This is a genomic window from Mastigocladopsis repens PCC 10914 (genome assembly GCF_000315565.1).
Lineage (GTDB): Bacteria > Cyanobacteriota > Cyanobacteriia > Cyanobacteriales > Nostocaceae > Mastigocladopsis > Mastigocladopsis repens.
The window spans coordinates 4,442,636-4,500,306 of sequence record NZ_JH992901.1 but is presented as its reverse complement, the minus strand read 5'-3'; the positions used below and the strand labels follow the sequence as shown (position 1 = coordinate 4,500,306).

The 57,671-nt window shown below is 43.9% G+C and carries 56 protein-coding genes, 2 tRNA genes, 1 rRNA gene and 1 other annotated feature (2 of these 60 running past the window's edge); of the genes, 36 read left to right on the top strand and 23 right to left on the bottom strand.

What is annotated here, in order from left to right:
- Positions 1 to 341, bottom strand: a sequence feature (23S ribosomal RNA rRNA prediction is too short); it reaches 1,584 nt to the left of the window's first position.
- A 202-nt stretch (positions 342 to 543) separates the two neighbouring features.
- From MAS10914_RS0122010 to MAS10914_RS0122000, 3 genes are all read right to left on the bottom strand, one after another.
- Positions 544 to 616, bottom strand: a tRNA-Ala gene (locus MAS10914_RS0122010).
- A 73-nt stretch (positions 617 to 689) separates the two neighbouring features.
- A tRNA-Ile gene (locus MAS10914_RS0122005) sits at positions 690 to 763 on the bottom strand.
- A gap of 123 nt (positions 764 to 886) precedes the next feature.
- Positions 887 to 2,374 (bottom strand): 16S ribosomal RNA (locus MAS10914_RS0122000).
- A 331-nt stretch (positions 2,375 to 2,705) separates the two neighbouring features.
- Here MAS10914_RS0122000 and glyQ point away from each other — a divergent pair.
- The 3 genes from glyQ to MAS10914_RS0121985 all read left to right on the top strand — a co-directional run bounded on the left by glyQ (position 2,706) and on the right by MAS10914_RS0121985 (position 6,739).
- Positions 2,706 to 3,578 (top strand): glycine--tRNA ligase subunit alpha, encoded by an 873-nt coding sequence (gene glyQ, locus MAS10914_RS0121995; RefSeq protein WP_017318108.1) that lies wholly within the window; start codon positions 2,706 to 2,708, stop codon positions 3,576 to 3,578.
- 172 nt (positions 3,579 to 3,750) lie between these two features.
- On the top strand, positions 3,751 to 4,230 hold the full coding sequence (locus tag MAS10914_RS0121990; RefSeq protein ID WP_017318107.1) for a DUF4079 domain-containing protein: 480 nt from the start codon (positions 3,751 to 3,753) through the stop codon (positions 4,228 to 4,230).
- Between the two features lie 151 nt (positions 4,231 to 4,381).
- Positions 4,382 to 6,739 (top strand): ComEC/Rec2 family competence protein, encoded by a 2,358-nt coding sequence (locus tag MAS10914_RS0121985; protein ID WP_017318106.1) that lies wholly within the window; start codon positions 4,382 to 4,384, stop codon positions 6,737 to 6,739.
- A 143-nt stretch (positions 6,740 to 6,882) separates the two neighbouring features.
- Here MAS10914_RS0121985 and MAS10914_RS0121980 read toward each other — a convergent pair whose 3' ends face one another.
- Positions 6,883 to 7,782, bottom strand: a complete 900-nt coding sequence (locus MAS10914_RS0121980) for a class I SAM-dependent methyltransferase (protein WP_017318105.1) — start codon at positions 7,780 to 7,782, stop codon at positions 6,883 to 6,885.
- A 260-nt stretch (positions 7,783 to 8,042) separates the two neighbouring features.
- Between MAS10914_RS0121980 and MAS10914_RS0121975 the strand changes: the two genes are divergently transcribed.
- On the top strand, positions 8,043 to 9,554 hold the full coding sequence (locus tag MAS10914_RS0121975; protein WP_017318104.1) for a hydroxysqualene dehydroxylase: 1,512 nt from the start codon (positions 8,043 to 8,045) through the stop codon (positions 9,552 to 9,554).
- Between the two features lie 361 nt (positions 9,555 to 9,915).
- On the opposite strand, the gene MAS10914_RS0121970 is transcribed toward MAS10914_RS0121975, so the two are convergent.
- The 3 genes from MAS10914_RS0121970 to MAS10914_RS0121955 form a co-directional block, all read right to left on the bottom strand.
- Positions 9,916 to 10,350 carry a DUF4112 domain-containing protein gene (locus MAS10914_RS0121970; RefSeq protein ID WP_017318103.1) on the bottom strand — a complete coding sequence of 145 codons (435 nt, stop codon included), beginning with the start codon at positions 10,348 to 10,350 and terminating at the stop codon, positions 9,916 to 9,918.
- 140 nt (positions 10,351 to 10,490) lie between these two features.
- On the bottom strand, positions 10,491 to 10,925 hold the full coding sequence (locus tag MAS10914_RS0121965; RefSeq protein WP_017318102.1) for a hypothetical protein: 435 nt from the start codon (positions 10,923 to 10,925) through the stop codon (positions 10,491 to 10,493).
- Between the two features lie 512 nt (positions 10,926 to 11,437).
- On the bottom strand, positions 11,438 to 13,075 hold the full coding sequence (locus MAS10914_RS0121955) for a purple acid phosphatase family protein (RefSeq protein WP_017318100.1): 1,638 nt from the start codon (positions 13,073 to 13,075) through the stop codon (positions 11,438 to 11,440).
- Between the two features lie 708 nt (positions 13,076 to 13,783).
- Between MAS10914_RS0121955 and MAS10914_RS0121950 the strand changes: the two genes are divergently transcribed.
- Positions 13,784 to 14,191, top strand: a complete 408-nt coding sequence (locus MAS10914_RS0121950; protein ID WP_017318099.1) for a phosphomannose isomerase type II C-terminal cupin domain — start codon at positions 13,784 to 13,786, stop codon at positions 14,189 to 14,191.
- Between the two features lie 79 nt (positions 14,192 to 14,270).
- Here the strand turns inward: MAS10914_RS0121950 and MAS10914_RS0121945 are convergent, their stop codons facing one another.
- Entirely contained in the window at positions 14,271 to 15,596 is a 1,326-nt protein-coding gene (locus MAS10914_RS0121945; protein ID WP_017318098.1) for a tRNA nucleotidyltransferase/poly(A) polymerase family protein, read from the bottom strand.
- An 86-nt stretch (positions 15,597 to 15,682) separates the two neighbouring features.
- Between MAS10914_RS0121945 and MAS10914_RS0121940 the strand changes: the two genes are divergently transcribed.
- Both MAS10914_RS0121940 and tsaB read left to right on the top strand, forming a co-directional pair.
- Positions 15,683 to 15,931 (top strand): Ycf34 family protein, encoded by a 249-nt coding sequence (locus tag MAS10914_RS0121940; protein WP_017318097.1) that lies wholly within the window; start codon positions 15,683 to 15,685, stop codon positions 15,929 to 15,931.
- Positions 15,932 to 16,081: 150 nt separating this feature from the next.
- Complete coding sequence (gene tsaB / locus MAS10914_RS0121935; protein WP_017318096.1) at positions 16,082 to 16,762, top strand: tRNA (adenosine(37)-N6)-threonylcarbamoyltransferase complex dimerization subunit type 1 TsaB; 681 nt, start codon at positions 16,082 to 16,084, stop codon at positions 16,760 to 16,762.
- Positions 16,763 to 17,168: 406 nt separating this feature from the next.
- Here the strand turns inward: tsaB and MAS10914_RS0121930 are convergent, their stop codons facing one another.
- A complete protein-coding gene (locus MAS10914_RS0121930; protein ID WP_017318095.1) occupies positions 17,169 to 17,423 on the bottom strand; it encodes an RNA recognition motif domain-containing protein in 255 nt (84 codons plus the stop codon).
- Between the two features lie 185 nt (positions 17,424 to 17,608).
- Here MAS10914_RS0121930 and MAS10914_RS34535 point away from each other — a divergent pair, with 185 nt between their 5' ends.
- Positions 17,609 to 17,803, top strand: coding sequence for a hypothetical protein (locus MAS10914_RS34535; protein ID WP_156818215.1), 195 nt, complete (start codon positions 17,609 to 17,611; stop codon positions 17,801 to 17,803).
- Positions 17,804 to 18,094: 291 nt separating this feature from the next.
- Here the strand turns inward: MAS10914_RS34535 and MAS10914_RS0121925 are convergent, their stop codons facing one another.
- Positions 18,095 to 19,279, bottom strand: coding sequence for an aspartate aminotransferase family protein (locus MAS10914_RS0121925; RefSeq protein ID WP_017318094.1), 1,185 nt, complete (start codon positions 19,277 to 19,279; stop codon positions 18,095 to 18,097).
- Positions 19,280 to 19,551: 272 nt separating this feature from the next.
- Here MAS10914_RS0121925 and MAS10914_RS0121920 point away from each other — a divergent pair, with 272 nt between their 5' ends.
- The 14 genes from MAS10914_RS0121920 (at position 19,552) to MAS10914_RS0121855 (ending at position 37,257) form a co-directional block, all read left to right on the top strand.
- On the top strand, positions 19,552 to 20,616 hold the full coding sequence (locus MAS10914_RS0121920) for a potassium channel family protein (RefSeq protein WP_017318093.1): 1,065 nt from the start codon (positions 19,552 to 19,554) through the stop codon (positions 20,614 to 20,616).
- Positions 20,617 to 20,939: 323 nt separating this feature from the next.
- Entirely contained in the window at positions 20,940 to 21,101 is a 162-nt protein-coding gene (locus MAS10914_RS35800; protein ID WP_156818214.1) for a hypothetical protein, read from the top strand.
- 167 nt (positions 21,102 to 21,268) lie between these two features.
- Complete coding sequence (locus tag MAS10914_RS0121915; RefSeq protein ID WP_017318092.1) at positions 21,269 to 21,637, top strand: response regulator transcription factor; 369 nt, start codon at positions 21,269 to 21,271, stop codon at positions 21,635 to 21,637.
- Between the two features lie 431 nt (positions 21,638 to 22,068).
- Positions 22,069 to 23,568 carry a UDP-glucose dehydrogenase family protein gene (locus MAS10914_RS0121910; RefSeq protein ID WP_017318091.1) on the top strand — a complete coding sequence of 500 codons (1,500 nt, stop codon included), beginning with the start codon at positions 22,069 to 22,071 and terminating at the stop codon, positions 23,566 to 23,568.
- A gap of 38 nt (positions 23,569 to 23,606) precedes the next feature.
- A complete protein-coding gene (locus MAS10914_RS0121905; protein WP_017318090.1) occupies positions 23,607 to 24,857 on the top strand; it encodes a glycosyltransferase family protein in 1,251 nt (416 codons plus the stop codon).
- A gap of 93 nt (positions 24,858 to 24,950) precedes the next feature.
- A complete protein-coding gene (locus MAS10914_RS0121900; protein WP_033365397.1) occupies positions 24,951 to 26,141 on the top strand; it encodes a glycosyltransferase family protein in 1,191 nt (396 codons plus the stop codon).
- Between the two features lie 328 nt (positions 26,142 to 26,469).
- A complete protein-coding gene (locus tag MAS10914_RS0121895) occupies positions 26,470 to 28,329 on the top strand; it encodes an ABC transporter ATP-binding protein (protein ID WP_017318088.1) in 1,860 nt (619 codons plus the stop codon).
- Entirely contained in the window at positions 28,313 to 29,335 is a 1,023-nt protein-coding gene (locus tag MAS10914_RS30775; protein WP_017318087.1) for a histidine phosphatase family protein, read from the top strand. The genes MAS10914_RS0121895 and MAS10914_RS30775 overlap by 17 nt, the downstream gene beginning before the upstream one ends.
- Before the next feature lie 2 nt (positions 29,336 to 29,337).
- Positions 29,338 to 30,639 carry a colanic acid biosynthesis glycosyltransferase WcaL gene (locus MAS10914_RS0121885; RefSeq protein ID WP_017318086.1) on the top strand — a complete coding sequence of 434 codons (1,302 nt, stop codon included), beginning with the start codon at positions 29,338 to 29,340 and terminating at the stop codon, positions 30,637 to 30,639.
- Positions 30,640 to 30,752: 113 nt separating this feature from the next.
- Positions 30,753 to 31,796 carry a glycosyltransferase family 2 protein gene (locus MAS10914_RS0121880; protein WP_017318085.1) on the top strand — a complete coding sequence of 348 codons (1,044 nt, stop codon included), beginning with the start codon at positions 30,753 to 30,755 and terminating at the stop codon, positions 31,794 to 31,796.
- A gap of 208 nt (positions 31,797 to 32,004) precedes the next feature.
- Entirely contained in the window at positions 32,005 to 33,624 is a 1,620-nt protein-coding gene (locus MAS10914_RS0121875; protein WP_017318084.1) for an iron uptake porin, read from the top strand.
- Between the two features lie 31 nt (positions 33,625 to 33,655).
- The gene (locus MAS10914_RS0121870) at positions 33,656 to 35,356 is read left to right on the top strand and encodes a HAMP domain-containing histidine kinase (RefSeq protein ID WP_017318083.1); all 1,701 of its coding nucleotides are present in this window, start codon (positions 33,656 to 33,658) and stop codon (positions 35,354 to 35,356) included.
- Between the two features lie 94 nt (positions 35,357 to 35,450).
- Entirely contained in the window at positions 35,451 to 36,122 is a 672-nt protein-coding gene (locus MAS10914_RS0121865) for a response regulator transcription factor (RefSeq protein WP_017318082.1), read from the top strand.
- A 154-nt stretch (positions 36,123 to 36,276) separates the two neighbouring features.
- Positions 36,277 to 37,257: an NAD-dependent epimerase gene (locus tag MAS10914_RS0121855; protein WP_017318080.1), complete on the top strand. Its 981-nt coding sequence runs from the start codon at positions 36,277 to 36,279 to the stop codon at positions 37,255 to 37,257.
- Here the strand turns inward: MAS10914_RS0121855 and MAS10914_RS0121850 are convergent.
- The 10 genes from MAS10914_RS0121850 to MAS10914_RS0121800 all read right to left on the bottom strand — a co-directional run bounded on the left by MAS10914_RS0121850 (position 37,252) and on the right by MAS10914_RS0121800 (position 45,481).
- Positions 37,252 to 37,809, bottom strand: a complete 558-nt coding sequence (locus tag MAS10914_RS0121850) for a methylmalonic aciduria and homocystinuria type D protein (protein ID WP_017318079.1) — start codon at positions 37,807 to 37,809, stop codon at positions 37,252 to 37,254. The genes MAS10914_RS0121855 and MAS10914_RS0121850 overlap by 6 nt on opposite strands.
- Before the next feature lie 600 nt (positions 37,810 to 38,409).
- On the bottom strand, positions 38,410 to 38,616 hold the full coding sequence (locus MAS10914_RS0121845) for a hypothetical protein (protein WP_017318078.1): 207 nt from the start codon (positions 38,614 to 38,616) through the stop codon (positions 38,410 to 38,412).
- A 324-nt stretch (positions 38,617 to 38,940) separates the two neighbouring features.
- Entirely contained in the window at positions 38,941 to 39,345 is a 405-nt protein-coding gene (locus MAS10914_RS0121840) for an ExbD/TolR family protein (RefSeq protein WP_017318077.1), read from the bottom strand.
- Positions 39,329 to 39,982 (bottom strand): MotA/TolQ/ExbB proton channel family protein, encoded by a 654-nt coding sequence (locus MAS10914_RS0121835; RefSeq protein ID WP_017318076.1) that lies wholly within the window; start codon positions 39,980 to 39,982, stop codon positions 39,329 to 39,331. The genes MAS10914_RS0121840 and MAS10914_RS0121835 overlap by 17 nt, the downstream gene beginning before the upstream one ends.
- Before the next feature lie 52 nt (positions 39,983 to 40,034).
- The gene (locus MAS10914_RS0121830; protein ID WP_017318075.1) at positions 40,035 to 40,784 is read right to left on the bottom strand and encodes a DevA family ABC transporter ATP-binding protein; all 750 of its coding nucleotides are present in this window, start codon (positions 40,782 to 40,784) and stop codon (positions 40,035 to 40,037) included.
- A 36-nt stretch (positions 40,785 to 40,820) separates the two neighbouring features.
- Positions 40,821 to 41,651, bottom strand: coding sequence for a class I SAM-dependent methyltransferase (locus MAS10914_RS30770; protein WP_017318074.1), 831 nt, complete (start codon positions 41,649 to 41,651; stop codon positions 40,821 to 40,823).
- Between the two features lie 135 nt (positions 41,652 to 41,786).
- Positions 41,787 to 42,953, bottom strand: coding sequence for an ABC transporter permease DevC (gene devC, locus MAS10914_RS0121820; protein WP_017318073.1), 1,167 nt, complete (start codon positions 42,951 to 42,953; stop codon positions 41,787 to 41,789).
- Between the two features lie 21 nt (positions 42,954 to 42,974).
- The gene (locus tag MAS10914_RS0121815; protein ID WP_017318072.1) at positions 42,975 to 43,304 is read right to left on the bottom strand and encodes a DUF2834 domain-containing protein; all 330 of its coding nucleotides are present in this window, start codon (positions 43,302 to 43,304) and stop codon (positions 42,975 to 42,977) included.
- 284 nt (positions 43,305 to 43,588) lie between these two features.
- Positions 43,589 to 44,872: an ABC exporter membrane fusion protein gene (locus MAS10914_RS0121805; RefSeq protein WP_017318070.1), complete on the bottom strand. Its 1,284-nt coding sequence runs from the start codon at positions 44,870 to 44,872 to the stop codon at positions 43,589 to 43,591.
- 15 nt (positions 44,873 to 44,887) lie between these two features.
- Complete coding sequence (locus MAS10914_RS0121800) at positions 44,888 to 45,481, bottom strand: TetR/AcrR family transcriptional regulator (protein WP_026082729.1); 594 nt, start codon at positions 45,479 to 45,481, stop codon at positions 44,888 to 44,890.
- A gap of 158 nt (positions 45,482 to 45,639) precedes the next feature.
- Between MAS10914_RS0121800 and MAS10914_RS0121795 the strand changes: the two genes are divergently transcribed.
- The gene (locus MAS10914_RS0121795) at positions 45,640 to 46,431 is read left to right on the top strand and encodes a tryptophan-rich sensory protein (protein ID WP_017318068.1); all 792 of its coding nucleotides are present in this window, start codon (positions 45,640 to 45,642) and stop codon (positions 46,429 to 46,431) included.
- A 693-nt stretch (positions 46,432 to 47,124) separates the two neighbouring features.
- Complete coding sequence (dnaB, locus tag MAS10914_RS0121790) at positions 47,125 to 49,734, top strand: replicative DNA helicase (protein WP_017318067.1); 2,610 nt, start codon at positions 47,125 to 47,127, stop codon at positions 49,732 to 49,734.
- A gap of 90 nt (positions 49,735 to 49,824) precedes the next feature.
- Here dnaB and MAS10914_RS0121785 read toward each other — a convergent pair whose 3' ends face one another.
- Positions 49,825 to 50,352 carry an FKBP-type peptidyl-prolyl cis-trans isomerase gene (locus tag MAS10914_RS0121785; protein ID WP_026082728.1) on the bottom strand — a complete coding sequence of 176 codons (528 nt, stop codon included), beginning with the start codon at positions 50,350 to 50,352 and terminating at the stop codon, positions 49,825 to 49,827.
- An 80-nt stretch (positions 50,353 to 50,432) separates the two neighbouring features.
- Positions 50,433 to 50,756, bottom strand: a complete 324-nt coding sequence (locus MAS10914_RS0121780; RefSeq protein WP_017318065.1) for a phasin family protein — start codon at positions 50,754 to 50,756, stop codon at positions 50,433 to 50,435.
- A gap of 131 nt (positions 50,757 to 50,887) precedes the next feature.
- Between MAS10914_RS0121780 and MAS10914_RS0121775 the strand changes: the two genes are divergently transcribed.
- Positions 50,888 to 51,205, top strand: coding sequence for a TIGR03792 family protein (locus MAS10914_RS0121775; RefSeq protein ID WP_017318064.1), 318 nt, complete (start codon positions 50,888 to 50,890; stop codon positions 51,203 to 51,205).
- Positions 51,206 to 51,275: 70 nt separating this feature from the next.
- Entirely contained in the window at positions 51,276 to 51,851 is a 576-nt protein-coding gene (locus tag MAS10914_RS0121770; RefSeq protein ID WP_017318063.1) for a Uma2 family endonuclease, read from the top strand.
- 405 nt (positions 51,852 to 52,256) lie between these two features.
- On the opposite strand, the gene MAS10914_RS0121765 is transcribed toward MAS10914_RS0121770, so the two are convergent.
- Entirely contained in the window at positions 52,257 to 52,802 is a 546-nt protein-coding gene (locus MAS10914_RS0121765; RefSeq protein ID WP_232224212.1) for a hypothetical protein, read from the bottom strand.
- 527 nt (positions 52,803 to 53,329) lie between these two features.
- Between MAS10914_RS0121765 and MAS10914_RS34525 the strand changes: the two genes are divergently transcribed.
- The 10 genes from MAS10914_RS34525 to MAS10914_RS0121720 all read left to right on the top strand — a co-directional run.
- Positions 53,330 to 53,542 (top strand): hypothetical protein, encoded by a 213-nt coding sequence (locus tag MAS10914_RS34525; RefSeq protein ID WP_017318061.1) that lies wholly within the window; start codon positions 53,330 to 53,332, stop codon positions 53,540 to 53,542.
- 87 nt (positions 53,543 to 53,629) lie between these two features.
- Complete coding sequence (locus MAS10914_RS0121755; protein ID WP_017318060.1) at positions 53,630 to 54,343, top strand: HEAT repeat domain-containing protein; 714 nt, start codon at positions 53,630 to 53,632, stop codon at positions 54,341 to 54,343.
- 58 nt (positions 54,344 to 54,401) lie between these two features.
- Entirely contained in the window at positions 54,402 to 54,632 is a 231-nt protein-coding gene (locus tag MAS10914_RS0121750) for a type II toxin-antitoxin system HicA family toxin (protein WP_017318059.1), read from the top strand.
- Entirely contained in the window at positions 54,629 to 54,853 is a 225-nt protein-coding gene (locus tag MAS10914_RS0121745; protein WP_017318058.1) for a type II toxin-antitoxin system HicB family antitoxin, read from the top strand. The genes MAS10914_RS0121750 and MAS10914_RS0121745 overlap by 4 nt, the downstream gene beginning before the upstream one ends.
- 32 nt (positions 54,854 to 54,885) lie before the next feature.
- The gene (locus MAS10914_RS0121740) at positions 54,886 to 55,140 is read left to right on the top strand and encodes a hypothetical protein (protein WP_017318057.1); all 255 of its coding nucleotides are present in this window, start codon (positions 54,886 to 54,888) and stop codon (positions 55,138 to 55,140) included.
- 9 nt (positions 55,141 to 55,149) lie between these two features.
- Positions 55,150 to 55,593: an HNH endonuclease gene (locus MAS10914_RS0121735; protein WP_017318056.1), complete on the top strand. Its 444-nt coding sequence runs from the start codon at positions 55,150 to 55,152 to the stop codon at positions 55,591 to 55,593.
- A 100-nt stretch (positions 55,594 to 55,693) separates the two neighbouring features.
- Entirely contained in the window at positions 55,694 to 56,170 is a 477-nt protein-coding gene (locus MAS10914_RS0121730; protein ID WP_017318055.1) for a hypothetical protein, read from the top strand.
- A gap of 56 nt (positions 56,171 to 56,226) precedes the next feature.
- Complete coding sequence (locus MAS10914_RS34520) at positions 56,227 to 56,442, top strand: hypothetical protein (protein WP_156818212.1); 216 nt, start codon at positions 56,227 to 56,229, stop codon at positions 56,440 to 56,442.
- 41 nt (positions 56,443 to 56,483) lie between these two features.
- Positions 56,484 to 56,852: a zinc ribbon domain-containing protein gene (locus tag MAS10914_RS0121725; protein WP_026082727.1), complete on the top strand. Its 369-nt coding sequence runs from the start codon at positions 56,484 to 56,486 to the stop codon at positions 56,850 to 56,852.
- 257 nt (positions 56,853 to 57,109) lie between these two features.
- Positions 57,110 to 57,671 carry the beginning of a pyridoxal phosphate-dependent aminotransferase gene (locus MAS10914_RS0121720; RefSeq protein WP_017318053.1) on the top strand. Its footprint extends 611 nt past the window's final position, so 562 of the gene's 1,173 nt are visible here — the first part of the coding sequence; it begins with the start codon at positions 57,110 to 57,112; the stop codon falls past the right edge of the window.

Below are 57,671 nucleotides of genomic sequence, written 5' to 3'. Positions count from 1 at the left end.
GGACTCTCACCTTCTTTGGTGCAGTTTTTCGCTGCTTCGTCTAACCGCTAGATTCGATATCGCTGTCCCACAACCCCAACAAGTTTACTCATTGGTTTAGGCTCTTCCCCTTTCGCTCACCACTACTTGGGGAATCTCTATTGATTTCTTTTCCTCCAGCTACTAAGATGTTTCAATTCGCTGGGTTGGCTCATACCTGTCTATATATTCAACAGGCTGTACTTGGGGTTCCCCCATTCGGACATCTCCGGATCTTACGCTTGCTTCCAGCTCCCCGGAGCTTTTCGTCGGTCACCACGTCCTTCTTCGCCTCTGTGTGCCTAGGTATCCACCATTAGCCCTTATTAGCTTGACCTTTTTTTTCGGCTTGGTTATTAGTTTTGTTTTTTCTCCTCTTCTGTGTCATTCACATAATGAGCAGAACTTTCTTCTAACTACCTGCTTCTATCGCTTCTCTATGCAGTTTTCAAGGTTCTTCGCTGGAGCTTTTTCCAGCAGCCGAATTTTTTGACTTCGGTGCTGAATTTTAACCCAATCTCTAGGTGGAGGTAAGGAGACTCGAACTCCTGACATCCTGCTTGCAAAGCAGGCGCTCTACCAACTGAGCTATACCCCCCTAAATCAGTTTTCAGTTACCAGTTACCAGTTATCAGCTTTTTGTTTTCTGACTCCTGTTCACTGTTTTTAGGTGGGCCATCCTGGACTCGAACCAGGGACCTCACCCTTATCAGGGGTGCGCTCTAACCACCTGAGCTAATAGCCCATTATCGAACCTTTTTATAGTTTGAAAGCTTCCTTAACTCTGGCGACCGACCTCGGGATTTCTGCAATGATGAACTCTGAATTCTCTATTCTCTTAATTCATCATTCAGTTGGGTCTCCCTAAAAAGGAGGTGATCCAGCCACACCTTCCGGTACGGCTACCTTGTTACGACTTCACCCCAGTCACCAGTCCTACCTTCGGCGTCCCCCTCTCCGAAAAGTTAGGGTAACGACTTCGGGCGTGACCAGCTTCCATGGTGTGACGGGCGGTGTGTACAAGGCCCGGGAACGAATTCACTGCAGTATGCTGACCTGCAATTACTAGCGATTCCACCTTCACGCAGGCGAGTTGCAGCCTGCGATCTGAACTGAGCCGTGGTTTCTGGGATTTGCTTGCGGTTGCCCGCTTGCTGCCCTTTGTCCACAGCATTGTAGTACGTGTGTAGCCCAGGACGTAAGGGGCATGCTGACTTGACGTCATCCCCACCTTCCTCCGGTTTGTCACCGGCAGTCTCTTTAGAGTGCCCAACTTAATGCTGGCAACTAAAAACGAGGGTTGCGCTCGTTGCGGGACTTAACCCAACATCTCACGACACGAGCTGACGACAGCCATGCACCACCTGTGTTCCGGCTCCCGAAGGCACTCCCCCCTTTCAAGGGGATTCCGGACATGTCAAGCCCTGGTAAGGTTCTTCGCGTTGCATCGAATTAAACCACATACTCCACCGCTTGTGCGGGCCCCCGTCAATTCCTTTGAGTTTCACAGTTGCCTGCGTACTCCCCAGGCGGGGTACTTAACGCGTTAGCTACGACACTGCCCGGGTCGATACGGGCAACGCCTAGTACCCATCGTTTACGGCTAGGACTACTGGGGTATCTAATCCCATTCGCTCCCCTAGCTTTCGTCCCTCAGTGTCAGTTGTGGTCCAGCAGAGCGCTTTCGCCACCGGTGTTCTTCCTGATCTCTACGCATTTCACCGCTACACCAGGAATTCCCTCTGCCCCTACCTCACTCTAGCTATGTAGTTTCCACTGCCTTTATTTGGTTAAGCCAAACTCTTTGACAGCAGACTTTCATTGCCACCTGCGGACGCTTTACGCCCAATCATTCCGGATAACGCTTGCATCCTCCGTATTACCGCGGCTGCTGGCACGGAGTTAGCCGATGCTTATTCCTCAGGTACCGTCAAGATTTCTTCCCTGAGAAAAGAGGTTTACAATCCAAGAACCTTCCTCCCTCACGCGGTATTGCTCCGTCAGGCTTTCGCCCATTGCGGAAAATTCCCCACTGCTGCCTCCCGTAGGAGTCTGGGCCGTGTCTCAGTCCCAGTGTGGCTGATCATCCTCTCAGACCAGCTACTGATCGTCGCCTAGGTGCGCTCTTACCACACCTACTAGCTAATCAGACGCGAGCTCATCTTCAGGCAATTAATCTTTTACCCATCGGCACATCCGGTATTAGCAGTCGTTTCCAACTGTTGTCCCGAACCTGAAGCCAGATTCTCACGCGTTACTCACCCGTCCGCCACTAACTCCGAAGAGTCCGTTCGACTTGCATGTGTTAAGCATACCGCCAGCGTTCATCCTGAGCCAGGATCAAACTCTCCGTTTTGATTCCTTCTGTACTTCCGTGTTTTACCACTTCTGTACGCTCATCGGCTGATTTTTTCCCCTCAGCCAGGGTTTTTACTATTTACTACCGCCAGCTTTAAGGTGTATACTAGCTTTCAAACTATAAGATTTTCAAGGTTCGCTGCCCTTGGCGTTCCCTTTGTTTGGTGTCCGCTCTTCAGGCACTTATCTAATATATCTATCCTCCTTTTGATTGTCAACTCTTTTTTTGCCGTTTTTGGAATTTTTTTTGAGAGTGCCCGAAACTGCTCGCTGTGACGGGTTTAGGCAAGAATGAGATATGCACTCTCGGTAATTAAGGAAGGGTAGTTGTGAATTTTCAGTCAGTAATAGCTATATTGCATAAGTTCTGGAGCGATCGCGGTTGCCTTATTGCCCAACCATACGACATTGAGAAGGGAGCAGGCACTAAAAATCCCCATACTTTTTTAAGAGCGCTGGGACCAGAACCGTGGGCTGTTGCTTACGTTGAACCTTGCCGTCGCCCTACTGACGGACGCTACGGGGAAAACCCCAATCGCTTCCAACACTATTACCAGTATCAAGTGCTGATTAAGCCTTCGCCAGATAACATTCAAGAGATTTATCTCGATTCCTTAAGGGCTTTAGGTATTCGTCCTGAAGACCATGATATCCGGTTTGTAGAGGACAACTGGGAAGATGCAACGGTGGGAGCTTGGGGTACTGGTTGGGAGGTATGGTTAGATGGGATGGAAATTACTCAGTTTACCTACTTTCAACAATGCGGTGGACTCGATTGTCGTCCGGTGTCGATTGAGATGACCTATGGCTTGGAGAGACTGACGATGTATCTCCAGGGAGTAGAAGCCATGACTAAGATTCACTGGACGGACAATATTACATATGGAGATGTTCACCTTCAGGGAGAGATTGAGCAGTGTGTTTACAACTTTGAAGCCTCAAATCCTGAGTTGCTGCTCGCATTATTTAATATGTACGAGCAGGAAGCACAGCAATTAACAGAACGTGGACTAGTGCTACCCAGCCTGGACTACGTGTTGAAGTGTTCCCACACGTTCAATTTGCTGGATGCGAGAGGAGTCATTGCTGTTACAGAAAGAACCCGCTACATTGCAAGAATTCGACATTTAGCGCGGAAGGTAGCGCAATTATATGTAGAACAACGAGAGAAGCTGGGTTTTCCGCTGTTGAACAAGCAATAAAGTGAGTAACAGTCAGTTTTATACAATGTAAAGGCGCACAGGTGCTAAGAAACCTTTGCGTCTTAGTATTTTTGCACTAGTAAAAACACTTATCTTGACAACTCTGCTTGGGACTCGTGGTGTGCTTGGATTATCCTAATAATCTTGCAGAACAAAAAAAGGTGTCTGAAGAATGACTAATCTGAGTGAAGTTCTAGAACCTATTGCCGCTTGGTTTCGGTCTCTGGGTGTTCCATACCCAATAGTACATTGGGGACATCCTGTAATGATGGCTATTGTAGTTTTTGTGATGGGTAGCTTTGTCGGATTGGTGGGTTGGAGAGGGCGACTTGTTGAGGATAAAGAAGTTGCAATAAAAAGTCGAAGTGAGCATCGCAAACTAGCGCCGTGGATGTTTTTATTTATGGCACTTGGTTATACAGGAGGGGTTTTGTCATTAGTCATGCAGCATCAGCCAATTCTGGAAAGCCCTCATTTTTGGACTGGCTCAATAGTGCTGTTAGTGTTACTTATTAACAGTGCAATTGCTTTCAGTGGATTTGCAGGTAATAAAGCGGCATTACGCACAGTTCATGCTTATTTGGGTAGCACAGCACTTTGTCTGTTGTTTCTACATGCTGCATTGGGTTTTAAATTGGGTATAAGTTTTTGATAAATCTATTGCCAAAATCTTTACGCACTAGCAGACTGGAAGTCTGGGGTTATACAAACAAAGCTCGTCTAAGCAGGTTAAACAAATGAAGTCTGCCTGCACTGAGTGAACCTGTATAACTACAGATCCAGGTATTTCTGTAAAAACTCTGATGATTCAGGCAAGTGGTGTCATAATCTGTCTTGGCTACATTCTAGGGTTACTGTTTACAGCAGTTCCGCAGGGTGGCTTTTGGGTATTAGGTTTGGGCGTAGTAGGAGCTATCTTTTTTGGAAGACGACGCCCTAATATACAAAAATCCCTTCAAAAAAAGGAAAATTCTCCAGCAAAAACGAAGACAGCACCCTCGTTACCGCAAACCACTCCTCACGCTAGAGTATGGCTCATTGCAGGTGTGCTGGGATTGTTAGCTAGCTTGTACTTTCAATTGCGAGTTCCCGAACCAGAAGCAAACGATATCAGTAAATTTGTCCCATCAGAAAATGCCAACAATCAAGAACAACTTTTTATTGTTCGCGGTGAGGTACTCAGTACACCCCGTATAACTCGTTCTGGGCGTGGACAATTGTGGTTACAAGCAACTCAGCTAGATGAAGTAAAAAATGACAATGGTTCAGCAGGTAGAACTAAAGGAGTCACAGGAAAGTTATATATAACTGTACCTTTACTTCAAGCTACTGGGTTACACCCCAGTCAACAAATTGCTGTCACTGGCGTGTTGTACAAACCACAACCACCATCAAATCCTGGTGCTTTCGATTTTCAAAAGTTTCTTCAACAAGAAGGTGCTTTTGCTGGTGTGAGTGGACGCCAGGTCAATATTCTGGATGAAGGAGATAAATGGGGATGGTGGAAAGTTCGCCAACGAATTGTGCGATCGCAAGTTCGCTGGTTAGGTATCCCTGAAGGTCCGCTGGTTAGTGCAATGGTTTTGGGTAGCAAAGTTGTTGATTTACCCTACGATACCCGAGACCGATTCGTGCAGGTGGGACTAGCTCATGCAATAGCCGCCTCAGGGTTTCAAACATCCTTAATTTTGGGTGTTGTACTAGGGTTGACATCGAAAGCGAAAAAAGGAACCCAAATTACACTTGGCAGCATAGCTCTCATTCTGTTTCTAACTCTAACAGGTTTGCAACCATCCGTACTGAGAGCCGTCATTATGGGATTTGCTGCTCTCATTGGAATAGGATTGAAACGCAAAGTCAATCAGTTGGGATCACTGCTGGTTGCGGCAGTCCTATTATTGTTATTTAATCCTTTATGGATTTGGGATTTAGGATTTCAACTCAGTTTTTTGGCAACAATAGGGTTAATCGTGACAGTATCTCCAATAACAAAACGTTTGGAATGGTTGCCACCAGTCATTGCATCTTCAATTGCAGTTCCCCTAGGCGCTGCAATTTGGACATTACCCCTACTATTATATGTTTTTAGTGTAGTAGCAATTTACACTTTACCAGTCAATATCATTTCCACCCCATTAATTTCTGTCATCAGTATCGGTGGAATGGTGAGCGCCTTAGTAAGCTTAATTGTTCCTGAAGTAGGAAGTACTTTGGCTAATTTGTTATATCATCCAACTCATTGGCTGCTACAGTTGGTGGAATTTTTTGCCACCTTACCAGGAAGTACAGTTGCTGTTGGTAGCATATCCATTGGTCAAATGGTAGCAATATATGCATTAATCATTTTGACTTGGTTAGCACGTTGGTGGCAAAAGCGGTGGTGGTTTGCTGGTATGGTCGCCTTGGGTTTGGTCTTCATTCCAGTTTGGCATTCTGCAAACACCCTGTTTCGGGTAACAGTGCTAGCAGCTGGTGAGGAACCAGTTTTAGTGATTCAAGACCAAGGAAAGGTAACACTTATTAATAGTGGGGATGAAGGTACAGGACGCTTCACTATACTGCCGTTTTTACAACAGCAAGGTGTCAATAAAATAAATTGGGCAATTGCTTCTGATTTCCAACATACTGGTAATAGTGCATGGTTGGAGGTATTACAACGGTTGCCAATTGGAGTTTTCTCTGACTATTCTCCCACGTCTGAAAATCACATGACCAGTCAAGTCATTCAAAAAGAAGTACAAAAGGTTAAGGGAATTTACCAACCTTTGTCAGTTGGTCAAACTGTCAGTACTGGTTCGGCGATCGCGCAATTAATCAATGACCAATTGCCTATCTTACAGTTGCAAATTTTAGGGCAAAATTGGTTGTTAGTGGGTGAACTCAAAACAACTGAACTGTATCAGCTATTGAAAACTGGAAGCTTACCTCGTCCACAAGTGCTGTGGTGTTCTGGTCAGTCTTTAAAAGAATTAATTCCTGCCTTACAACCACAAGTGGCGATCGCAACAAGCACCAACCTTGACCAAAAAACGCTATCTGAATTAAGCCAAAGTCAAACAAAACTGTTCTTTACAGGCAGAGACGGTGCTATCGAGTGGACACCCAACGGACAGTTTAAAACATTTATCCAGGCAGCAGAAAATAAAACATCTGTTTTGTAAAAAAATATTTTAATTAAATAAAATAAGACCTCTTTCACTGAGTTTGTCGCAGACCAGCATGAAGTAGGGTGAGTATGACCCACCCTAATAATTAAGAAACGTTATATTTTGCTAATGAGAGTTGCATGAAGTAGGCTTCTTACTTAATTTAGTTGGCTACTGTAAGCACTATAGCCATAAGCCAAAGTTTCTTTCATAGCAGCGGATGGCTTAAGACTTCTGTTAATCAAGTTAGCAAACGGTATCCGGATTCCTTTGATTGTTTCTGGTAGGATGGCATATTCTTGTGTTGGTTCTACCGTATATTGTGGACATTTCTCTTTCATTCCAGAAGTCGTTAACATTGCTTCTATTTCAGATGCAGAGTACTGCTTGAGATAAACTGAATTTTGCTTTGGACTGAGCTTTCTGATAAAATTGTGAATTTTATGGGAAGGACAAGACTTATTATGGAAAGAATGATTGAAAACGAACATTCCACCAGGTCTGAGTACGCGAGATATTTCTCCCATGAGGTTTCTTATTTGTGCCTCTGGTATATGCATAAAAACGCAGTTGGAAATCACCAAGTCTACAGAATTATCTTCTAAAGGCAATAGTTCAGCCGAAGCACAAATAATGGAAAACTCTGCACCTGGGAAAAAATCATATTCTTGCTTACACTTAAGTAACCGCCGCAACAAAGGTTCAGAAATATCAATACCGTAATATTTCTGACATCTCAAATTCTTGTCCTTTGAAAGAAACAAAGGAATTCGACCATAACCACTGCCAATCTCAAGAATAGAATCTACCGACTTGTTGATAGGAAATTTATTCCAAGTACCGCCAGGTCTTCCGGTTAGAAGAGAGTAATCTTGTTTAAGTGGTGATGTTTCTTCTGCGTACTCAATTTTTTGAGAACCATAATATGTCTTGCCAATTTTGTCCCATCTTTGTTTTTGTTCAGTAGTGTTCAACTGTTCATAGTCTTTAGGGAAATAAATGCCATCCCGAAGTTGAAAGTCATTCAAACTGATTTTGCTGTTGACTGATTGGCTCATTAGATTATTCCTCATTAAGCAATAAATATGTTTTCGGTTATACTGTGAAGACCATGTTAACCGCAAGTACTTATCCTTGTTAAGCTCATCTACTTTTGTAGATCAAGACTGGATATAGGAATGTAGAGGGCTGATTTTCCCTTACAGTGACTAACTCCCCTACCCCTTCTCGCACCAGAACACAACTGTGTTCATCTCTCAGTAGTATGTTTGCACCAAATGTTTTAAATTTGATGGTGGAATAAATATTGGAGGCTAGTATGTCAGAAGTGTCACAAGGCAAGCGAGTGGTCGTTGTTGGTGCTGGTTGGGCTGGTTTAGGTGCAACCTACCAATTAGCAAAACAAGGGTACGATGTGACACTTCTGGAAGCAGGTTCCTCTCCCGGTGGACTGGTAGCAGGTTGGAAAACAGCCGCAGGACGTTCAGTAGAAGCGGGTATTCATGGCTTCTGGTATCCTTACAGAAATATCTTTTCGCTGATAAATGAACTGGGAATTAGTCCCTTTACAACTTGGACTCGTTCATCGCAATATTCTCCTGCAGGCTTAGAAGTAGAATCACCGATTTTTCAGGACTTACCACAACTCCCAACACCTTTAGGCACTTTTATCTATACACAGTTTAAACGTTTGCCACTGATTGACCGCCTCAGCGCCCTGCCTTTACTTTACGCCGTGATTGATTTTGATAATTCCCATGAAGCTTGGCGGCGATATGACTTTGTCACCGCCCGTGAATTGTTTAAAGATTTTCGCGTGTCTGCACGACTGTATCGCGAATCTTTTGAACCAATGTTGTTGGTAGGCTTGTTTGCCCCTGGGGAACAGTGTTCGGCAGCAGCAGCTTTAGGGATGCTTTACTATTTTATCCTGGCGCATCAACCTGATTTTGATGTGGTTTGGTGTCGAGGAACTGTAGGAGAAAAAATCTTTCGCCCTTGGGTAGAAAGTATTGAAAAAGCTGGGGCAAAGGTGCTAGCAAATCGCCGAGTGACTGACTTAATTGTTGATAGCGATAATCGGGCAACAGGAGTTGTCTGCGGTGATGAAGTGTTTGATGCCGATGCAGTGATTTTTGCTGTTGGTATCACTGGCATGAAAAAGATTTTATCAAGTAGCCCTACCTTGCAAAGCCGTCAGGAATTTCGCAATGTGAGCAATTTGGGAGCAATTGATGTTTTAGCAACTCGGCTATGGTTTGACCGGAAGATTCATATTCCCCTTCCTTCTAATGCTTGCTTTGGATTTGATTCAACCACGGGCTGGACATTTTTTGATCTGAATGCACTGCATGATGAGTATCGTAACGAATTAGGAACAGTTGTTGAAGCTGACTTTTATCACGCAAATCAGTTTCTTTCCTTAGAAAATGAGGAAATTGTTTCAAGAGTTCAACGTTATTTAGCAACTTGCGTGCCAGAATTTCGAGAAGCCAAAGTTATTGATAGTAGTGTGATTCGTTTACCGCAGGCAGTATCTCACTTTGCTCCTGGTAGCTATAGTCATATGTTGCCAGCATTGACAAGTTTTAAGAATGTATTTATGAGCGGTGATTGGATTATAAACCGTCATGGTTCATGGTCACAGGAAAAGGCTTACGTCACTGGTTTAGAAGCAGCGAATTTAGTTATTTCCTATTTGGGAGAGGGTACACCAGTCAAAATTATACCTGTGGAAGTGGATGAGGCACATATTCAATTAGCAAGAACTGTGAATAGGACTGCGCGACAAATTAGCAAATCTATTTTGCCTGAGTTTTGGCTACCATAGGTATTCCTTCAGATCTACCCAAAAATAGTTGAATTAGCATCCAGGCGTAACAAACGAAGTGAGAAACTCTGTTCTGGGTTTTGAATTCCTCAGAATTTCTTCATTTTTTTCAACTACTTTGATTGAGGTGATCCCATTATTGACGGCTAGAGTGGCTGCTGACGCTTATCAAAGCGTCAGCAAGCTTTACTTAGTACGCTATGAAATTAAACCAGTTTATAGGAATGGGTAATGGCGATCGCCCTTGGGCGGACACTCTGTGCCATCGCCCTTTGGGACAAGCTATACGTTGACATGTCAGTGCGCGGGTCGCACTTCCAAGGGAATTTTCCCTCTTAAAGCATAGCTTGCCAGTAAATTTTCAAGTCACATTTCTCCAATTGGCTGCATTTTTAACTTGGCTTACCTCACTGTTGTAAAGGTCAGAACTGACTTTTTCGAGTTCTGGTTCAACTACCATGAGATGTTTCTCTAAAAGTTCCAAATTGCGGATATTGGACTTATAGTAAGCATCAAACAAATCACCCACTAGAGGCACTGTACCAACAACTGATTCTAAAGCAACGTTGAAAATCATTTTGGTTAAGTCCTGACGTGGTATGCCAAAGCGAGTTGCTAAAAATATGATATAAGCCGAAAACGCTGTACTGATTAAATCACCAGCGCCTGGAATTAGACCAATAATTGGGTCTAACCCAATCCGAAAGCCTGTCCCTGGAACACGTAGGGATGTATCCATCAGACGGCTGAGTTGACGAATGCGGTTGAGAGTAGCTAGGCGTTTAATAGTGTCCATAATTTACGATATTTGCACTCCTGTTTGACATTCGTCTTGTACCGTTAGAAGGAATAAAACTGGGAAAAATCGCATGATGTCCGTTCATTCTTTCTGGGAACAAGTCATGAGGATTGGGGGGAATTAAGCAGGGGTTCAATTTATCTGTGTCGTGTATGTAACCCATCCACACCTTGTTTAATCCAACTCAAGCACTCATACTCTGAATGGAATAACTTTGGGGCGGCAATATTATTTAATGAATCCGGTGGATAATGGTCGTAAAAATATTTACCAGCCTCTTGGAAGAGGATAATGAGATGATCGCGATAAGTGTAGCGAGACTTGAAATTATCTCTATGACTGACAAACTCTAAATACGTGTCTAGATGTTGTTCAGCAATATCAATAATATTATCTATACTACTGCCATAGATTCCTGCTGGATTTTCTGCTTTGTGGAATTGGCTTTTATGACAGATTTGTGATAGTAATTTGTACGAATAAATCTCGTAATTATCAGCCTTGCCGAAAACAAACGGAATAATGAGATATCCTTTGTATGAAACGGAGTGTTCATAAAGAAGACGGCTCATCTAAACCCCTCAGTTGCTTGTGGCTGTTCTTTCAATCAACTTAGCACAGTACGCTTACCACAAACTGAGCTGATTGGGGGGATTGTCGTCAAGGATATTCCATAGTGCCACGTTTATACCCAAAGAGAGAACAAAAAATTCTTACAAATTGTCAGGATTGTGTAAGCAAAGCAAAACAATGCTCAAGAACCACTTCCCTTGTATGCCGTGTCTAACAGTAGTAAAAACGATAGAAAATTTATCAGCACAGACATTTGGAGGAGTATAGACCTCCAAATGCTCAAGCAGAGGATTGATAAAATTACTGTTAAGCTTGAGACAGTTCTGGGCAAATATGACTCGCAAGTTAGGAGCAGGGACTCACTTCGCCAAAACCAAGACTGGGAAGACTAGCATCTCTAATGCTTGGTTTAATTGCTTTGGTGTAAAGCTAACTAATGGTTAATGGAAGACAAAGCAGGTGCGTTAGGGAAAAATCCTAACGCACCCTATCTTAATGTGCAATGCCTGCCCTATTTCAACTCAAATTCATCAAACTTCATGGCATCTGAATCCGGCTTGCGTGTATCAAAACGATAGCTGCTGACCCTACCTGTACCCGTGTCAAAGATGCTGAAAACAGTGATCTCATTACTTGCAATGTAGGGCATTGGTTTACCACCTTCACCCAACAATGGGACAATTGTCGGCACCACAGGTTCTAAACCATTTGGATCGCCAAGTTCAGCATAATGTTCTTTATAGCCAATAGGTACTTCTCGCTTGTTACCACCCCAAGCAGCACCGTAAGAGTTACCAACATTAGATGTTTCTAGAAAGTGCATTCCACTGGGACTGACAAAGCGGTTCCACAAATGGGAATGCCCGTAAAAGACTAACTGCACACCAGCAGCTTCAAGTAAGGGGATAACATCACGGATGAGGTAATCTGCATCCTTGGGGTACTCGTAACGGATTGCCTTAATGCTGCCATCAACATCACGTTCAATGATCTGCACTGGCTCGGTATATGCAGGAACTATGTTACCACCCAAGGTATGAGGTGGATGATGCAACATCACCACTTTGTACTTTGCTTGCTGAAATTCGGGCTTGTTAAGTTCTTGCACTAACCAATTGTACTGTGTGCTGCCTTTGGCAATTGGCTCATAAATATGTTGCCCATAACCCCAATTCTCTGGGGTGTTCAAATCTTTTTCCCGTTCTCGGTATCTGCCTCTAGCCTCTGCATCCAAGTTGGGAGTCCGCCACATATTTGTCGCGTACAGTACGACCAGACGCACATCACCAAAGCTGACCGCGTAGTAAGTTTTTCCACCTTCTTGACTTTGTGGTAGGGTAAAAATCTCTTCGTAGGTATCGGTATTATAGGAATTATCTTTCAGTGATTCCTGCCCATACAAGTTTAGAGCAACTGCACGGGGAATCGTAGCATCAAATTCATCGTTTAAACCCCCACGAGCATAGCGTCCCATAATCTCATGGTTGCCAATGCAAGTAAACATTGGGGCATGTTGAATGATTTCGCCGCCTGTGTAGATTGTCTTGACCCCGTTATTGTTCATTTCATAGTTGGCACGACCTTGCAAACAGGGAAAGAAAGCACCACCACGATTATCATCAAACCATTCCGAGGCGCGATCGCCAATATTGACCAAATCACCGGCGAACCAAACCGCATCGACTCGTCCAACTGTCTCCACGACCTTTTGCAGATTTGCTGCAACCATTGGCTTAATTTGATGGTCAGATGTCAGGAGAATTTTCAGTGGTTTACCAGGACTTGGCTTGGGTGTAAGGGTAAACACATTGCTGCTGATGCGATCATCTTCCCGTACACTTGTTACACGGTAAGAAACCGGGGTATTAGGGGTTAAGCCAGTAATCTCAGCCTCATGACGCCAAATGTCACGCGGGACAGAATTTTGATAAACTTGTCCATCTTGGGTTTGGTTTCCTACTCGTGATTGTTGGTCTTCCCGCGTGCGCCTGAGTTGGGTAGTCGTGGCAATAGCAGTTTGACTCAAATTCTTACCGTAGGCGACTATATGTCCAGAACCAGCAAATTCGGTAAACCACACAACTCGCACTGAAGTTTCCGTTGGTAGTTGCAGAAAGGGATCGGTCAGCAACTGGGGTGGTGATGTCATAAGTTTTTGCCCAGATAAACTCACGTTTATCAGGTTAAAGCATCTGAGTAAAAGTTAGGGTTTCAAATTCAATCTTAAGCGAGAGTAATAAAAGAGTGTTAGAAACCAGCATTCCCTAACATTTACGAGTTGTTCTTCCCTTTTAATATATTAGTTCTATCTTTAATGCGATTTTTTTTGTTTAGCACTAAGAACATCTCTGACTCTTTAGTTCATCAGTACTAATTGCTTGTCTTCTTACACCCTGTGACACTTTATGGAGCGGAATGTGGGCTAAAAGTCAAGGCTAAATATACAAAGATAAAGTGTGTTATGAGGCACGACACACTCTTGTATTATTGTTTACTTTTTCCTTGATTTTTTGATTTCTTTGTATACATTTTACCCACCCATACTGCTGATTTTCTCGTATACAGTCACTATAGAAGTAGCAGATTTTACTAGATTAAATACTATTGTAAGATTGCTGAAAATCACTTCTTCTGAACGTATTTCGGAGCTAAAAGATGATTAGACTTTAACCAAATAAGTCGGTTGCGTGAATGTAAAAATAGTAGCACGCATGAGACCTTGTGCTCAATTCCTCTCTCATCACCCCATCGCTCTATTTCCACCGTAAACTTAACAATAAGTTATTCAACTGAACGCGATATTCCTCGTAGTTGCTTTTAACATTGAAGTGAAAGTTACCTAGTTAAAAAACTAGTTATGACTCAAAATCAAAATATTGCTCAGTCCAACGTAAATCTATCTTCCTTACAATTAGGTATGCGATACTGGGGTAAAGTTGAGGTCATAGAGGAAGGAAATACACATAGAATTAACCGTATTGAAGTCAAACCTAAGCACAGTATTAAACCACAAATTCACTATCATCGTAGTGAACATTGGATCATAGTCTCTGGTACAGCAAAGGTGACTTGTGGTAACGAAGAAAGATTACTCAATCGCAACGAGTCAACTTATGTTCCTCCTGCAACTCTTCATAGAGTAGAAAATCCTGGATTTATTCCATTAGTGATTCTGGAAATTCAAAATGGTGAGTACTTAGGGGAAGATGATACTGAACGTCCTTATGATATGAATTTAGTTAAGTCTGTAGCCGGAAGTGAGTAGGGACTGAGGCGACGGGAGCAAAAATTAAGGCATCTGAATCATGAAAACTGGCTTGACTGCTGTCAGGTAACAAATAATTCTAACAGTTGAGTAACCCAGCAGCAAACTCTATCGCTTGTTCTGCTGTGGAAACCTTTCCCTCAATCTGCGCCACGGCTATTTCTGTAAGCAGTTTACCTACCAGTGGCGAGGCTGGAATGTTCAATGCTAACATTATATCCTTCCCACTTACTAATGCTGTGGGATGAGCGACCAGATCATCAGGGTTAAGGTAGCGGGTGATTAAGGGTGCGTAGACGTGTAGCGGTGAGGTCCCTCTGCGGGAGGGTTTCCCGCAGGGGGGGGCTGCAAACCCGAAGGGCTTGTCTGTAGATATCGCCTCTACTGCTATATCATGTGCTACTGCTAAAACAGCGATCGCTGGAAAGACAGTTCCCGCTTCTTGGAAGAAAAAATATTGTTCTCGCAAGGACATTTGGGGGACTTTAAGTTGCGGTAACAGCCTTAGGGCAATTGTTACCGCTTTAATTTCAGCACGACTATAGGTGAGTTCCATCAACTCTATTTCGGCTGTTTCTGGTTCTGGGTTAACAAGACAAGCGAGTTTGGCAATACTCAACCAACTTGTTTTGACGGTATCGCGTACATATTGGGCAAATTCTACCCCGAGTTGCTGCCAAATTTCTGCCAGTTGAGAAGCTACTTGATCAATCCTTGCCAATAAAGTCACACTTTCTTGTGTAGCGTATTTAAAGAAAGGGGCAAGTAAATCATCTTGCCAAGCGCTGACAATCCAAGGACTCCCTTGAGGATTTGCCAGCATATAGCCTAATTCTACCCGCACTCTTTCTGCTGCTACTTTTGTGATGTGTGATGCTAAAGAGCGAATTGTTGCTTGGGTCGCTGGTTCAATTGTAAAAGCGAGTTGGGAAGCTTGGCGATATGCCCGCATTAATCGCAAGGGGTCATCTTCCAAGTTGGTAGGTGATATCATTCTCAAAAGACGCTGTTCCAGGTCAACACAGCCTTTCAAAGGATCGATGATTTCTTGAGTGTGGGGGTTGTAAGCTATGGCATTTACTGTGAAATCCCGCCTGTGCAAGTCTGTTTCTAAGCAAGCGCCTTCAGCTTGTGCAAAGTCCACTGTAGCGTGGGGAAACACGACACGAGCAATTTGTCGTTGTGGATCTAATAAAACAAAACCAGCTTTGTAATGTGTCGCTATTTTGCGGGCTACTTTCACCGCATCAGATGGTAGAACAAAATCCAGATCCAAATATTCGCCAGTCCTTCCCAAAATGGCATCTCGCACAGCACCACCTACCATGTAAGCGGGTTGTGGCAACAATTCCAAACTAAAAGGCCAATTTTCTGGTAATAAAATAGAAGGAGCTGAACCGTCCATCGTAATAAAAATAAACCTAGCGACTAGTGAATAACAATGGCGCTTAAGCTAGATTATCAATAAAGGTCCCTGGAGTTGGTTCAATTATGTGTGTTTGTGTAAATTGCCACTATGTAGACCGCTGTATCACCTACCATGCGGTAGAAGGGCAGCACCAACAACCCCACTTGACCGAAACGCCAGATTTTGAGCCGAATGAACCTTCCATTAATGTTAACATCCGCCCACGCGAAGATGTCATTGAAATGGAATGGGATGTTGTGGGATGTCTCAGCTTTAAGCGCGAAATGGGTAAGTGGTCTAAGTTACGTCCTGGTGAGTTAGTGCCAACTTGATTATTGGTTTTGTTGTGTGTGTTAAACGCGGCTACTACTGTTTGCTGTGGTAGTCGTGCATATTTTGATGTTTCAATCAATGTGGAAAGATTCAGTAAAATACTGAAGACGTTATAAAATACTCATATTAAAAATAGCTTAAAAATAGCTTTGTCCACTCAATTAGAAAATCCCCAATTAACAAAATACGGACTGGCACTCCACACTACCACTCGCGAATTGGGTTTGGCAATGAGTCATTTTGCTGGCGAAACCCGTTCTCAAGTTTGGGATTTAGACCGTGAATTATCCAGCCATTTGCATCAATATTTACTTGAATTTATCAAACCCCAAACTTGGGCAGACTTGGCGTTTATTGCCGTAGCAAGGGGACCTGGAGGTTTTACTGGTACTCGCATTGGAGTTGTCACCGCCCGCACTTTGGGACAACAGCTAGGCATTCCTGTATTTACCATTTCTACTTTGGCAGCTGTAGCATGGTCACAGATCCCCCCTTGTCCCCCTTATGAAGGGCAGGAAAAACAGGGGGATCAAGCCATCGCCGTACAAATGCCCGCCCAAAGAGGTCAAGTTTTTGCAGCTATTTATCAACCCACAACCGATGCTTCCGGACTCAACGTTTTACTACCAGATACTGTGCTGACACCAGAAGCATGGCAGGAAAAGTTAGCGAACTGGAAGACCAGTTATCAACTTATTGACGCCAAATCTGAATTAGCAGCGACAGTCACAAGCATATTGCAACTGGCATATTTAGAATGGCAACGAGGGCAGCGTCCCAACTGGTCAGAAGCGCTACCATTCTATGGGCAACATCCTGTCCAGATGTGAAAACCAGCATAATAAATACTGATGGTCAAAAACCATGTGGTATCGATTGTAGCTTCAAATGGCTGTGATCACATTTCTTCGCTGGTTCATAAGTGCAGATATCATTTCCTGCAATGGGGTATAAACTGGCATTTTTTGGTAACAATGGCTACAACGCCAGTAGAGGCCTCCTAAACCCATATGACGGAGTAAAGTGTATGAACAGCAAGGGCAACTATGCTTACTCGACATGGATTGCCCGATATATTTATTTGTATGTCCTTGGCTGTTATCCGTTATAGAGTGAGTCAGTAACTGACTCGATCTCTTTAATAAAGCTTGCATTTTTTTACCTAATTTGTATTGATGTCCGACTCATATTAGACTAGAGACGGCGGCGCTAATTTCTAGTTAAATCGACACAGATTTATGAAATGCTGTACTTAGTCCTAGCTCTATTAACCTTGAGGCTACGACCCATGCACTCAATCCCTCTGAGCGCCACAATTGCCGCTGCTTCTTCGGCATCAGTTTCCATTTCTATAACGGCAAATCCTCTCTTCTCACCAGTTTTATGGTTCAGAGATACTTGAATTTTCCTAACACATCCATGCTCTGAAAACATCTGTCTGAGGTCATCTTCTTCAACCTCATAAGATAGATTACTGACATAAATTGACATAAAAATCTCCTGAATCAAGGGGTATAAAAAATTAGATCCGGAGAGGTGTTTGTTTATAAACTTCAGTCACATAGCCGAAAATATTTCCCGATAATTTAATTATAACTTAATCCAAAATAAGGTGTTGTGTAAGCATCTAACATTTATAGCAGAATACATCCGTCAGGAGGAGGCAGCGCGTTGCGGTGAAACCAGTACCGCAGTTTCTTACGGTAGGGTTACCCCCCTCAGAACTGCTCGCTGCACCGACGTTTCCCACGCCCGGTGCAACTGGTGTTGGCACAGTCTCTGGGGAGGAGATACCCGTAAGCGCACGCACACTACGTGTTGGCGCAGCCTGTCCGCAGGACTTACGCCGTCAGGCGTGGCATCAGCCATAGGGAGGTTCCCTCAAGTGTGAAACTGCCCTTCAGAAGTAAAACAGGCTGTATATCTGGCTTTGAGAGCGAAGTTTTGTAACTCACTCATCCGCAAACCGCTATAATATCTATAACCCTTTCTAAGTAACAATACGGTTCGCTTAAGACCAAAACCTGGTAAACTGAGCGTTGTCCTCAAGGTGGTTTCGGGAATAATGCAACTCCAAAAATTCTCGCTGATATCGTTTATCATTGAATTTCGTAACTCGTAATTATCAATTCAATTACGAATTACGAATTATCAATTACGAATTATGCTCTGACAGTCGCCATTGCCTTATCAACAGCCTGCAACGCCTGGTCTACTTCTTTGTCTGTCACAATCAAGGGTGGCACAAACCGGATGACCTTGGGACCGGCTGGAACGAGCAATAAACCCTCATCTATGCCAGCTTTGACAACCTCCGCTGCTGTTAGCTGAATATCTGCATCCAACACCATACCGTTGATCAGACCCCAGCCACGGACTTCGGTGATGTGATTGGGGTATTTTGTGGCGATCGCCCGCAAACCATCTCGCAATTGCTCACCCCGATCCTGTACATTTTGCAAAATGTTCTCCCGTTCCAAAGTTTCGCAGACGGTGAGAGCAACTCCACAGGCAAAAGGACTTCCGCCAAAGGTGCTAGCATGTTCTCCAGGTTGGAAAACATCGCAGAAGGATTTACTCATCATTGCCCCAATAGGGATACCACCGCCTAAGCCTTTAGCACTGGTGAAGATATCCGGCTCAACGCCAAGACACTCGTAACCCCATAACTTACCGCTGCGCCCCATCCCGACTTGCACTTCATCGAAAATGAGCAAAATGCCAGTTTCATCGCAAATCTGCCGCAGCTTTTGGAAGTACGCAAGATCCCCTGGTCGTACGCCACCTTCTCCCTGCAATGGTTCTATCAAAATTGCCGCTACGCGGTAATCACCTTCATCGAGTTCGCTAATCGCCGCTTCTACCGCACCAATATCATTATAAGGGACATAATGGAAACCGGGCATCAAAGGTTCAAAATTCTTTTGATACTTCGGTTGAGCTGTAGCAGTAATTGTTGCCAAAGTCCTACCGTGGAAACTCGCGTGTGCCGTCAAAATGATTGGTTTTTCAATTTGTAGCACTGTATGGGCGTATTTCCGCGCCAGTTTAATAGCAGCTTCGTTTGCTTCTGCCCCAGAGTTACAGAAAAATACGCGATCAGCACAGGAATGTTGCACTATCCACTTTGCCAACTCTCCCTGCTCCGGGATGTAGTACAAATTAGAAACGTGGTGTAGCTTCTGTATCTGCTGTGTCACCGCTTCCACCATAGCAGGGTGGGCGTGTCCTAAAGTGCAAGTGGCAATTCCAGCCACAAAGTCGAGATATTCCCGCCCCTGCGTATCCCAAACACGGCATCCAGCACCCCGTTCTAGGGCGAGAGGAAACCGCGCGTAGGTGGACATGACCGATTGATGAAAACTATCCGTATCAAAGGGGCTAGACGGCACAGAACCTGATCTGGGGTCTATCGTCGGTTCAATTACAGAGAAGTCCGAGCGGAGGTTTCCTTTGAGCGGAACTTGGGAAGTTTGTATGCTCACTGCCTAACTCCTGAAATTTTTTATATTACCGTTGGTTTTTGGTCTGTATGAGAATCTTGAAAAAAATCTTCTTACAAACTTCATCTTAAGCTAGCACTCAGATATTCTCAAACGAGTGGCTATGGAAAAAAATCGTGTATTCCACACTTGAGCAAAAATATCAACGTATTCAGAAAGAATTAATGGCAGGGGTTATTGCCCTTGTTGGTGTCTTCCTCGTTGGCACTTTGTGGTACAGATTTGTAGAGCGTTGGTCTTGGGAGGATGCAGCTTACATGACAGTCATCACCTTGGCTACTGTTGGTTACGGTGAAACTCGACCGCTAGAAGCCCGAGGAAGATTGTTTACCATTGCCTTGATTTTGATGGGAGTTGTCAGTATTGGTTACATTGTCAACAGATTCACAGAAGCCGTTATTCAAGGCTACTTTCAACACGGAATTAAAATACGACAACAGAGGCGCTTAATGGAATCGTTAACGGAGCATTATATTATCTGTGGATTTAGCCGCACAGGTCGCCAAATTGCCATAGAATTTCGGGCAGAAGGTGTTCCTTTTGTAGTGATTGACTCCAGTTTAGAATCTGTACAACTAGCCCAAGCTAATGGTTATATGGTATACCAAGGTGATGCCACTTTGGATGAAACTTTATTCAAAGTTGGCATTGATCGAGCAGTTTGTATCGTAGCTGCACTCCCTTCAGATGCTGAAAATTTATATGTCGTATTATCAGCGAAAACACTTAATCCAAATATTAGGGCGATCGCCCGCTCCAGCACGGAAGAAGCTTTACAAAAATTACAACGTGCCGGTGCAGATGCCGTGATATCTCCCTATATTACTGGGGGAAAGCGAATGGCAGCAGCAGCCCTTAGACCCCAAGTGATGGACTTTGTAGATGGCATTATCTCTGGTACAGACCGACAATTGTACATGGAAGAATTTTTGCTTGACCCGGCTGCTTGTCCTTTTGTCGGTCAAACTTTAGAACAAGCAAACTTGCGATCGCAAACGGGTGCGCTACTTCTCGCCATCCGCCGTGCTAATGGCGAACTCATCGGTGGTCCCACTGCTGAAACGATATTTATGCGAGGAGATGTACTTATTGCTATGGGAACAGCCGAACAACTACGTACACTCAACCAAATGTTAGGACCAATTCGTTCCAAGAAATTGCGGCGACCTAGGAAGGGTTAGTCGAATCACTGTAGGTTATTGAGGTTTTCTTGCAAGAAGCTAGGCAGCTAGATAATTGAGAATGCCACAGGTATGGGCTATCAACTGCGGCAATAATGATATACTTGTCTTAAACTTTTTCTATTTAACTCTCATTAGCGATGAGAGTTATTATAATTTCCTACTACTTTTGTAGAAAGCTAGTTTAATTATGCTTGACGAAGTGCCTTCTAGTCTACTCTGTTGGAGTCCATCCGGCTTTTTGCATTTTCCATCCGAATAAATAAGCGACTGTTCATTTTTTGGCATAGTAGGGATAGGCTACTGTCCTCTAGGCAGTACAAATGACTGAATACTTTCAGTTGTACATCTTTACAATAAGAGATTTCTTGCAAAAGTCCTCTTTAAAGATATTTGGAACCACAGATGAACAACGGACACTTGCTATCTCCTGCCCAGAGGCTGCCTCAACGCCAGTTGCATCGGTCGTGGGAAACCCTCCGTAAGAAACTGCAGTATTGGTCTGACTGTCTGCAGGACTGGATGCAGGACTGGACTCACCGCAACGCAGTGTCCTTCAGATAAACACAGATAAATTATCTGTGTTTTTTTTCATAAAAATTGACTTTTGTAAGAGTTCTAAAGTAGACTAGAAAATTACCCATCATTACCAATGACCCAAATTTTAATTGTTGAAGATGAAGCTCGTGTTGCTGCCTTTGTTGAAAAAGGACTGCGAAAAAATGGTTTTAACACCTCAGTAGCAGCAGACGGTGAACAAGCGCTTCTCGTTGCTGAAAGTAGAGATTTTGACTTGATGTTGCTTGATTTGGGACTTCCCGTAAAGGATGGCTGGATGGTATTGCAAGAACTGCGAAATCACGGAAAACACTTTCCCGTTATTGTTGTGACAGCTCTTACTGATGAGCGGGGTAAAGCAGCTGCTCTAGAAGCGGGTGCGAATGACTACGTTACTAAGCCCTTTAGCTTTTATGATCTACTGGCAAGAATTCGCAATCAGTTGGGAGATTGTAAAAGCTAAGGGTTGTCTCGGCAAAACCCGAATTTGGTCAAAATGTCTCATACTTTATCGACGGACGATTGCCCCTGCATTATTTCGGCTTCGAGGGTTAAAAAGCTTGTTTTCCGTGGCTTTTGCAAAATACCAAAATGATCGAGCTAACCTGCAGAATGTGGGAATAAGCAAAATTCTCCACAAAAATAGATAAAACTGTATAGTTTTAATAGATGAGATTGTATCATCTTACTAGCGCTTGAAATTCTTTGGCTACTACTTCCTTTAGAAAAAATCAGAAAGTAGACCATATCTCGTTTTACGACACTTTCCCGTGGGGAATTTTTTTGTGAGAAAACTCTCATCAGAAGTTCATAAAGAACTCATGCCCAATTGGCAATCTAAGCATTAACAATCAAAGAATATTCCCCTACTTACCTAGCGCGAGGATTTGTGCCATGCATATTTGCGTCGTTGGTACTGGATACGTTGGCTTGGTTACGGGAGCGTGTCTAGCGCAGATTGGACATCATGTCGTCTGCGTAGACAATAATGCTGCCAAAGTTGCATTGATGCAGTCTGGACACTCACCCATATTTGAACCGGGACTGCAAGAGATTATGCATTCTACTATGCAAGCTGGGCGACTGGAATTCACAACCGATTTGGGTTACGGAGTTACTCATGGTGCGATTTTATTCATCGCTGTGGGAACTCCTGCATTGCCCACGGGTGAAAGCGATACTCGGTACGTAGAAGCGGTTGCCCGTGGAATTGGGACTCATCTCAACCGTGGTTACAAAGTTATCGTGAATAAATCCACAGTGCCAATTGGTTCTGGAGACTGGGTACGGCGAATTGTCATGGATGGGGTTGCACAACGGCAACAAGATATTTCTGGGTTTGATGTTCTCAGCAATCCAGAGTTTCTCCGGGAAGGTTCAGCAGTTTACGACACGTTTAATCCTGATCGCATTGTATTAGGTAGCAATAGTCAAAGGGCGATCGCCTTGATGCAAGAACTTTACGCTCCCATTGTTCAACGCAAGTTTGCCACTGAGCCATCATTACCCCCGGTGCCTGTTGTCGTGACAGATTTGGCATCTGCTGAGATGATTAAGTATGCTGCCAATGCGTTTCTGGCAACGAAGATCAGTTTTATTAACGAAATTGCTAATATTTGCGATTGCGTTGGTGCAGATGTCACCCAAGTTGCTAAGGGTATTGGATTTGACTCCCGTATTGGTAACAAGTTTCTCCAAGCTGGCATTGGCTGGGGTGGTTCCTGCTTCCCGAAAGATGTCTCTGCATTAATTCATACTGCTCGTGATTACGGTTACGATGCCGAACTGCTCTCAACTACTGTCAGTGTCAACCAACGCCAGCGCTTGATTGCAGTTGAAAAACTTCAGCAAGTGCTGAAAATCCTCAAGGGCAAAACCATCGGACTTTTGGGTTTAACCTTCAAACCAGACACCGACGACTTACGCGATGCTCCCGCTTTGGATCTGATTGCGGAATTGACTCGTCTGGGTGCTAACGTAAAGGCTTATGACCCCATAGTTTCTCAGCCACAAGCAAATGTCACCTTAGTGAATGACCCAGAACAACTTGCTAGTGATTGCAATGCACTGGTGTTGGTAACAGACTGGCAACTGTTCCGCGAACTGGACTACGCCAAACTTGCTCAAGCGATGATCAGCCCCGTCATGATTGATGGGCGGAATTTCTTAGACCCGGAGACTTTGGCAAAGGCTGGTTTTTATTACGTTAGTATTGGTCGCCCGACTGCTGTCCCAAAGGTAACATCCTACGCCCCTACAAAACCGACAGTGCCAACTACCATTGCAGAGCGATTAGTCATTAGTCAACGGTTAGTGGTTAGTGGTGAGCCAGCGCTGCAGGAGGGAAACCCTCCACAGGAGATACCCGTAAGGTTAGTCGTAACGAACAACTAACACTAACACTTAACTTAAAATATTAGGAACATTAAACAATGAGACTGCTGGTTTATTCCCACGACGCATTCGGGTTGGGCAACATTCGCAGAATGCTTGCGATTTGTGAACACCTGCTGAGTGAGGTTTCCGACCTTTCCATTTTGCTGGTGTCTGGTTCACCCATGCTACAGGGCTTTCGGCTACCCCAGGGACTAGATTACATCAAGCTTCCCTGTCTCAACCGGGGCGAAACTGGCAATGTGGCTGTCAAGTACCTAGGAACAGACATCGATGAAACTGTCAAGCTACGATCGGATCTAATTTTATCAGCTGTCACCAATTTTCAGCCCGACCTGCTTTTGGTAGATAAAAAGCCTTACGGTCTGAAAAACGAGTTGACTGCAACCTTAAACTATCTGCAGACTACACTCGTCAAAACCAAACTTGTCCTGTTGCTGCGAGATATTCTGGACAACCCGGAAACCACCATCGCAGATTGGCAAAAGCATGGCTACTGCGAAGCTGTTGAGAAGTTTTATGACCTCGTCTTGGTGGTAGGGATGCCAGAGGTGTTTGATACCGTTAAAGAATATCAATTTCCTGCTGCCATCGCCCAGAAAGTGCGGTTCTGCGGCTATATCCGCCGCCAGCCAGGACTAAAAAGCCGTAGCCGCATCAAACAGGAGTTGCAAGTATCACCACAGGAACGCCTGATTTTGGTGACTCCGGGTGGGGGAGAAGATGGTTATCAGTTGATTAATACATATCTGTCAGGTTTGGCACTGCTACCAGCACACTACAACCTCAAGAGTCTAGTTATCTGCGGTTCAGAGATGCCACAAGAGCAGAAAAAAGACCTGTATCAGGCAGCACAGAAGTATCCCCAGGTTCAGATCAAGGAATTTACAGATGACTTGATAAGCTATATTGATGCAGCAGATGCGATCGTATCAATGGCTGGCTACAACACTGCCTGCGAAATACTCTCCTTGAAAAAACGCGCTGTCATTGTACCCCGCATCAAACCATCAAAGGAACAGTTGATACGAGCACAGAGAATGGCTCATTTGGGTTTATTCAAAGCTATTCACCCAGAACATCTCAACCCGCAAGTTTTGATGAATGAAGTTTTGAGCCAGCTCAACCAACAGCAGCTTGTGCCTGCTTTTGATTTGGATATGAACGCTCTACCTCGCGTTACATATTATATTTCCACGCTGCTGTCTCAAACAGTTAGGAAACGTAAATTCAGCTTCCTCTACCAAGAATTTACTCCATCAGCAAGTCTAGCTACCCTCGTGCAGTAACAAGTTAAGTAAGTTGGGACAAATTAAAGTTAACTGATGAGGTTTGTCATGAGTTATTCGTAATAAACTTGAAAAAATAAAAAAGGACAAACAATGAAAAAAATCCTGTTTTACTGCCAATATCTCAGTGGCATGGGGCATCTTATTCGGAGTACAGAAATTGTACGTAGTCTGGTGAAAAACTTTCAAGTTTATTTCATCAATGGTGGACCACCTGTACAGGGGGTTGAAATTCCATCTACCGTTGAAATAATCAGTTTACCTGCACTATGGTTAGAGGATGATAAATTTAAGGTAGAAGAGCAATTTCAGAGTGTTGAGCAAGTTAAAAAGATTAGAAAACATCAACTCATTTCGGTGTTCGACAGAGTAGAACCTGATTGTTTAATTACCGAGTTTTTCCCCTTTGGTAGGCATAAGCTATTTTTTGAGTTGCTTCCCCTCCTTGAACACATACAATCAACAAAACCTTCAACTAAGATTGTCTGTAGCCTGAGAGATGTTATCAAGAGTGAGTTTTTTCCCCAAGAGGCAGAGACGATATGTCAACTTGTGAATCAGTACTTTGATCTGATATTGTTCCATGCCGATCCAAAATTTCAGAAATTTGAAGAAAGTTTTCCCAGATACAAAGAACTCAACTGTCAAATCAAATACACTGGTTTTGTGGCGCAATCCCAAACGGTAAATAGTAGTGAAAAAGATAAAATTTTGGTTGAAATTGACAAAAATCATCCGATGATTTTAGTTAGCGTTGGTGGAGGGAGAATTGGATATGAACTTCTGGCCTCAGTTATAAAAGCAAGCTCATTTTTGGAAAAAAAAATACCGCATAAATTCCAAATTTTTGCTGGTCCTTTTTTGCCCGAAGCAAATTTTTTGAAATTGCAATTTTTAGCATCAAAGCGAGCCAATGTCAACATACAAAGATATACATCCCAATTTCTAGAGTACTTGAAAAAAGCAGCGCTTTCTATCAGCTTAACTGGATACAACACCACCATGAACATTCTCAAAACAGGTGTCCGTGCCATCGTGGTACCTATAGGACATGACGCACAGGATAAGGAGCAGTTAGTAAGAACTCAGAAGCTAGAGCGGCTAGGAATTGTTGAAGTCATTAATCCTAACGATTTAGAACCAATGCATCTTGCTCAAAGAATGATTGCCTGTCTTAATAAAGAGCCAGTGGCTAACATTTCTAAGATGTTTGACCTCCAGGGAGCCGAGAAAACTGCTGCTGTTATCAACGAGTTACTTTGTAGCTCGCTGCCTAGGGAGTAAGAATTATAGCGGTTTGCAATTGGGTAAAGTACACCAAAGAAATAATGAACCACAGATGGACGAGCCAGCGCCTTGCACAGAGAAGTTGCAAGGAGGGTTTCCTCCTTTGCAAACTAAGCCCTGAGTCCTTACGGGCACGCTGCGCGTTAGCAAAGCTCCTCCGCAGGAGGCACGGAGGGTTCCCCCCGTTGTGGCGACTGGCGTACAGATTAACACAGATAAATTTGTACTTGATTCAAATGAGAATTCTAGAAGTTATGAGTTCAGAAGTCTCAATTCAAAACTCAAAATGCAAAATCTAAATACAATCATCAGGGAGAGATAGTGAATGGGTCATCGCTCCAACGAAAAAGACCTCAAGGGTGTATTACCAGGGATTGGGCGGATTTTGTACAAGTTCCGGCCGTATATCAGCAAGCGGAGACTCTTGATTGCTGGTTCATTCTTGGCACTATTGGTCGAGACTGGACTGCGGTTACTCGAGCCTTGGCCCTTGAAGATCATCTTTGACCACATCCTCGTACCAGCCCATAGCAACTCCTCAGGTGCTGGGGTGAGCCACACTCTTGAGCCAATGATGCTACTCACGCTCTTGGCTGGGTCAATTGTGGTAATTTCTGGGGTGGGTAGCATGGCTGCGTACTTGAGTACCTATGGCATGTCCTTGGCTGTCGTTCAGGTATTGTCAGAGGTGCGCGGCAATCTTTTCAGTCACTTGCAGCGTCTGTCCTTGTCCTTTCACCAGCAGTTCAAGAGTGGCGACCTGATCACTCGTGTTACAGGCGATATCGAAAAGATGCGGATTGTTACCATCAAAACTGCCCTGCCTTTGCTGACGAATATTGTCTCTTTGGTGGGTATGTTGGCGGTGATGTTGTGGCTCAATTGGGAGCTGGCGTTGCTGGCGATCGCAATTTTTCCCCTGTTTTTGTTGTTCACCAGTCGTCTGATTAGCCGTATTCGCGGCTTTGCCCGCAAACATCGTACTTCTGAAGGGGCTTTAGCTTCCACAACGGGCGAGACGATTGGTGCTATCAAGGTGGTGCAGGCGCTTTCTCTCCATAACCTGCTGGAAAGCATTTTTGTGCAGCAAAATAACAAAAGCTTAGATGAAGCTGTCCAATCTCTGAAACTTTCAGCAGCGCTGGAACGGACAGTGCAGGTATTGATGGCGATTATCATCGCTGTAGTATTATGGCGGGGTTCGCAAGTCGTACTGCACAAAGCCCTCACCCCTGGTGAACTGTTGGTGTTTATCACCTACCTGAAAAATGCTTTTGATCCCGTGCGAAAACTCTCCAATCAAGTTGGGCAGATTGCCAAAGCAACTGCTTCCGGTGAGCGGGTGGTCGAACTTTTGGACTATGAACCAAACGTACGGGATCTGCCAGGGGCGAAAAAGGCTCATCGCTTTTTTGGAGTAGTGCGCTTTGAGAATGTGTCTTTTGGCTACGAACCGGGCAGGGAAATATTAAGAAAAATTAACTTTGTGGTGCAACCTGGGCAACGGGTGGCATTAGTTGGTCCCTCTGGGAGCGGCAAGTCAACTCTTGTTAGCCTTATCCTCCGACTTTATGATCCTGTGGAAGGTCGTATTTTCATCGATGCTCAGGATATTCGCGAGTATACCTTGGACTCTCTACGGCAGCAGATTAGCGTGGTTATGCAAGAAAGTGTTCTGTTTGCTGTCAGTGTCCGAGAAAACATTGCTTACGGGAAATTAGGGGCAACTGACCAAGAAGTGGAAAAAGCAGCTCGCCTAGCGAATTCTCATGACTTCATCATGAACCTGCCCCAAGGCTACGACACGATCCTAGGCGAACGGGGTGCAACCCTATCGGGTGGTCAAAGGCAGCGGATTGCCATAGCTCGTGCTGCTATCCGTAAGGCTCCCATTATCATTCTTGACGAACCGACCACAGGTCTGGACAACGCCAGCGATCGCGCTGTCAGTGCAGCATTAGAGCGGCTGACTCAAGAGCGGACTACGTTTCTCATCTCTCACAACCTTAGGGCAGTCGAACACGCAGATTTGATTCTCTACCTAGAGGCGGGAAGCATCTTAGAGTGCGGTACCCATAACGAACTGATGCGTTTGGGTGGTCAATACGCAACCCTGTATCAGTTACAGAACATTGTTAACAATGGCAGTTTCCGCGAAGGAGATACCTATGCACTTGAAGCTTGAGGAACGGCGAGCAACCCGCGTTATTCTCATTCGCCACGGACAGAGTACCTACAATGCTCTCGGTTTATATCAGGGCAGTAGTGATGAATCAGTATTAACAGAAACAGGGCGCAGTGCTGCTTGCCAAACTGGAGCTTACCTGAAGGGACTAGCGTTTGATGCAGTTTACTCCAGTTCTCTGAAGCGGGCGCACCAAACAGCTAGGGAAATCCTAGGGGTGATGGCTCCTACTGTTGACCCAAACACTATTGTTGTGACTGACCTGTTGCGAGAAACTGATTTGCCTGCTTGGCAGGGTCTGACGTTCAAATATGTCCAAGAAAAATTCGCTGCCGACTATCGTACCTGGAAGCAGCGCCCCCATGAGTTTAGCATGGAAATCCCCTATCAATCTTTCTACCCTGCTCTAGATCTCTATAATCGCGTGCGGCAGTTTTGGCAGGAGGTGCTACCCCGTCACATCGGTCAGACCCTGTTGCTAGTAACTCACGGTGGCACAAACCGCGCCTTAATCACCACCGCCCTTGGTGTCACACCCGACCGCTACCACTGCATCCAGCAATCCAATTGCGGCATCAGTGTCTTGCATTTTCCCGATGGTTCTCTGGAGTCAGGGCGATTGGTAGCGATGAATCTTACCTCCCATGTGGGGGAAAACCTACCCAAACTCCAGGAGGGGAATCAAGGTCTACGTCTGTTACTTGTGCCATCAGGATTTCAATCCCTACAAGAAATTGAGACTGCAGTGCAGAACCGTTCCTCCAACCAGTGGCTCACAAAGCTAGTTTTCACTGACGAAGACATCATCAAGCTCTTTATTGGTGAAGTCCTCGGCATGAATTCAGACCAATGGCGGTTGCAACTGCGTGAGGGGGCAATGACCTGCATCCACTATCCCGGTTCCCATCATCCTCCCATACTACAAGCGATGAATGTCTCAGGTGTGGAAAAGGACTTAATTTTTGAGCCAATTGTAGCACAAACCAAATCCGTTTTTAGCATTTAGTTATGAAAATCGCATTTATAGTTTGGCGCTTCCCTGTTTTATCAGAAGCATTCATCTTGAATCAGATAACTGGTTTAATCGATCGCGGACATGAAGTTCACATCCATCCCGTCAATGGTGTTCCAGCCAAAAATCCTGGTAAGGCGCATCCCGTTATCGAAGAATATAACCTATTGAAGCGCACCTACTACCCTCCCACTCGACCTGAAAACGACTTGTTGCGTCTTCTCAAAGGCTTGGGGTTGGTTTTAACAAATATTGATAAAGGTTCCCTAAGGACCTTGCAATTTCTCAACCCTTGGAAGTATGGTCCGGAAGTTGCCACCTTAAAATCCTTCTACAGAACGGTACCGCTACTTAAGGATGGGTCATACGATATTATTCACTGTCAGTTTGGCACTTTAGCTCCCATCGCTTTAGCCTTTCGCAATGCTGGTATTCTCAAGGGCAAATTGATTACTACATTTCGTGGTATTGATATCAGCAAGTATGTCCAAGAGCAGGGCGAACACTTTTATGACCAACTCTTTGAGGAAGGAGAGTTTTTCTTAGCAAACTGCGAATTTTTCCGCGATCGCGCTGTTGCTTTGGGTTGCAACCCGCAGAAAATAGTGGTTCACGGTTCCGGAATTGATTGTAGTAAATTTGTCTTTAAGCCTCGTCATTTTCCGGAAGATGGACGAGTGCGGATTGCAACGACAGGACGCTTGGTGGAAAAGAAAGGCATCGAGTATGCAATTCGCGCCGTTGCCAAACTTGCTGATACTCACGCGAACATCGAATACAACATCATCGGCGACGGAGTTTTAAAGGAACACTTCCAACAACTGATTACGGAACTCAATGTTGGTCATGTTGTCAAACTCCTGGGATGGAAACAGCAGCGGGAAATCATTGAAATTCTTGACAACAGCCATATTTTTGTTGCTCCCAGCGTCACGGCGGCTGACGGCAATCAGGATGCTCCTGTCAATACCTTAAAAGAAGCAATGGCAATGGGTTTGCCCGTGATTAGTACTCTCCACGGTGGGATTCCCGAATTGGTGGAAGATGGCATTTCCGGATTCTTAGTCCCAGAACAAGACCCTGATGCCATAGCCGAGAAATTAAGCTACCTCATCACCCATCCAGAAATGTGGCACGAAATGGGACAAGCTGGTCGTGCGCGTGTTGAAGAAAAATACGACATGAACAGGCTCAACGATGAACTGGTTGCAATTTACCAGCAACTGGTCAATTCCCAATTACCTAACCAAAAGTTACAACAGCAACCCTTAGCTCTGACTAGTAGTCCATCGCATTAATTTTTGATGGATGACTTGTAGTAAGGACTTTAGTCCTTTCAAGAGCACTTAAGCGCTAACTACGAAAGCATCACAATTCATACAAGGAAATTTCAGATCAGGAGTTATTAACAATGACAGAACCCGTAGTCACACTCGTGATTGTGCCCCGTGAGCGTTTTAGCTGCACTCAAGACTCACTCGAGAGCATTTACGAACATACAGATTTTCCCTTCAAACTGATTTATGTAGATGGGAATTCACCAGCTAAAGTCCGGCGCTACCTCGAAACCCAAGCACAACAAAAGAACTTTAAAATTATTCGCACAGATTACTACCTTTCCCCCAACCACGCCAGGAACATCGGTTTGAGTCAGGTTGATACCAAGTACTTAGTATTTATCGATAATGACGTGGTAGTTTCACCAGGTTGGCTGCAAGCCTTAGTGACTTGTGCTGAGGAAACAGGAGCTACCGTAGTCGGTCCCTTGATGTGCGAAAAGAAACCTTTACACCAAAGAGTTCACTTTGCAGGTGGAGAATGCCGCATTGTCACTGATATCAAAGGCAGACGACATCTGCGTGAGAAAATGTACAAGCAAGGTCATACTGTAGCAGAATTACGTCCCCAACTTCAACGGACTCAAACAGAGTTAGCAGAGTTTCACTGCGTGCTAGTTCGCACTGAGATATTTAAGCAAATTGGTCTATTGGATGAAGCAATGCTCAACACCAAAGAACACCTCGATTTCTGTATGAGTGTAGCGCAAGCGGGAGGCACGGTGTACTTTGAGCCTGACTCTCTGGTGACTTATGTACCAGGACCTCCACTTGAGTGGACAGATATCCATTTCTATATGCTTCGTTGGAGCAATGCGTGGACGTTGGCTAGCTTGAATCACATCCGTGAGAAGTGGAATCTAGCCGAGGATGGATATTTCAAAACCAAGTACAAAAAGTTGGGATGGAGGCGAAGAGGGACGATCATCAAACCCCTTACCCGTAGCCTGAGCTTCGGGTTTGAGAACAAGCCATTGAAAAAAACCCTTGCTTTTCTGGACAAGATACTCAACCGTTATCTCACTGAGCGTTATGCCCGACTTTTGCCTCAACGGAAGCTACAGCTAACTCCTATACAGAACCCCAAATCTGCAACACCAGAATTATCGAAGGTTTAAGGGTTGTTCATTACCAATAGCTGTGCAATGACAGCGGTGATGCCGCTGCAAGCGCAAAATCTAAAAGATTTTGCGCTTCCTTGTCATTATTATTACTATGTACACAAAGACAGACTGGCAGGGCAAACGCATATAATTAGCGTTTTTGATGTGAAGTTGGGGTGAAAAGCCAGGTTCCTAGTGCAGTTTCAAGAAACTCTTTTGCAAAATGAAAAAGCAATCTTGGTCAAAAGTTGTGTGGAATTTTTGCCAACTCAACTTTCTTGCCCTCACAATCACCCTGTCACTAGCAGATGGGACTTTTGGCAATCAAGCACCAGTGTCAACTGCAAATCAGCAATTTCCCTCCAGTCGTGCATCAATCGACCAGGACATTCACCTCACTGCTCCTCTAGCCAAAATTACCTCTGTTTCTGAGTTAGCAGAGGTTCAACCGAACGACTGGGCTTTTCAAGCCCTGAAATCTCTGGTAGAACGCTACGACGTGGTTGCAGGTTATTCTGATAGCACTTTTGGGGGCAACCGCGCCATGACTCGCTATGAATTTGCTGCGCGTCTTACCGCAACCATGAACCGTATAAGTGAACTGATGATCGCACACACCTCTAACCGCGTCAGCCAACAAGACTTGGAAACCTTACAACGGTTACAAACTGAGTTTGCTCACGAGCTAAAGGTTGTACTAAAAAAATTAGATAGTTTGGAAGCCCGTTTACCAAGACAGCCATTTTCTACGACTACTAAACTTCAGGGAGAAGTTCTTTTTGCCCTTGCTGGAGTTGGTAGCGGTGACAAAGCTGATGGTTCAGGCGATGCTACCGATAGTCATCTTACTTTTAGCAACCGGGTACGCCTGAACTTTAATACTAGCTTTACTGGAAAAGACATACTTAGAACTCGTTTACAAGCCAGGAATATCTCTGGAATTGATCATGCGACGGGAACTGACATGGCTCGTTTAGCTTTTCAAGGAAACAGCAACAGCGATTTCAACCTCACCAGCTTGGAATATCGCTTCCCCATAGGAGAGCAAGCTGTTGTTTATCTTGAGGCAGTAGGTGGTAGCCTTAACGACTTTACCAATACTCTTAATCCGTTTTTCACTGGCAGTGGTCGTGGCTCTATCTCCCGCTTTGCACAGCGCAATCCGATTTATCGCCAGGGAGGTGAGATGGGAGTAGGGCTAGACTACGAGTTCAGTGAAACGGTCAGCTTGAGTTTAGGGTATCTCGCTGAGAATATCAACGATCCAGAAGTTGGGTTTGATAAAGCTGGCTACGCGGCGATCGCTCAACTCACTCTCGAACCCAGCGACACGTTCAAAGTTGGCTTCACCTACATCCACTCCTACAACAGCCTCGACACAGGAACCGGGAGCCGAGGTGCTAACGATCCTTTCAATGACGAGAGTGATGCTGTGACCGCCGACTCCTTTGGGTTGCAATCAGCGATCGCAATTAACTCTAAGCTTGCCCTTTCCGGTTGGCTCGGGTTTACTCATGCTAAAGCCACTGATCTGCCAAACAACCCAGTGGCGAATATTTTGAATTGGGCACTCACTTTGGCTTTTCTTGATCTGGGTAGAGAAGGGAACGTGGCGGGAATTGCGATCGGTCAACCGCCCAAAGTTATCAACAACGAATTTAAGGTTGCTGGACAGCCGTACGAAGATGAAGACACGGCTCTACATCTAGAAGCTTTCTATCGCTTCCAGGTTGATGACCATCTCGCTATTACCCCTGGAGTGTTAGTGATTGCTAGCCCAGAACACAATCATAACACCAGCACAATCTACGTCGGCACCATTCGGACAACCTTCAGGTTTTGAGAAGGTACTGCTTGGCATTCCCCCCAGCGTAATGCCAAAGGCGAGTGCGTGTACTTTGCGCTTAGGCGAGCACTCCGTGCCAACGCGAAGCCGAGGTAATTCACCTTTTGATAACTTGTTACAATACAATAAAGGATGCATTCTGCTCAAGACACCCGATAAAACAGGACGAATGTCGGAGGAAATCAGTCCGCGAATAAATCACAACCGTAAGAGCCGTACCAAAATACCCAACCTATCTAAAGGTTGGAAAAAGTTTTTTGGAGAGGCACGCACCCGGATTCTTCTCTGGTATATATTGATTATCAGCTTCATTTTTATAGTATCGATTCCGGCGTTTCGTCTGCTGTTGTATACCCGCGTTGATGCACGAGTCCGCAGGGAACAAAACGAAAAGATGGAGAATTTTAAGGCTCTGTTGGCACATGGAACTATACCCTACAAGATGAGAGGAAATACTGAGAATAGGGAAGAGTCTGAGATGGACGCAGATGAGCGTCTGATGAAGCTTCCATCTTCTGAAGAAGAACTGGAAGAATTCTTTGATAAGTTTTTGTCTCGCCAGCTTCCGGAAGACGATACCTTTCTGATTAGCATCGTACACGGAAAATTTTACAAATCTAGCCCCAGAGGGCGACCAAAAGAACTTTCCAAAGATTCAGTGTTAATGCGACGTTGGGCAAAACAAACTCAACCAGAACAAGGTGAAGAGGAAATTTCCGATCCTGCCATAGGCAGTATTATTTACGTTCTCGAACCTGTCACAATCAATGGACAAACTTTAGGGGCCTTTGTGGTGGCTCACACGACAGCAGGTGAGCGAGAAGAAGTTGTAGAAGCTGTCACAACCATCGTACAGGTGAGTTCTGCTGTTTTGGTTGTGGCTTTGGTGCTGGCTTGGGTAAGCTCTGGATATGTACTGAGTCCCTTGCGGATGCTGACAGCAACCGCGCGTTCTATCAGTGAATCTGACTTGCAAAAGCGGATTCTAGTGCGAGGCAAAGGAGAAATAGCGGAATTAGCAACCACCTTTAACGAGATGATGGACCGCTTGCAAGCAGCCTTCACCAGCCAGAGAAACTTCATCAACGATGCAGGACATGAACTGCGTACACCGATTACCATCATCCGAGGACACCTGGAATTAATGGATCAAGATGACCCACAAGAGATACAGGAAACTCTGGTATTGGTGTTCGATGAGTTAGACCGCATGAGCCGATTTGTAGAAGACCTGATTTTACTGGCAAAGGCGGAGCGCCCAGACTTTTTGCAGCTAGAGACAGTGAATGTAGCTTCCCTAACAGAAGAGTTATTTGCTAAAGCTAGAGCCTTAGCAGACCGTAACTGGTGTCTGGATGCTGCAGCTAAAGGTCAAATCGTCGTAGATCGCCAGCGACTCACCCAAGCAATGATGAATTTGGCACAAAATGCAACCCAGTATACACAAAATACTGATACAATAGGCATTGGCTCTGTCATTACCAAAAGTAAAGTCCGTTTCTGGGTTCGGGATACTGGAGAGGGAATTGCTGATACTGACCAAAAGCGCATATTTGAGCGTTTTGCGCGTGCTGCCAATAGTCGTCGTCGTTCTGAAGGTGCTGGTTTAGGACTGTCAATTGTGAAGGCGATTACTGAAGCTCATTATGGGGAAGTCATACTCCGTACTCAACTGAGAAAGGGAGCCATGTTCACCATAGTATTACCTTTAGAAGCTCCGCAAAAATAAAAAAGTTATGAGTTATAAGTTATGAGTTATGAGTTATGAATTCAAAACTTCTAACTCTTAACTGTTGACTCGTAAGTGTTGACTCTGTGCTCATATGACTCAAATTCTCATCGCTGAAGATGAACCCCGGATTGCTGCTTTTATCGAAAAGGGATTACGGGCAAATGGGTTTAGCTGTGCAATTGCATCCGATGCCGATGAAACATTGAACATGGTGTTAGGAAAGCACTTTGACTTGCTCATTCTCGACTTGGGGCTTCCTGGAAAAGACGGGTTGGAGGTGCTCGAAGAAATACGGGGGCAAGGGGAAGAATTACCAGTGATTATTCTGACGGCTCGGGATGAGATTACTGACAAAGTAGCAGGTCTGGAGGGTGGTGCTGACGATTACATGACCAAGCCTTTTCGGTTTGAAGAACTTTTGGCGCGGGTGCGCTTGAGGTTGCGAAATCGCCAACTCGTCCAACCAAAAGAGCAGATGTTTCTCAAAGCTGGTGATGTCGTGCTTGACTTGCGAACTCGTAAGGTGCGAGTCGGCGATCGCACCATAGACTTAGCAGCCCGCGAATTTACTTTAGCAGAGACTTTTTTGCGTCATCCAGAGCAAGTTTTGAGTCGAGAGCAGCTTTTGGATCGTGTTTGGGGATACGACTACGACCCTGGTTCTAATATTGTCGATGTCTATGTTGGCTATCTACGAAAGAAACTAGGCAGTGACTTGATTGAGACTGTCAGGGGCATGGGCTATCGACTGCGGCAACATTGACACTCCCTCAGCTGCCATGTATGCGTTGCAATCTGCAATTGGTCAAAATTTTGGCGAGGAGGATACTTATGCCGTCGGAGTTCGGTTCAAAACTCTGGATTTGTAGAGACAATTTACTATGATATCTATTATCAACTGTTGAGGGGTGTTAACGATGAGAGTACTAGTGACTGGTGTTGCTGGATTTATTGGCTATCACCTAGCACAGCGTCTTCTCAAAGAAGGAATTGAGGTCATAGGCATTGACAACTTGAATGACTATTATGATGTCAATTTAAAAAAAGCTCGTTTGGCGCAGCTTGACGCCCACTCAGGGTTTACGTTTCAGTTTTTGGAGTTGAGCGATCGCCTTGAGGTTACTCAACTCTTTCAAGAGTACACCTTTGACTATGTCGTTAACCTTGCTGCCCAAGCAGGCGTGCGCTACTCTTTACAAAACCCTTGGGCTTACTTAGATAGCAATATGACAGCCTTTGTTAATCTCTTAGAAGGATGTCGCCAAAGTCAAATTAAGCACTTAGTATTTGCTTCCTCAAGTTCCGTTTACGGTGTCAATACCAAAGTTCCCTTCGCTGTCAGCGATAATGTTGACCACCCCATTTCCCTGTATGCTGCGACCAAAAAAGCAAATGAATTGATTGCTCATACTTATAGTCATCTTTACCAGATATCGGCAACCGGACTGCGCTTTTTTACAGTTTATGGTCCTTGGGGAAGACCCGACATGGCGTATTTTAAATTTGTGAAAGCGATAGAAGAAAGCAAGCCGATTGATGTCTACAACTTCGGAAAAATGCAGCGGGATTTTACTTATATCGATGATGTCGTTGAGGGAGTCTTTCGGGTGATGCTCAAACCGCCCCAACCCGAGATAGCGAACAGCAATGCTCGTTACAAGCTTTACAACATTGGTAATAATAATCCGGTGGAATTGATGACGTTTATCGAGGTGATTGAAAAGGCGCTTGGCAAAAAAGCTGTGAAGAACCTATTACCGATGCAACCGGGGGATGTTCCTGCGACGTACGCTGATGTAGATGACCTAATGCGTGATGTGGGATTTAAGCCCAGTACTCCCCTTGAGCAAGGTATAAATTGCTTTGTGCAATGGTATCGAGAGTACAAAAAATCATGAACTCTTCATCTTCCAATCATGCAAGGGGGCTATGCTCCTTATTACCCATTCAATAATGATTGGGGGAGCTTGTGATATCAAAATGCTAGGATAAACTGCCATTCCCCAATGGGGATGGACTAACACGCGGCATTTGTTTTGAATCACTGGATAGCTTAATAAAGCTTTCACAGCGGCGGTGTCGTCGTGCAGAATTTTCCCTGGACGGGAAAGCAAAGGATAGCCAGTGCGGGGGTCGATCAGGTCTGTTAAATAGCTGCTAGCGCGCAGATTAAATGCCACATCACAGCCAAATCTCATAAAATTTTCCCGCAACCGTTCTTTTTCTGTCTCAATTTCCGGTGTACTTTCTACGAGTTCATACCGTGATTGCTGTAAAACAATCACGACCCACAAAGAAAGCTGATTTTTCCAATCTGGCAATATCTGCTCGCGGTTGGCACAGATATACTGACTGGGATAATGAATTGAAATTTGAACAGCTTGTCCCGTTTTGCCAACCAAATGAATGGGATAGCCTCCACCAGAAGTGTAAACTGTCGGATAGTTCACTCAACTTTAATTTGGTTTTTAGAGGTTTTTTCAATTCATCTTTTGTACTGATGATAACTCTTAAAGAGTTAAGAAACATATCTATTTTCCATAAAAAAGACGATACTTTAAAACTCTTTAAAATATTATATGAATTCTTAATCTTCCTCTTATCTCTTTTTAACCTTTTATGATACTATTTTTTACCAAAAAAGCACTTCATTATTCAGAACTCATATCATGTTCGGGAAATTACCCATAATCAAACTTGTTTGTAGTAAGGACTTTAGTCCTTGCTTTCAAAGAACAAGAGGGCGAAAGTCCTCACTACAGATTTATTAAGGTTATTTAACCGGACATAATATCAGGGGTCAAAAGAGAAAATCAGGATTTAGAATCAAGGCTTGGAGTTCTGGTTCTGAGCAGCGGTCTAAAGCCGATAAAATTATTTATAGACATAAAAAAATATCCTGATCAAATCCCCCTACCTTAGGGATGGGGATATTCTGCGTTCTTCTTAATATCTTCGCTGTGTCATGACTACCGCAAGGGAGGAGTGGGAGAAAGAAAGTTAAAAGTAAAACGAATCTTCTGATTTTTGACTTTTAACTTTTGTCTTTCTTAATCCAGCTTTAAAGCATTCACTGGAACTTCATCCCAAGAATTGACTGTCCGCAATCGCGCCACCCAACCCCATAACTTTTGCTCCTCAGTCAAATTTTGCTTAAAGGACTCATGGCAATCTTTAGCTTGAGACTCGTTACAGCAAGCAATACAAGCATGAATCATGCCGGATGAATCAATTTGTTCATTTACCCAAATAGTCATGGCTTATTCCCCCCAAGAACTCAAGCTGAAAAAGCAATATGCCATCCTAGAATACTATTAGAGTCATGAAACTGTTGTCAAAACCCGTGGTAAACAATGGCTAATAGTCAATGATTAGTGAAATTCGCCCGTAGGGTGGGCAGCATTGCCCACTCTACTCAATCATCTATTGTTTACGTTCGCGAGTGCGTGCCGCAGGCATACGCGAGTGCGGTGTATGTAGGGCTTATGATTTAGGATTGCTATAGTGAATGGTTAGTGGTTAGCTAATAGTAGAACAACCAACAACTAATCAATTAACAGATTGCAAATAGCAATGAGTCGTTAGGGCTTTTCGGTAGCAATAGCTAATCTTGCTCCCGGCACTTGACGCAGGCGATCCATGACTGCTACCACTTGACCATGACTGACTCGCTCATCTGCATTAATAATGACCACACTTTCTTGGTCAGATCTGATCAATCCACCTACCTGTTCTACCAATGCATCAAGGGCGACGGGTTCATTGTTTACGCTTATTCGTCCTTTGTTATCTACCGTCACTGTAATTGGGTCTGATGCTTGTTGTTGTTGTGCCGTTGCTGCTTTGGGTAAATTGACTGGCAATCCTTGCGATCGCGTTAAAAACAGCGTTGACATGATAAAAAATGTCAAAATTGCAAATATCACATCAATCATTGGTACGATGTTAATCTGCGCTGGTATATCTGGTTCATCTGGAAGCCGCATAGGTTTTATCTCCTCGTTCGTAGCGACGGCGGTAAAGCAATTCTAGCTGTCCACCATATTCCTGAATCAGTGCGATTTGCCGTTGATAGAGTCCACGGAAGGTGTTGGCAAATAGAAGTGTAAAAATAGCGACAACTAATCCTGAAGCTGTAGAAACTAAGGCTTCGCTAATCCCAGAGGTTACGCCTGCTGTTCTCGTACCTCCCACATCCCCAATATTCAAAGAGGCAAAGGAAGCTATTAATCCTAAAACAGTTCCCAGAAGCCCTAACAGCGGTGCTAGAGAAATGATTGTATCAAAGATGTTTTGAAAGCGCTTAAGCACAGGTATCTCGGCTTGTGCTTCACTTTCTAGTGCTAAACGAAATTCTTCTGGAGTTGGTTGTTCCAGTTCTAAAGCTGCTAGAAACATCCTCGCAATGGGTAAATCTGTATTCTGGTGCAATTTATCCAAGGCACCAACAACATTATCATGACGGTAGAGATTCAGCACCTCGCGCACTACGCTATTTTGGCGGCTATTGATTCGCACCCAAAAAAGGACACGTTCAACGATCAGTGCTACTGCTAACAGCGAAAACGCCAGCAGTGGCCACATTACCACACCACCTGCTGTAAATAGATTACTAAATACCATGTTTTGTTTCTCAACTCCTCAACAGGATTTAACGTCAAACTTACGCTACGATTCAACCCACCTTCGCGGCTGCATCTACGCCATCGCTGATCAGGCGACCATCTTCCATATATATGATGCGATCAGCTATGTCAAGGATGCGGTTATCATGAGTCACCAGCAAAATGGTACAGCCTTGTTCTTTCGCCAGCTGCTGCATCAATTCCACGACATCACGCCCAGATTTTTTATCGAGTGCAGCCGTGGGTTCATCTGCTAGAACGATTTTTGGCTGGCTAATGAGGGCGCGGGCGATCGCTACCCGTTGCTTTTGTCCACCGGATAGACTCTCTGGATAGTAATCTGCACGATTTCCTAAACCAACACTCTCCAACATGGCAACTACTTTAGCATTCATGTCCTGATCTAAAAACTCGTCATGCAACTCTAACGACATCCGCACATTTTCTCTAGCTGTCAGAAATGTCATGAGGTTATGGGCTTGGAAAATATAGCCAATTTGACGGCGAACGTCCCGCAGCTTCCTTTTACTCGCACCACACATTTCTTGTCCTAAAATCTTCAGACTACCTTCTTGAGCAGAACGCAGTCCACCCATAAGGGTTAACAAGGTCGTTTTTCCTGAACCTGAAGGTCCAGTCATAATTACAATTTCGCCAGAGTAAATATCTAGATTGATATCAAATAACGCTTGTTTGCGAAGCGCACCTTCACCAAAGTAATGATTGAGATTTTGGCCAGAGATGACAGGTTGAGTTGTTACTATGTGAATTGGGCTATGAGAAGAAGTTAATTTTTTCATAATTTATTCTCTAGGTGAATGTTATTGGCTACTTGCCTATGATTTGCGTAACAATTCCTCAGAAAATCTCAACCTGGAAACAAGCACAGGTGGAATTTGGGTAAAGTTAGACCAACCGTAAAAGCGACTGTTAGAAGGATGGTCAGATGGAAAAGCAGGTTCTTCCAAGCCATCCAGCACAAACCCAGCACGGAATGCTGCACCTAATAGGATGTGCAACGGTCGATGGAAGTACAGATGCGGTTTTGGTTGATTTTCAAGTGCTAATCCTTTTGTGGTGGAGGGTTGTAAATATCCAGACACTTTGACTGAGTATTCACTCACCAGTTGACCTTCGCAATCTTTGACTTCTGCAGCCATAGTGATGTATGTGTTGTTGAAGCAAGGATGCTGCACGGCAAAGATGAAGCAGCCTCGAGGGCGTAGTAACTTTGTGAGTGCGCGTAGGAGGGGGTCAATTTCTGCCATATCCATGAGTGCCATCGCAGATACAGCAGCATCAAAGGAACGTTCCCCCAACCCAAGTAAAGCTGTCTCATCCGTAGCGTCGAGGACGTAATACTCAATGGATGTTTCATGCTGTTGAGTTCTCCTGCGGGCACAGGTAATCATCTCCTCGGCAAAATCTATTCCTACGACCTGTGCGCCCAAGCTTGCTAACCTACGAGTCGTAAGCCCAGTACCACAGCCTATGTCCAAAATGCGAGTACCTGATTTTACCTCAAGCAGTCTCTCCATTGCAGGACGAACCAGCACTTGATGAAAGTCGTTCCCGTTATCTCCCATGCGGGCGTCCCAAACACTAGCGTTGGTGTTCCACGCATTACGAGTGTCAATGTTCAATGCATTTGTCGAGTCATTTGACATTGATGTCTACCTTGAACATATAGCGGTTTGCAATTGAGTGAGGTACACAAAGAAATAATGAACCACAGATGGACACAGATAAATTAGTACTTCATTCAGATCAGAAGCGCTATAATTCCTGCCATCATTTACTCACTAAAACACATCTGCTGGATCAGCAGATTGTAACTTCCGCATCGCTACCGCCCCAGAAAAGCTGCACATCACTACTGTTAGCACAAACACAGTTATTGCACGGCTAAGTGTCATGCCAATGGGCAGAAGTGTTGCTGCATACGTCAATTGGTAAAGCGCAATGGAAATCAAAAATCCAGGAACATAACCCAATGCTGCTAACAGCAATGCTTCTTGAAACAAAACACCGAGAAGATAGCGATCGCTATATCCCATTGCCTTTAATGTCCCATACTCTGGTAAATGTTCGGAAACATCACTATAGAGAATCTGGTACACAATTACGATTCCCACAATAAATCCTACAATCACACCAAGTCCAAAAATGAATCCAATCGCCCCTTGGCTTTCCCAGTAGTACCTTTCCACCGCCGCAAAACCTTCTGGTGTTAAAACTCGCACATCAGGTGACAATTCTTTGGAAAGTTGCGCTTGGACTTGGGTAGGATCGAAACCAGGTTTGAGCTTGATTAAACCGACTGTTATTTGACTGGGTTGATGTTCGGGAAACAATTTCAGAAACGTTGAATCACTTGTGATGACGTTACCATCAGCAGCAAATGAACTACCAACCGTAAACAGTCCGGTAACTTGAATATTCTGGTTATTGAGTTCTGCTTCTAGTGTTCCATGCTTTTGCATAGCGTCGGCAACAGCCCCGTACTCTGGACGTCCAGCACGGTCAAATAACACTCTATTCAAAAGTTTAAGATGCGTTGCATTTTGCTTCACCTCTGGTAACCTAAGGTTAGGGGCTTCTGGATCAACTCCCCAAATCAAAATGGCGCGGTTAAGCCGAGTTTCGGGATTTCTCCACTGTCCTGAACCAATGTATACAGAACTGACCGACTTAACACCTTCATAACTCAATGCTTGATAAAGTCGTTCACGAGAAAAGCTTTTGACTGAGAAAAGGGTTTGGAATTGGGGATTAATCATCACCAAATCTGCCTCAAGTAGGCGATGAGGCTGTGTGGCGCTGTCATAGAGTGCATCTTGAAACGCAAGTTGCACAAACATCAGCATATCTGCAAAGGCAATACCTGCCACTGCCACCGCTAGACGAGTTTTTTCTTTCATCATTTGTCGCCATGCAAGTGGGGTTCTACGAAACCATTTACGAAACATTTCAGGAAACTCCTTGACACACTATATAGCGAGTACTGTTTCTTCAAGCTTGCGTTGTCGCATGAAGAGAAACAAAGGCAAGCCTAAAGAAACACCAACTAACAAAGTACTGGCGACATAAATCCACAAATTTTTCATCTTCAGCCGTGAACCTTCCCTAAATATAAAGACGAAAAGAACCAGCGCTGAAACAAACACGTCCAGACCAAAGAACGAAGAAATTCGGCTAGCAAAAAGTTGTTCTATCATCAGGTTGGCATCCAGTCCGTGTTGTAACAGAAACGGCACGAATTGTGAGTAAGGTAAAACAGTACCTAAAATACAAAGAATTAAGTATGTGGTTTTCAGCATTGTGATACCTCTGTTGAGTTGCTTTAAAAAAGCAGGTCATTCATGAACGATAGAATGCCTGCAAAGTCAATCTTGAAGTAAGCCGTCAAAAAACGAAGTTTTTCTTTATTCCTTTTGACACCGTTTAAGTATTTGAGTCTATAAGCCGTAATTGCCAAAGTCGCCCAAGGATAAGTTCTTCTAAGAATCCAGATTCGAGAAGTTTTGCAAAGCATTTGTAGAAGTCTCCTCCTTGTCACACCAAGATATATCGAACATTCGTTATAATTTGAGGCAGAGAAAATTTACAGTTCAATTTCTGTTTGGACTTGCAAGTTGGTTAACCCAGCAACTTTCTTGCTGTCTTCTGGTGTGAGGCGAATTTTCACTTCAACGACTCGCTTATCCAAGTTTTCCCCTGGCTGATTGCTGAACACGTTTTGTTGGTTAACCTGCAAGCCAATCAAAGAAACAACTCCGCGTAGTTCTCCGGTAAACGCTTGTCCTGTCACGACTGCCTTTTGTCCGATTTTCACTTTACCAATATCGGATTGATAAACCTCCGCCACAGCAACCATTTGGTTAGTCTGCGCTAGATCCACAATGCCAGAGTCACTAATCTTTTCTCCAACTCGCGTATGAATTTTGAGTATCCGTCCTGCTACAGGTGCCCTGATATCAGCTTGTTCCAAATCAGTTTGTGCGCGTTTGACAGATGCAACAGCATTATCAACTTCTGCTTGCGCCGCTTGCACATCCACGGGACGAACTTCAGCAATCTTGTCGAGGGTGGCGTTGGCTTCTCTGATTTGCTTGATACCAGTGACGTTGATTCTTTGTAGCGCCACTTTCGCTTCACGAACTTGTTTGCTACTAGTAGCATTAATTCGGCTAAGTACAGCTTTGGCTTCGTTGAGTTGCTGTTGTGCGGTTTCCAAACTCAGACCTTTAGTGTCAAATGAGGAACTGGAAATTGCTCCTTCCTTGTATAACTGCTGATAGCGCTGATATTCGGCTTGAGCATTTTTGAGTTCTGCTTCAATTTTCCGAATTGTTGCTTCTTGCGCTGTTCTGTCGCCTTCCCACTGTGCCTTTACTCGGGCGATCGCTTCTTCTTGAGCGACTCTATCACTTTGCAATTGTGCCTGCAAGCGCTCTATGGTTGCTTTTTGAGCAACTATTTCCCCAGTTTTTGCCCCAGCTTTTACCTGTGCAAGTTTCGCTTGAGCCATCTTAACCTCCTCCTGTGCTTGCCTAAGGGCATCTTGCAGTTTATCTCGTGAATCGAGAATTGCCACAACTTGTCCGGCTTTTACCTGTTCACTCTCTTTGACGAGGAGTTTCGCAAGGCGATCGCCATCCAACGCTAGAGGTGCAAATAGGCTAATCACCTCGGCTTCAGGCTCTAGTCGTCCTAATGCTGTCACCTTTTTTACTGGGGAAGCAGTTTCCACTGGTGCAGGTTTTTGACTGACCACTCCATACTGGGAAATGCCATAAAAAACAATTCCACCTGTGATTGCACTCGCAGTCACGACTAGTCCAATTAACGAGCGATTTGTTGGTTTCGATAATACTTTGAAAGTCATATTCTTCTTATGTAATTAGCCGTTAGAAGTCTTATTCGACAGTTCTTTTTCCAAATAAGCTGTCAGCATTTTGCCTAACAAAGCACATTGTTCAGGCATAGAAACCATTTCATTAGCACATAACCTTTGTAGGATTAGACCATCAATTAGGGTCATGACAAAGGCAACCAGCACCGGATCTTGAATGTCAAGTAAATCAGAAATTGCCTGTTGATATCTCTCAATGGAAAGCTTAAACAAACTACTTTTCTGAAACTCCTGGCGGTCTTGATGGTGGCAAAAATCAATCCAGATATAAGTCCACTTGATGAAGTAATCCTCGTTTTTCTCCAAGAATCTCCCCAAAACTTCTAGCCGTTCTTGCAGCGTTTGCGTACCTTCCAACTCCGCTGCCGCCATTAACACATCCCGCTCACTTATTTCTTCCGCCAATTGCTCAAACAGCGCCTGTTTACTTGGAAAATAATGATATAATGTCCCTGTGGAAACAGTTAAACCTTCTGCAATTTGGCGCATGGTAATTGCGGAGTAGCCTTTCTCGGCGAATAAGTCAAAGCATCTACTGAGCAGTTCTTTGCGGTATTGGTCATGGTCAATAATCTTCGGCATCTCTTGGATAAATTTATATCGAACGCTCGTTATTAAATAACTTACTATCTTTGCTTCTGGGTTGTCAAGCTTTAAAGAGCAGTTTCGCGGATAATGAAGATGTAAGCTAGAAGCACAACAGAGAGTAGTTGTCTTCTATGAGTGGTGCAATTTGACCTATGCAGCAGTCCAACTCTAGCTATGACCGAGATTTTCTGCGACAGCTTGCGACCCTGGCTGCAATCATCGGTGCTTTTGTGGTTAATGTCCTATCCAACATCTTTCCCTTAAATGGATTCAGCATTGGTGAAATTTCTAACACTCTGTTCAAAAACCTACAGATTATTCCTGCTAATTACGCCTTTGCAATTTGGGGATTGATTTACCTTGGTCTATTTGCTCTCGGAATCTATCAAGTTCTGCCAAATCAGAGACATGACCCCGATTTACGTAAAATAGGCTACCTGCTCGTCATTGCTTGTTTTGCCCAAAGCCTCTGGGTTTATCTGTTTCTCTCCCGGCTTTTTTCGCTTTCGGTCGTAGCAATGCTGGGAATTTTGCTACCCCTGATTGCTATATATGTACGGTTAGGGATTGGCAGAAACTCTGCATCTCGTATCAAGAAGTGGTGCGTCCATTTTCCTATCAGCATTTATCTAGCGTGGATTAGTGTAGCAACTATTGTTAATGTGGCTTGTGCGCTGTATTTTGTAAGCTGGGATGGTTGGGGAATTTCTGCCCAAGTCTGGACAGTCATCATATTGATAGTTGCAGCCGCAATTGCTGCGGTTATTGCTGTCCAGCGCCGAGACATTGCTTATACAGCAGTAACGGTTTGGGCTTTAGTTGCAATTGCCGTAAAACAGTGGGAAAACCCCATCCTGAGAATAGTGGCTTTGGTATGTGCAGTTGCCCTGATCTTGCTTATTTTTATGAAAAGCTCGCGCACTCAGCTTTTGAATGGTTATTGACACTCTCACCTTCAAGGCTTCGCCTGTGAAGGGAGATTCTTGCTTCAACAGGTTTTTCTAGCCCACTGTGGTATAACGAGTTAAAAACTCTCCCACAGGCACTGACCCCGACAGATTCCCCTCCACAAGCATCTGTTTTACTACCACGGGCTGCCCGACCGCAGTCACAAAATACTTATTCTGATGTATCCTTTGTCTCATTCACAACATTCGACCCCCCTGTTAACAACGAATACCCCGTCCTTAAGGACGGGGTTTATCCCTATCAGGTATTTCCTTTTGGTGATGCGAGTTGTCTGGTGGAGAAACACCAATCTTGCCTAACCCTAACTTTTTTGGTGGCAAGTATATTCTACTACACCAAGGTATTGCGAAGCCATGTTTTTTATTGGTCGCAATTCATCTCCCCGTTAAGGCGAAGCCTGTAACGGGAGTCCTCTTGCGACATCCAAGATAGAGAATTCAGAAAATCATCTATGATGACAAAACGACTCCTAGTCTATCTCTGGCGCAATCTTTTTTAAATTTGGATGGCACGACATTACGCACCCTTTGTCATCAAAATTCACTTTTAAATCAGTTCTTAATCTCAATGGTGTAAAGATACTTCAAATAACACACATATTATTGGAAATGTAGATTTTGGTTTATAAGGGTAATAGTTGAACCTTTATCTAAAATCTAAATTTATTTATGTCTGAACAATTAAACTTTCAAGGTAATGGTATGGATCGCCTCCCTCCCCAAAACATTGAGGCGGAAGAAGCGATATTAGGGGGGATTTTGCTAGATCCAGAAGCCATCAGCAGAGTGAGCGATCGCCTCATTCCAGAAGCTTTTTATATTAGCGCTCATAAAGATATCTATCAAGCAGCTACCAGGCTGCACAGTCAGGGTAAGCCTACAGACTTACTTGCAGTCATAAATTGGCTGACTGACCACGATATGCTAGCCCGTGTTGGTGGTAGAAATAAATTAGCAACGCTAGTAGACCGCACGGTGTCGGCTGTTAACATCGATGCTTTAGCAGATTTAGTCATGGAAAAATATCTGCGACGTCGATTAATCAAAGCCGGCAATGAAATTGTGCATCTTGGGTATCAGACAGAAAGCGAATTACCAATAGTCTTAGACCAAGCAGAACAAAAAGTATTCGGTATTACTCAAGAACGCCCTCAAGTAGGTCTAGTTCACATTTCTGATACCCTAATTAATACCTTCCAAGATATTGAGACTCGCCATCAAGGTGTCGCCCTTCCGGGTATTCCCTGCGGCTTTTACGATTTGGATGGCATGACCAGTGGTTTTCAGCGTTCTGATTTGATTATTGTTGCTGGTCGCCCGTCAATGGGAAAGTGTCTAAATGAAACCACTGAAATTGTTCTAGCAGATGGTACTATATCAACAATTAAACAAATCTACGAGCATCATCAAGCCGAACTGCTGACACTTGGGAATGATTGGAAATTTCACCTAACTCAACCATCTGCATTTGTAGATGACGGTATCAAGCCAGTTTTGCGCGTCACAACTCGTTTGGGGCGATATGTTGAAACTACAATCACGCACCCGTTTTTAACTATTAAGGGTTGGCAAAAACTCGAGGAACTTAAAGAGGGTGATAAAATTGCTGTACCTCGCAGAATAAATATATTTGGTATAAAACAAATCCGTGAGTGTGAAGTCAAATTACTAGCTTACTTTATAGGTGATGGTTGTTTGACAGACATAACCCCTGAATTTACAAATATAAACCCTTTGATTCAAGAAGATTTCACCCATGCTGTTATCAACTTTTCTTCTCAACTGAAAGTTCGTATAGAAAAGCGTCCTGATCGTTCCCCAATATTCTATGCTGCTAGGTGTCAGGGGCGAAAAAATCCTCTCACTGAGTGGCTTGTGAATCTATCGCTCTGGGGCAAAAAAGCTGATGAAAAAATAATTCCTGCCCTGTGCTTTCAACTAGAACGCTCGCAAGTCTCCCTATTCCTCAACCGCCTCTTCGCCACAGATGGTTGGGCTACGGTGCTTGCAAGCGGTCAGTCACAATTAGGCTATTGTACTGTTAGCGAAAAACTAGCAAGACAGGTACAACATCTGCTGCTGAGGTTTGGCATTATTGCGACTTTGAAGAAGCGGTCTGTTAAATACAAAGACACTCGTAGACAAGCTTGGCAACTAGATATTACTGATGCTCAGTCCATCAAAACTTTTATCTCAGAAATTGGTATCTTTGGCAAAGAAACTGCCCTGTTGCAGGTACAAGCAGCTTTGATGAATAAGAGATACCAAACTAATCGTGACCTCATTCCAATAGAAATATGGGAGGAAATCACAGCAGCCAAAGGGAAAGAACCGTGGACAGTTTTAGCGCGTAGAGCAGGAATCAAAGGACACACAAATATTCATGTCGGTAAACGTGCTTTATCCCGGGAACGCCTTTTCACTTTGGCAACTGCATTAGAAGATTCATCCTTACAACAATTAGCAACAGGGGATGTCTATTGGGACGAAATTGTGTCTATTGAGTCGGTAGGATACAAACAAGTTTATGATTTGACAATTCCTGTTACCCACAATTTTGTTGCCAATGATATTTGTGTTCACAACACCGCCTTCTGCTTGAATCTTGCTCATAATATTGCTGCTTCATATAAATTACCAGTTGCTGTTTTCAGCTTAGAAATGTCAAAGGAACAACTGGTGCAACGGCTATTAGCAAGTGAGGCGGGAATTGAAACTGGTTATTTGCGAAGTGGACGCATTAGTCAAACTCAGTGGGAACCTTTAAGCCGTGCTATTGGTATGCTCTCGGAGATGCCAATTTTTATTGACGATACGCCGAATATTACAGTCACAGAAATGCGGAGTCAGGCGCGGCGCTTGCAAGCAGAATTAGGTACAGAACTGGGACTAATTATTATAGATTACTTGCAATTGATGGAAGGAGCGGGCGATAATCGCGTGCAAGAACTATCAAAAATTACCCGAAATCTTAAAGGTTTAGCCCGTGAATTAAGTGTCCCAGTGATTGCTCTGTCTCAGTTGAGTCGAGGAGTCGAATCACGGACTAACAAGCGACCAATGTTATCTGATTTGAGAGAAAGTGGAAGTATTGAGCAAGATGCGGATTTAGTTATCATGTTGTACAGAGACGATTACTATAACAGCGACACTCCTGATAGGGGAATCGCCGAGGTCATCATAGCTAAACACCGCAACGGTCCTACAGGTACTGTTAAACTCTTGTTTGACCCACAATTTACCAAGTTTAAAAATTTAGCCAGACCAAACAATTATTAAAAGTGAGTTAGTAGTGAATAGGTAGTTGTTAGTGGTAAATAGTTGCTACTCACAACTCACAATTCACAACTAACTACTAACTACTAACCATCACTGAATTTTCAGCAATTCTACATCAAAATTCAGAGTCGCGTTGGGTGGAATGACGCCACCAGCACCACGAGCACCATAACCTAATTCTGGGGGTATGATTAACTGACGACGACCGCCTACTTTCATAGTGCTAAGTCCTTCGTCCCAGCCTTTGATGACTTGTCCAACACCGAGTTGAAAATCAAAGGGACGGTTGCGATCGCGTGAACTATCGAACTTGGTACCATCTTCGAGAGTACCGGTGTAGTGAACTACCACTTTTTGTCCAGTTTTAGGAGTCGCCCCAGTCCCCTCTACCAAATCAATGTATTTTAGCCCAGAGGGTGTGGTGACGACATTAGCTTCAGACATAGTTTTGCTTGCAATGAGGGTATTGTTTTCTTGTACCTGGATGAGTGTTGGAGTTGTTTCGGTTAACTGCTGGGCAGCAATGGCGATATCCTGTTTGTTACCGCCAACTTGCGCCAAAACCAAAAGAACAACACAAACTAGCATGAAACCCATGCTGAGTAAAATCGCTTTCAAAATGAGTCCTCTCTACTTAGTAGTCTGACAAATTAAGATAACCAGTAGGACAAAACTTAGTGTAAATCAGAACGCGACCCTTAACGCCAAAGCTTATTTTCTAAATCGCGTATTTGACGCTCCAAACGGTCAATCCTACCCCGCAGTTCGTCAACTTCTGACTGACGAGCGACCCCCAAATCCTGTAACATATTTCGCAGTTGTCGTTGCATATTGCCCTCCCAATTTCCCTGCTCCGACTTCAACTGCTGTACCATATCATCCATAACCGCTTTGGCTTGCTCAGGATCAAGCTTGCCATCCTTAACAAGTTGGTCGCTTGCTTCCCGCAGTTTGTCTGCAACCACGGAGGTTGTGCCAATACCCAACATTAATAACTGCTTCATCCAGTTGTTGTTGTCCATAAAGCCTTTCTATCACTTTTTTCAAATCAAATGGTCCTTTCTCATAAATCTATCCTATAGACCTATGGTGGAAGGATAATTAATATAGACTACATCTCTATTCTGACAAACGAACATAGGGAATAAAAAGTGTGATAATCGAACTACTTAAGGTGAAAGTTCCGCCCGAACAAAGAGAAAAATATATCCAGAAAGATGCAGAAATTTGGACAGCGGCGCTGGCTAAACATCCAGGATTTCTTGGTAAAGAAGTTTGGAGCAATCCTAAAGATGCCACAGAAGTAGTTCTGGTTATTCACTGGGCGACAAAGGAGCATTGGAAAGCGATACCCCAAGTAGAACTAGAGGCTATTGAGCAAAAGTTCAGCGAAGCGATGGGAAAATCCTATCCAATTGTCGAGTCAAGCGAGTATCAGGTGCGGAAATTTCCACAGAAAGAAGCAGGCTAGACAAACCCGCTTACTAAAATCAAACTAACCCTCTTGTCTAAACGGTAGAACAAAGCTTAAATAAAGTTTCATGACCGTAACTACTTATAAATGGACAATTGAACGATATCACCGAGCAATAGAGGCAGGCATTTTTGATGACCAACCCATAGAATTATTGCGCGGCGACCTCATTGTTATGCCCCCAGAACGAGAACCCCACGCCTACTACAACACAGAAGCCGCTGATTATCTCCGCACACTACTCGGTGAACGGGCAAAAATCCGCGATGCTAAACCCGTAACTCTGCCAAACAATTCCGAACCTGCTCCCGACGTTGCCATTGTCAAACCTTTAGGCGAGGTCTACTTAGAACACCACCCCTACCCTGAAGACATATTTTGGATTATTGAATTCTCCAATGCCACCCTCAGCAAAAACTTAGGAGAGAAAAAAGAAATCTACGCTGAGGCAGGCATTACCGAATATTGGGTTGTTAACCTCAAATATAAGCAGTTGCAAGTATTTCGTGACCTCAAAAATGGGCAATACAAAACCGAACTGACACTAACTACAGATACTATTGCCCCGCTAGCCTTTCCTGATGTATCCCTCCAAGTTGAGCGCCTCATAGGTGTAGCGAAAAGCTACAAAGAACAATCTTAAAAGCGCTACGCATTCATCTACGCATTCATAAGCCAGCGCTCTTTGACGGAGAAGCCAGTGCAGGCGACTGGCGTCCCACGTCTAGAAGCCGAACGCGAGTGCGTGCCGTAGGGATTGGGCTTTCTGCTCTCAACTCTGTCAGGACTTCAGTCCAGACTATAAGCCAGACTATAAGCTAATCGTCATTCAGTTTTCCAGGATAATTCGCTTGTAGTAAGGGCTTCAGCCCTAGCTCTATGCAACTTGAATGCTCATTGGCTTATCACCTAAAGATAACTAAAGCCCTCACAACGAACTCCCATCAGTTAGGGATACCAGAGACTCTTAGTTAAAGGAAGCGGGTTCCTGAATGAGTTACGGTAGAAGTACCCTAGGAAGCTATGCCCCTTTGTGCAAGGTTAAGCACTATGAGTGAACCACCAGGCGTTCGACAATTTTTTGATACTGAGTTAGCACTCTGATTGCTCGCCACGCTATATTCGGGCAAATGTTACGTTCTGCCATCTGTTTGAGGGAGGCGAGCATAATATCGGTATCTTTTTGAAGTTGAAGCACGGTCAGTTGGTCAATGACCTCATCCTCTGGCATCTCTTGAGAGGAGATGTGAGATTTTAGTGTATCAATTTTTTCTTGCATGGTTCCACCTTCTATAGTTAGAAAGGTTTCAGAGAGGCTTTGCTTCTGGTGATCACAACCTTCATATTGGACCATATCCCACGGTATTAATAGCAACTGTTTCAGCCTCGCAATCAAGATCAGTGCATCTTGAGGAGTAGGGATATTGATATAGATTAAGCCAAAGCTGATGGGAGCATAAACAGCAAAAGATACGGTTTCATTAGATGCAAACATCTTAATTGTTACATCCTCAACATATTCGCTGAGGACAAAGGTATATCCATGCTGCTGCAACCAATTCTCCCATTTATCAATTAGTACAGACTGAGCCATATCAGTCCAATCAATTAGAATCACTGCGCCTCCTTGCAAAGATTATTGTTAGACCAACAAAACTCTGCCGTTATTGGGCTTGTACTATTACCAGTACAACTCATTCATCATAGGGAACTAACTCTAAAGCCTTAGTAATGTAGACAACACATCCTTTTTTTGTTGATAACGCTTAGATTTCTATTTTTACTCAATTTTTTTGCATTTAAATTAGCTGAAACCTGAACATACAAGCTATCTTAAAAAAAAGAATATGAGGAATTTCTGAGGATGGTCAAAAATTATAGAAATTCCTCACAAATATAATATTTGAGAGTATGCGTAGACGGGTGAGTATGGGCGTTTAGCCACAATGAAGCATCAAAATCTTTCTCCCCTTGTCTGCTTGCCTATTTTTATAGGATGTACAAGATGTGACTAATCTCGCTCTCCTGGCTCTGATACTCCTTAAGTGACCCTAAACTCGGGAAACATGACTTAAGTTGATGTGTATACTTATAGGTAAAAGCTTAATAGACAAGAGTATCATGCCTCTAGATTTTTTAACCGCTTGGGGAGTGAGTACTGCTGTTGGGTTTCTCTTTCAACCAGTGATGAAACAATTTGCCCAAGATGTAGGCAAAGATTTATTAAAAGATGTCCTCAAAGATTTGTTAAAAGCTCTTAGTTATCTACCTTTGGCTTATCTCTCAAAAAGAACAGTCAATGCCCCAAAAATACCCAGATTATGCCGATTATAAACAATCTAGCGCCCGTTTGATAGAGAAGTTTTTGGCAAACATTGGCGAGATGAAACTTGGCATGAAGTCTTGCGGTTGATTGCAGGAATGATTGAGCCAAAATTTGTTGGGGAAATTGTTGATTATTTAATGGCGCAGAATGGTGAGGCGGAGAAATTTAGTAACTTGTTTTTGGCGGCTAAGTGTCTTACAGATGTGAGGAATAGGAAGGAGATTGTAAAAACGGCTCACCAATTACTGAACTGCTTTAAAGACTTAACCAAATACGACTTAAATTACTATTACGATCCCTCTCGAGATGTAGAAGAAACAAAACTAGTTCAGGAAATTCGTACCCAAGCAGTTGCAGCAATTGCAATCACTTGGAAAGATGACGCCACTACCCTCCCCTGGCTCAAACAACGCGCCACTGCTGATTATGATTCCTATGTGCGAGGTGCAGCAGTCCAAGCATTAGCCAGCAACTTCAAAGATGACAAAGATACCCTCCCCATCCTCAAAAGTCGCGCTACTGCTGATGATGATAAGTATGTGCGACGTGCAGCAGTCCAAGCATTAGGCAAATGGTTCAAAGATGAGCCTGAGTTGTTTGATATTTACTACAACTGTGCTGTTAATGACCCCTTTAAGCGCAAGGAAAACGATGAAACCAATCCTCGACGCATTGCACTTGAGATAATTGTCAAACAACATCCTCACCATCCCCAAACTTTACCACTGTTGCGCGACAGAGCGGAGAATGACCCCGATGAGAAAGTGCGGGAGTTTGCTCAGAAGAAGTTGAGGGAATGGGGAGAATAAGAAGAGATAGGGAGGTGGGGTGATAGGGAGATGAGGAGTGAGAATGTAAGCTGAGTATATGCCCAAGAAAATCAGAGAACTCAAAAGCTTGTTGTTGCAAGCTGGATTTACCAGCCGTCCTGGGAAAGGGAGTCACACTAATTGGTTTCATCCTTTGCTACCAGGGAGAGTTACTTTATCAGGTAAGGACGGGAATGATGCTAAATCTTACCAGGAGAAAGACGTTAATAATGCACTTCAAAGGATAGAAGAAATTAGAAAAGCTCAACAAGAGGAAGAACAAGAATGAATTCTCATTACACCATAATTATTCAGTGGTCTGACGAAGATGATTGTTTTGTTGTCAGTTTTCCTGAATGGGGAGAGTTTTGCCATACTCACGGAGAGACTTACGAAGAAGCTCTCAAGAATGCTCAAGAAGTGCTAGAGATGTTAATTGAGACATCTTTAGAAAATGGTGAACCTCTGCCAGAACCTCAAACGCTAGTAAAATCTTGGAAAGTAGCATAGAAGTACAATGAGCAATAAAGAGGGACACGCTGATGAATACACCTACCCAAACAACAAAAGTTTACGACGAAATTATTGACTTCATTGCTGCTGGAACCACTTCCCAAAGCGTCGTCAATTTTCAACTTTCAGAATCTGCAAAAGAGCGTTTAGAAGACCTAGTGTACGCACACAAAATGGGGGAACTCACGCCAGAAGAAAAGCGGGAATTAGACCAATTTCTGACGCTAGAGCATATAATGCGATTAGCAAAAGCGCGAGCTTATAAGTATATTAGTGCTGAGTAAGTATTAAAAGTGTCCCGCCCTGACATTAATTCAGAACTTCGCCGTTTAGTTGCAGCCCGTGCTGACTACCTGTGTGAGTACTGCCTTATTCTAGAAATAGAAGCACCATCGGGTTGTCAAGTTGACCATATAATCAGCGTCAAACACGGTGGAGCTACAACAGAGGATAATCTCTGCTACGGTTGCGTTTTCTGCAATCTTCAAAAAGGAACTGATTTAGGATCTATTAATTGGCGCACTGGAGAACTGGTTAGGTTCTTCAACCCACGTAGAGATTTTTGGGGAGAACACTTTCGGTTAGAGGGCGCTGTGATTCAACCGTTGACAGATATTGGAGAAGTGACAGCGCGTATTCTAGATTTTAACAGCGATGAGCGCATTCCGGAACGGCAAGCCTTAATAGATGTTGGTAAGTATCCATCTTCATTAGCCTTACGACGCATCACAAATTAAAAATAGAATTATCAAGTTGTGTAATTTGATTAACCAGTGGGAATCCTAAAAGTAGCAGACATTGCTACTTAACCACTAGAATTTCCACGCTAATTATACGATGGCATACCAAAATATCACCGCTTCCCTTTCCCCGGAAGATATGCAACAAATCAAAGCAGCGTTGCAAACAATTCAAAAGAAGCTACCTTTCCTGATTACCTTAAGTACGGAAGAACGGCGCAGGTTATTTAAAATGGGCGACAAAAGTTTAGCCTTTGTCAACAATAGCCTCACCGCTGCTCAGTCCAACCCCGACATCTTACCAGCTAGTTTTAACCTTGAGGAATTTGTACGGGATTATCAATTAGCCGCTACACTCACCGAACTTTTGATTGCACTGCGGCAACTAAGCGAACAGGTAGATGATACCTTATTAGCAGTGGGGAGTGAAGCCATGAGCAGTAGTTTGACGGTTTATGGCTACGTGAAAACCGCTGCTAAAAAGACTCCTGGTTTAAAAAGGCTTGCTGAACAATTAGGCGATCGCTTTAAAGCAATCAAAAGCAAATCTGTTAAAGCTGCTTCTGGTTCTTAAAATTTGCCAAACGAGGTGTTTTTTGTCGTCCACGAGTCCCAAACACTCATGGACGAGTGTTGAGGACTCGTGGACGAGTGTTGAGGACTCATGGACGAGTGTTGAGGACTCGTGGACGAGTGTTGAGGACTCGTGAACGAGTGTTTGGGACTCGTGAACGAGTGTTGAGGACTCGTGGACGAGTGTTTGGGACTCGTGGACGAGTGTTTGGGACTCGTGAACGAGTGTTTGGAACTCGTGAACGAGTGTTTTATCCCCATCCTTCTAAGTAAATAGCTAAAATCAAAATGTTTGCTTATTTAAAGCTACGCTAGTGGACACTGCTACTTGCCCTCGCTGTCATCTACCTCTAAATTCCCAAGCTGTCACCTGTCCTCATTGTGGCATGCAGTTGAAAGCTTACGGACACCCTGGGATACCCCTACACCGCGCAACCGAGAAGGAGTATCTCTGCAACACCTGCACTTACCACGCTGACGATACTTGCAATTTTCCCCAACGTCCTTTTGCTAAGGAATGCATTCTCTACCAAAATCTTGAAGAGAGTAAACAAGAGTTGCAGCAGCATTACGCCAGCAGCTTTGGTGCAACAGTAAGAAGCTGGATGAGACGCAATCAGGCTTTGGTTTTGCTGTTGGTTTTATTATTTGTATGTTTGATGATTGCTTTGTCTACAACTTAACCGAAAATCGGAGGGCGCAAGATGTTGCAGCCGCCCAAGTCGTCCGAAATCAAAGGTGTGCAACCGTAGGATAGTTGGTTGTAGGGGCACAGCATGCTGTGCCCCTACCATATGGTTTGTAGTTTATGCTTTTGAAAGCGCTCATAAGTGCATGAGTCAAAGAAAACTTAATCTATTACATATTATTAACAATTAAGCGGAGGAGTCTTTACTCGCAAAACGATTATTCTAATACTTTAAGTTTCACAGGAGAATAAATGTATCCATCTGCTAAGCGATTACATGATTTTCGCACCTCTTTGATTCGTGAAATGACAAGACTTGCAATCAAGCATAAAGCCATCAACATGGCTCAAGGATTGCCTGATTTTCTCCCCCCTCCTGAACTGACTCGGGCTGCGTGCCAGGCAATTGAAGAAGGGCATAACCAATACACAAACACTTGGGGAATTCCAGAACTTCGCCAAGCAATCTCAAGTAATCTCCAAAACTTGTACGATTTATACTATGACCCAGAGGAGCAAATTACCGTTACTTGCGGCGTCTCGGAAGGGATTGTTTTGGCGATGCTTAGCTTAGTTAATCCAGGTGATGAGGTTATTGTTATAGAACCATTTCATGATAATTATCTCCCCGCCATTAATTTCGCACAAGCTAAACCAGTTTTTGTCAGGTTAGAACCGCCCTTTTTCCAACTCGATCCAGAAAGTCTACGAGCTGCCTTTTCACATAAAACCAAGGCGATCATTATCAATACACCTCATAATCCTACTGGACGTGTTTTTACAAGGGAAGAATTAAACTATATAGCCAGTCTTT

Bases quoted from the DNA above. Each gene is read 5' to 3' on its own strand.
- MAS10914_RS0121795 (WP_017318068.1), top strand. From the start codon at position 45,640: ATGCAGCAGTCCAACTCTAGCTATGACCGAGATTTTCTGCGACAGCTT.
- MAS10914_RS0121750 (WP_017318059.1), top strand. From the start codon at position 54,402: ATGCCCAAGAAAATCAGAGAACTCAAAAGCTTGTTGTTGCAAGCTGGA.
- MAS10914_RS0121885 (WP_017318086.1), top strand. From the start codon at position 29,338: ATGAAAATCGCATTTATAGTTTGGCGCTTCCCTGTTTTATCAGAAGCA.
- MAS10914_RS0121900 (WP_033365397.1), top strand. From the start codon at position 24,951: ATGAAAAAAATCCTGTTTTACTGCCAATATCTCAGTGGCATGGGGCAT.
- MAS10914_RS0121865 (WP_017318082.1), top strand. From the start codon at position 35,451: ATGACTCAAATTCTCATCGCTGAAGATGAACCCCGGATTGCTGCTTTT.
- MAS10914_RS34525 (WP_017318061.1), top strand. From the start codon at position 53,330: ATGCCTCTAGATTTTTTAACCGCTTGGGGAGTGAGTACTGCTGTTGGG.
- devC (WP_017318073.1), bottom strand. From the start codon at position 42,953: ATGTTTCGTAAATGGTTTCGTAGAACCCCACTTGCATGGCGACAAATG.
- MAS10914_RS0121965 (WP_017318102.1), bottom strand. From the start codon at position 10,925: ATGAGCCGTCTTCTTTATGAACACTCCGTTTCATACAAAGGATATCTC.
- MAS10914_RS30775 (WP_017318087.1), top strand. From the start codon at position 28,313: ATGCACTTGAAGCTTGAGGAACGGCGAGCAACCCGCGTTATTCTCATT.
- MAS10914_RS0121990 (WP_017318107.1), top strand. From the start codon at position 3,751: ATGACTAATCTGAGTGAAGTTCTAGAACCTATTGCCGCTTGGTTTCGG.
- MAS10914_RS0121815 (WP_017318072.1), bottom strand. From the start codon at position 43,304: ATGCTGAAAACCACATACTTAATTCTTTGTATTTTAGGTACTGTTTTA.
- MAS10914_RS0121970 (WP_017318103.1), bottom strand. From the start codon at position 10,350: ATGGACACTATTAAACGCCTAGCTACTCTCAACCGCATTCGTCAACTC.
- MAS10914_RS0121915 (WP_017318092.1), top strand. From the start codon at position 21,269: ATGACCCAAATTTTAATTGTTGAAGATGAAGCTCGTGTTGCTGCCTTT.
- MAS10914_RS0121940 (WP_017318097.1), top strand. From the start codon at position 15,683: ATGTGTGTTTGTGTAAATTGCCACTATGTAGACCGCTGTATCACCTAC.
- MAS10914_RS0121910 (WP_017318091.1), top strand. From the start codon at position 22,069: ATGCATATTTGCGTCGTTGGTACTGGATACGTTGGCTTGGTTACGGGA.
- MAS10914_RS0121805 (WP_017318070.1), bottom strand. From the start codon at position 44,872: ATGACTTTCAAAGTATTATCGAAACCAACAAATCGCTCGTTAATTGGA.
- MAS10914_RS0121800 (WP_026082729.1), bottom strand. From the start codon at position 45,481: ATGCCGAAGATTATTGACCATGACCAATACCGCAAAGAACTGCTCAGT.
- MAS10914_RS0121770 (WP_017318063.1), top strand. From the start codon at position 51,276: ATGACCGTAACTACTTATAAATGGACAATTGAACGATATCACCGAGCA.
- MAS10914_RS0121955 (WP_017318100.1), bottom strand. From the start codon at position 13,075: ATGACATCACCACCCCAGTTGCTGACCGATCCCTTTCTGCAACTACCA.
- MAS10914_RS0121755 (WP_017318060.1), top strand. From the start codon at position 53,630: ATGATTGAGCCAAAATTTGTTGGGGAAATTGTTGATTATTTAATGGCG.
- MAS10914_RS0121930 (WP_017318095.1), bottom strand. From the start codon at position 17,423: ATGTCAATTTATGTCAGTAATCTATCTTATGAGGTTGAAGAAGATGAC.
- MAS10914_RS0121780 (WP_017318065.1), bottom strand. From the start codon at position 50,756: ATGGACAACAACAACTGGATGAAGCAGTTATTAATGTTGGGTATTGGC.
- MAS10914_RS0121875 (WP_017318084.1), top strand. From the start codon at position 32,005: ATGAAAAAGCAATCTTGGTCAAAAGTTGTGTGGAATTTTTGCCAACTC.
- MAS10914_RS0121895 (WP_017318088.1), top strand. From the start codon at position 26,470: ATGGGTCATCGCTCCAACGAAAAAGACCTCAAGGGTGTATTACCAGGG.
- dnaB (WP_017318067.1), top strand. From the start codon at position 47,125: ATGTCTGAACAATTAAACTTTCAAGGTAATGGTATGGATCGCCTCCCT.
- MAS10914_RS0121855 (WP_017318080.1), top strand. From the start codon at position 36,277: ATGAGAGTACTAGTGACTGGTGTTGCTGGATTTATTGGCTATCACCTA.
- MAS10914_RS0121870 (WP_017318083.1), top strand. From the start codon at position 33,656: ATGCCAAAGGCGAGTGCGTGTACTTTGCGCTTAGGCGAGCACTCCGTG.
- MAS10914_RS0121950 (WP_017318099.1), top strand. From the start codon at position 13,784: ATGACTCAAAATCAAAATATTGCTCAGTCCAACGTAAATCTATCTTCC.
- MAS10914_RS30770 (WP_017318074.1), bottom strand. From the start codon at position 41,651: ATGTCAAATGACTCGACAAATGCATTGAACATTGACACTCGTAATGCG.
- MAS10914_RS0121975 (WP_017318104.1), top strand. From the start codon at position 8,043: ATGTCAGAAGTGTCACAAGGCAAGCGAGTGGTCGTTGTTGGTGCTGGT.
- MAS10914_RS0121905 (WP_017318090.1), top strand. From the start codon at position 23,607: ATGAGACTGCTGGTTTATTCCCACGACGCATTCGGGTTGGGCAACATT.
- MAS10914_RS0121730 (WP_017318055.1), top strand. From the start codon at position 55,694: ATGGCATACCAAAATATCACCGCTTCCCTTTCCCCGGAAGATATGCAA.
- MAS10914_RS0121835 (WP_017318076.1), bottom strand. From the start codon at position 39,982: ATGGTATTTAGTAATCTATTTACAGCAGGTGGTGTGGTAATGTGGCCA.
- MAS10914_RS0121840 (WP_017318077.1), bottom strand. From the start codon at position 39,345: ATGCGGCTTCCAGATGAACCAGATATACCAGCGCAGATTAACATCGTA.
- MAS10914_RS0121925 (WP_017318094.1), bottom strand. From the start codon at position 19,279: ATGTCCACCTACGCGCGGTTTCCTCTCGCCCTAGAACGGGGTGCTGGA.
- MAS10914_RS0121830 (WP_017318075.1), bottom strand. From the start codon at position 40,784: ATGAAAAAATTAACTTCTTCTCATAGCCCAATTCACATAGTAACAACT.
- MAS10914_RS0121980 (WP_017318105.1), bottom strand. From the start codon at position 7,782: ATGAGCCAATCAGTCAACAGCAAAATCAGTTTGAATGACTTTCAACTT.
- MAS10914_RS0121945 (WP_017318098.1), bottom strand. From the start codon at position 15,596: ATGGACGGTTCAGCTCCTTCTATTTTATTACCAGAAAATTGGCCTTTT.
- MAS10914_RS0121745 (WP_017318058.1), top strand. From the start codon at position 54,629: ATGAATTCTCATTACACCATAATTATTCAGTGGTCTGACGAAGATGAT.
- MAS10914_RS0121765 (WP_232224212.1), bottom strand. From the start codon at position 52,802: ATGGCTCAGTCTGTACTAATTGATAAATGGGAGAATTGGTTGCAGCAG.
- MAS10914_RS0121985 (WP_017318106.1), top strand. From the start codon at position 4,382: ATGATTCAGGCAAGTGGTGTCATAATCTGTCTTGGCTACATTCTAGGG.
- MAS10914_RS0121880 (WP_017318085.1), top strand. From the start codon at position 30,753: ATGACAGAACCCGTAGTCACACTCGTGATTGTGCCCCGTGAGCGTTTT.
- MAS10914_RS0121740 (WP_017318057.1), top strand. From the start codon at position 54,886: ATGAATACACCTACCCAAACAACAAAAGTTTACGACGAAATTATTGAC.
- MAS10914_RS35800 (WP_156818214.1), top strand. From the start codon at position 20,940: ATGACTGAATACTTTCAGTTGTACATCTTTACAATAAGAGATTTCTTG.
- MAS10914_RS0121845 (WP_017318078.1), bottom strand. From the start codon at position 38,616: ATGACTATTTGGGTAAATGAACAAATTGATTCATCCGGCATGATTCAT.